The sequence below is a fragment of the Sulfurimonas sp. genome (genome assembly GCF_034005705.1).
GTDB lineage: Bacteria > Campylobacterota > Campylobacteria > Campylobacterales > Sulfurimonadaceae > Sulfurimonas.
Map to the genome: position 1 here is coordinate 1 of NZ_JAVEUF010000005.1, position 57,460 is coordinate 57,460.

Genomic DNA, 57,460 nt, shown 5'->3' on the forward strand with positions numbered 1-57,460 from the left:
AGCCTCTCATCGCTGATAATACTGCACCTTTCAGGTGTGGAAACGTAGGTCGCTGCCTAGTTGGTCATTTCCTCTACAATATAAATAATCAAAACAAAATCATGAAAAAAATATTACAACTCTTGAAGCTTTAACAATTTATTATATGGTATTATTTTACATACTATTTAGGATGTTATATGAAAAACTATATAAAAGATCAGATAAAAAAATCATATGAAACAAAACAAGCTATTTATGATAATGAAGAGTTACTTAATAAGATCGCAGAGGTCTGCAGAGCGTGTGTAGAGCTTTATAAAGGTAAAAATAAAACTATACTGGCAGGAAACGGCGGAAGTGCAGCAGACGCTCAGCATATTGCAGCAGAGCTTGTCGGCAGATATGGATTTGACAGGCCTTCTATTCCATCTCTTGCACTTACAACAGATACATCAAATCTGACGGCTATCGGGAACGACTACGGCTATGACAAGGTCTTTTCACGTCAACTTGAAGGTATGGGGCAAGAGGGTGATATATTTTTCGGTATATCCACTTCAGGGAACTCTAAAAATATTATTAATGCATTTGAAGTTGCAAAGCAAAAAGGCATAAAAACCGTAGCTTTAGTCGGCAGAGACGGTGGGGAGATGGCAAAAATGGCTGATATAGCTTTAGTTGTGCCATCGGATTCCACACCTAGAATACAAGAGTCTCATATATTAATTGGGCATATTATTTGTGATATTATAGAAAAAGAGATTTTTGGTGATGGTGTCAACTGATATTTAATGAAAAAAGCACTTTTTTTAGATCGTGACGGTGTTATAAATATTGAGCTTAATTATCTTTACAAGATAGAAGATTTTAAGTTTATAGATGGAATATTTGAGCTTTGCAGACATTATCAGGATCTGGGATATCTAATTATCGTTGTAACTAATCAGTCAGGAATTGCAAGAAATTATTATGATGAATCAGATTTTGAGAAGTTGACCACTTGGATGATAGAAGAGTTTGCAAAAAATGGCATTAAAATCACGAAAGTTTATCACTGTCCACATCATCCTGAGATCTCTGGAAAGTGTAGTTGCAGAAAACCAGAGCCAGGCATGATTTTAGAAGCTCAAAAAGAGTTTGATATTGATCTGAAGAGTTCAATATTGGTGGGTGATAAAGAGAGAGACATTGAGGCGGCCATAGAGGCTGGGATTTGTGAAAATTATCTTTTTGATGAGATGAGAGTGCATAAAAAATCAAAAGCCATAAAGATAGTTTCAAAATTAGAGGATATTTATAATGCTGATATTAAATAGCGGTGGAACATTTAACAAAAAATATAATCCGTTAAACGGAGAATTAGAGATCCCATACAGTAATGAAGCGATAGAGACGATCTTAAAAAGCATGGACGCCAAGTATGATCTGGCAGGTGTTATCTATAAAGATAGTCTGGATATGACAATGGATGACAGAAAAGTTCTTGCCAATGTCATCATGGAGTCAAGTGATGATACTTTTGTAATAGTGCACGGAACAGACACTATGCACCTAAGTGCCGAGTTTTTAGCTGAGATCTTTGATGATAGAAAAATTATTTTTGTCGGAGCGATGAAACCTTTTGAGATAGACAACATAGAAGCTAGTTTAAATCTGGGAATTGCAATAGGTTTTGCCAAAGCTCTTGTACAAAACGGTGTATATATCTGTATGAGCGGGTATGTAGAACAATGGGATAAGATCCATAAAAACAAAAAATTCGGGAAGTTTGAAGTTGTCATCTAAGATTCCATGCTCTCACTGCCATATAGAGTTTGATCCATCTGTTATGATAAAAGAGGGAGACCTGAACTTTTGCTGCAACGGATGTCAAGGTGTTTATCATCTTTTACAAGATAAAGGGCTTGAGAGCTTTTATGAAAAGAGCAAAAACAGCCTTTTGGCTCCACCGCTTCAGAATTATGCAGACTCTTCAACTTTTGATTCGCCTTCGTTTTACGACAAGTTTGTAAAAGTAAACAGTGACGGATTTAGCGAAGTCTCTTTAATAATAAAAGGGATTCACTGTTCAGCTTGTGTCTGGCTCAATGAAAAAGCTCTTAGCAAGATGGATGGAGTCATAGAAGCTAATATAAATTTTACAAACAACAAAGCAACGATTGTATGGGCTGATGATGTTGTTAAACTCTCCAAGATTATAGATATGATAAGAGCGATAGGTTATGACGCTTTTGCCTACGATGCTATGACGCAAGAGGAGTATGTAAACAAAGAGCGAAAAGCCTACTATTTGAAGATGGCAGTTGCTATTTTTGCATCTATGAATATTATGTGGATCGCAGTTGCACAGTACGCAGGATATTTCAGCGGAATAACGCAGGATGTCAAGACTATGCTAAATATTGCAGAGTGGATACTCTCCACTCCTGTGCTTTTTTACAGCGGATGGGTCTTTTTTAGGGGTGCGTACTATGGTCTGAAGGCAAAAACTGTAAATATGGACCTTTTGGTGGCAACGGGAGCGCTGCTTACTTACATCTACTCTATCTATATAACAATTATGCAGCATGGCGAGGCCTATTTTGACTCGGTAAGTATGATAATCACTTTTGTCTTGATAGGAAAATTTTTAGAGGTACTGAGCAAGAAAAACGCAGCTGACACTCTTGATATGATCACAAAAAATATCCCATCAGAAGTAAGGGTTGTAAGAGACGGCTTGATAACGGAGTGTAAGCTTGATGATGTTCAAGCGGGTGATATTGTTGTAGTCTCTTCCGGAGAGAAGGTTTTGCTTGACGGTGAAATAGTAAAAGGGAGCGGCTCTTTTGACGAGTCCAGTTTGACTGGAGAGAGCAATCCTGTTTACAAAGAGATTGGGATGAGTGTCATCAGCGGTACGACGAGCATTGATGCCGATGTTCATTTTAGAGCTACTAAGGACTTTAAACATTCCACGCTCTCAAATATAGTCTCACTTTTAGAATCCGCTATAAATAAAAAACCAAAGATTCAGCAGATGGCTAACAGACTCTCTGAATACTTCTCATCGGTTATATTGTTTTTGGCACTGGTGACATTTTTAGGATGGTGGTTATGGCCGAATAGTTTTGAGACCTCTTTTATGGTGGCGGTTTCCGTTATTATCATAGCGTGTCCGTGTGCACTGGCTTTAGCCACCCCTGTTGCGACCTTAGTTGGACTCAGTATAAGCGCTTCAAGAGGAATACTGTTTAAAGAAGCAGCAGGGCTTGAGACCATGGCAACCGTAGATACTCTTGTTTTGGATAAAACGGGGACTATAACTATAGGAAAGCCGGAGGTTATTAAGGAGCATATATACGGGGAATTTGATAAAAATTTACTCTACTCAATGGTTAGATCCTCTAAACATCCTATATCAAAAGGTGTTGCAGAATACATCAAAGAGCAAAACAGAAATATCGGAGAGATTGTTTTTGATGAATATACTCAGATCCCTGCAAAAGGTATAGAGGCAAAATATAACAATATGACCATCCTCGGCGGAAATCTGAAATTTATAAATGAGCATGGAGTAGATGTTGATCTTGCGGTAGATGAGACGGCTTTTTACTTTGTTATAGATAGCAAGCTTGCAGCGGTATATGAGCTGAAAGATAAAATTAAAGATGGAATAGAAGAGCTTATTTCAAATATGCATAAAAAAGGAATTGAGGTCGTTCTTTTAAGCGGAGACCACGGCAATATAACAAAAAGCATAGCAAGTGAGGTTGGCATAAAGAATTTTCTTTACGAGCAGACTCCTCAAGATAAAGCAGAGTATATTAAGACCATTCATAAAAATGGCAAAAAGGTGGTGATGGTCGGGGACGGTGTTAATGATATATTGGCACTTGCATCTGCAGATATTGCAATTGCCATGGGAAGCGGAAGCGATATAGCGGTAGAAGTAGGTGATGTAGTGCTTTTAGATGATTCGCTAAGATCATTGAATGATGCTTTTAAGATAAGTCAGACAACATTTAGCCTGATAAAACAGAACCTTCTTATATCCCTGGTCTATAATGCAGTAACGATTCCATTAGCAATGGCCGGGTATATCATACCGCTCTTTGCTGCGATCTCTATGTCTCTTAGTTCGCTTTTGGTTGTCGGAAACTCGCTGAGAATACGTTATAAATGGAGAAATAGATAAGATGAATAATTGGGTAATTGCTATGATGTTGGGAGTCTCTATTTTTTTGGGAGCGCTTGCACTATTTGCATTTTTGTGGGCTATCAAAAACGGACAGTTCGATGATGAAGAGAAGTTTTTAAACGCTGCAAAATTTGACGGCGAAGATGAATTAAACGATGCTTTAAAACAGGAACAAAAGAGAGAAGCTTTAAAGAAAAACTATAAACCAGAGTAAAAGACGGATTTGAATGAAAGAGAGTAGGTCACCCCTTTAGGGTGACTTGAGGTAAATTACTTACCTATTGTTTGTGAAAACGCGTCTAACTCTTCGTCAGAGTATTTAGAAACTTGACCTACCATAAGACCTTTTTTTGCCGCGCCGTAAGTACCTGCTTTGTAACCTTTAAGAGCAGCAGCGATATCAGCTTTGCTCATCTCAGCAACATTTTTATTCCCCATAGCAGTTTTTGACCAGTCAGCACCGTGACAACCAACACAAGCTTGACCGTTTACTGCAGCCATTAAAGCAGTAGTTGCACCTAAAGCAACTATTGACATTACTATTTTTTTCATTTTTTTACACCCTTTTTTTAAATTCAGACAAATTGTAATGGTTTTATTCTTAAATGTATATTAATGTAGTATTAGAATTTTTTATATTTAGATAATAATGGGAAGTTATGTGGAGAATTGCCACAATGGGCAATTCAGGTAAAATTATTTACCGATAGTTTGTGCGAAAGCTTCTAGCTCTTCTTTTGAATATTTGTCAACTTGACCTTTCATAAGACCTTTCATTGGTCCGCCGTAACTACCGTCTTTGTAACCTACTAGTGCAGCAGCGATATCCGCTTTGCTCATCTCAGCAACATTCTTAGATTTACCTAGAGCAGCCTTGCTCCAGTCAGCACCGTGACAACCAGTACAAGCACCTGCATTTACAGCTGCCATTAAAGCAGTAGTTGCACCTAGAGCAACAATTGATAAAACGATTTTTTTCATTTTTTACACCCTTTTCTTAATTTCATGCAAATTATAATGAGATTAATCTTAAATGCTTGTTAATGATTTATCTGTTATTATTTTGTTAAATTTACGAGGTCTTGGTGCATAGATGAGATATATAGATGAAGATTTAAACAATAAAACAATTTTGATAACAGGCGGGGCAGGTTTTATAGGTTCGAATCTGGCGTTTTATTTTCAGAACAATCATCCTGATGCAAAAGTCGTTATAGTTGACAGCTTTAGAAGCGGCGAAAAGCTCTCAAACGGAAATCTAAAGAGCTTTGGTCATTTTAAAAACCTTATCGGTTTTGGCGGCGAGATAATTAGCGGTGATATTAACGACAAAGATCTCTTGCTTAACCTTGAATTAAACTATAAATTTGATTATATCTTTCATGAAGCGGCTATATCTGACACCACTGCACTTGAACAGGACCTTATGGTAAAAACAAATGTAAATGCTTATAAAGACCTGTTGGAACTTGCGATAAAACATAGTGCGAATATGATCTATGCCTCCTCGGCAGCGACATATGGAAATGCAGCTTCACCGCAAAGAGTAGGGCGTGAAACACCGCAGAATGTTTACGGGTTTTCAAAGCTATGCATGGATAATTTAAGCAGAGAGTACATGCAGAATTGTGACATCTCTATAGTCGGGCTTAGATATTTCAATGTTTACGGCCCTAGAGAGTATTTTAAAAACACGACAGCATCTATGGTCTTACAGTTTGGACATCAGATACTCTCAGGCAAAAATCCGCGTCTTTTTGAAGATAGTGATAAGATACTAAGAGATTTCATATATATAGAAGATATCATACAAGCAAATATAAAAGCTATGAACCCAAAGAAGAGCGGAATATACAATGTCGGAACGGGTAGGGCAAGAAGCTTTCAAGATATAGTAGATATTTTACAGAGCGAACTAGGCACAACGCTCTCGTGCGATTATATTCCAAATCCGTTTATAGGGAGTTATCAGTTTCACACGGAGGCTGATATAGCTTCAACCAAAGAGGCTTTAGATTATGAGCCGAAATTTGAGATGGAAGATGGGATCAAGGCCTATATAAGTGAAATAAAAAGAGTTTACGAAGAAGAAGTCAAATAATGAAAAATATGAAAGATTTCACTCCTAAAATATTGGTCATCGGCGATCTGATGATAGATCACTATCTTTGGGGAAGCTGTGAGAGAATCTCTCCCGAAGCTCCGGTACAGGTAGTGGATATTGCAAAAGAGACGACGGTTCTCGGCGGCGGCGGAAATGTTATAAATAACCTTGTAGCCCTAGGTGCAAATGTAAGTGTCAGCGGAGTTATAGGAAGCGATGAGAATGGAGTTGAGCTTATAGATATGCTAAAAAGCATAGGGGTGGATATAGGCGGGATAATTGTCCAAAACGGAAGAAAAACATCTAAAAAAAGCCGTGTGATAGCAGCTTCACAGCAGATACTCAGATATGACAAAGAGAGCAAAGAAGAGATAGAAAAATCTTCGGTTGAGAAGATTTTAAATTCGCTTAGAGATACTGTTTCTGAGTATGATACCGTCATTTTATCAGACTACGGAAAAGGTGTTTTAACCGATGAACTGTGCCAAGGAGTCATAAAGCTATGCAACAAAGCAGGCGTTAAAGTCTTGGTCGATCCAAAGGGGAGTGACTACAGTAAATATAGCGGCGCATACCTTTTGACTCCAAATAAAAAAGAGGCGATGCTTGCTACAAAAATTGATATAAAAGATAAGCCAAGCCTAAAAGAAGCACTTTTAAAGATGAAGGAAGAGGCTGATCTGACAATCTCTTTGATTACTCTTTCAGAAGACGGGATTGCCGTATATGACGATGAGATGAAGATATTTCCAACCGTTGCAAAAGAGGTTTTCGATGTAACAGGTGCGGGAGATACGGTCATTGCTTCTATAGCCTTTGCTCTTAGTGCAAAACAAAGCATAGAGGATTCTGCCAAATTTGCAAACCTTGCAGCGGGTGTGGTTGTCGGAAAGATAGGCTCTGCAACGGTCACGCTTGATGAGATAGAGGAGTATGAAGCCTCACTGCATAAAAGCACCTCCGAAGCGCATATAAAAAGCTTTGAAGAGATAAAAGCGGTTGTAGAGCGTTACCGTACAAACGGCAAAAAAGTCGTCTTTACAAACGGCTGTTTTGATATTCTACATGTAGGACATGTGAAGTATCTCCAGATTGCAAAGAGTTTTGGAGATGTTTTGATCGTAGGACTGAACTCAGACGCATCCGTTTCCCGTCTAAAAGGACCATCGCGCCCCGTAAATATCGCAGAGGACAGAGCTTATCTCTTGGCGGCTCTTGAAGCGGTAGATTTTGTAGTGCCGTTTGAGGATGACACCCCTTATGAGCTTATAAAAATGATAAAGCCCGACACACTTGTAAAGGGTGGCGACTACGAGGGTAAAAGCGTTGTAGGAACAGAGTTTGCAGGAGAGTTGAAACTGGTTGACTTTGTGGATGGAAAGAGCACAACAAAGACGATCCAAAAAATAAAAGGAGATTTAGATGTTTAAGAAGATATGTTTAACGGCACTGAGTGCGGTGTCTGTTTTTGCAATGCACAGCGCTGAGGTAAATATAAACAACTCGGATCTGGAGCTCTCTGCAAGGCTTGATATGGGACAGTTTAACGAAAACGTGGAGCCTGAGACTATTTTTCTGGGTGCGAAGTATTTAAATGCAGATGAGAGACACAGCGATGTGCGCTCTATCGATAATTATCAAGAGCTGAATTTTTTGATGCAAAGGGAAGTTAGTCCGGATTTTAGGCTTGGTTTTGGGGCTAAATTAAATCATACTGAGGATTTTGTATCAATTCCGTTGGGAGTTGAGGTTGTATATAAACTTCCTGTGACTTCAAGCGTTCCGTTTTATATAGGAGCATCTCTGTACGCTGCTCCAGAGGTTCTATCTTTGGATAAAGCTGACAGCTTTTTGGAGTATCGCGTTACATTAGAAGCAGAGGCGATACAAAACGTTTTCATAACGGCTGGATATAGACATATGGATACGAACTATGAAAGAAGGGACGTAGAGTACAATGAATCATTGTACTTTGGACTAAAGTTTCTTTTTTAGACTAAACTTCCAGCTCTTTTACGGCTGTGATTACTTCATCGGCCGTAATACTCTTCATACACTCGTGATGTCCAAGCGGGCACTCTCTTCTCATGCATGGGGCACACTCCATCTCATGCCTTACGATCTTGCTTTTTTCATTCATCCACTGTGAAGTTTCGGTGTGTTTTGTAGGACCGAATATTGATACGGTTGGGACTTGGTATGCAGCGGCCACATGCATCGGTCCGCTGTCGTTTGTGACAAATAGCGAGCATCCTCCGATAAGTGAGCAGAGCTCTTTTATGTTTGTCTTTCCTGCCAAGTTTGTGTAGTTTGTCACACCTGATGATGCAAGGTAGGACTCTATTTCGTTTGCCATCTCCGCTTCGTTTGGACCGCCAAAGATTATAATGTCGTATTTATTACTGAACTCACGCGCAACCTCGGCAAATCTCTCAGGATACCATCTTTTTGCACTGCCGTATGTAGCTCCCGCATTTATACCCATTGTCGGTCTGTCAAATTTTTTTGGCTCGATGTAGAGCTTAAGATGAGGTGTATTTTTATCCCATGAGTCTGTGTTTATCATCGCAAGCTGGGCGTACTGTTGGCTTAGGTGTTTGTCTGCTTTAATGGTCGGAGTATGAGATAGCAGAAACATTGAGTGCCATGACTTTTTGGCAATACATAGAACAGTTCCTGTAAGTTTTAGAAGTAAAGAGGAGTGGATCTGATTTCTAAATGAGATCGCCATGTCAAAACTGCCTAGTTCTTTAGCAAGCGAGTATGTCGCTTTTATCCTGTTTGATGATCTTTTTGTCTCATCCACTATAGCAAGTTCACATCTTGGATGATATTTGAGCGCTTCTATGGAGACAAAGCTTCCGACAAAAGTAAATCTTGCACTTGGGTAGTAGTTACTCAGAAGTTCAATGGCAGGAGTTGCCATAACAGCGTCACCAAGCCAGTTCGGTAAAATTATAAGTATTTTCATTTTGCCCACCTGTTTGTCTCCAGCAGATTGGCTTCTGCCGTGTCTACTGCAAAAAGGAGTTCTTTGCTCTCTTCTAAATTTTCTCCATTTTGTTCAACAACATTTTTAAAGTTATGCATAACATACCCGTTTTCGTTTATCAGACCGATCATATTTCCTCCGAAGAGATATACAAATCTGTTTTTTACTTCATTGTCAAACAGCGAGTTGCCTAGTGTCGTTATATTTGCATCAAAACCAAGCATATCCACTATTGTCGGGAAAATATCATTTTGAGATCCAAGAGTAGCTACCTCTTGGGGTTTGAAAATCTTTGGCGCATAGATAATAAGCGGAATCCTATAGTGTTCAATTGTGGCTAAGTGCTCAGGATTTCCTCTTAACTCTTTTCCGATCTTGTTTAGCGCGTCCCCGTTGCCGTGGTCGGCGGTGAATATGAATATAGTTCTATCAAACCAGGGCTCTTTTTTAGCACTGTCGATAAATTTTTCAATAGCATTATCTACATATAGATATGCATTTAGCTCACCGTAATAGTTGTTGAGATTGTGTGGGTATCTTTCAAATTCTGCTCTTGGAAGATGTAGGTCCGGATGATTTGTAGATGTAAATGCAAAGGAGAGAAAAGGTTCTTTTAATTCCGAGATCTTTTTGTTGTAAAAGTTTAAAAGATTATGATCGTAAGTACCTGTTCTAGCCTCTCTTCCTTCTTCAATAACTTCTACGTTTGGTATGTCCTCTGCACCGTAATAATCATCAAATCCTGAAATATGAGAGACAGCATCTACTCTGTATGAGCGACGGTTCCCGCCCTGCATTGCCATTGTCGAGTAGCCGTTTTGCTTGGCTACACGTCCAAGATAGCTGATGTTTGAGAGCTCCAAACCTCTTCCTAGATATTCAAATCCGGATGGAAGAGTTATCCCTGTAAACATAGATGTGATGCCAAAGATCGAACGCAAGCCATTTGCATAAAAATTTGTAAACTTCAAAGATTCACCGCTGAGCTTTTTGAAAAAAGGAGTTACATTAAGCTCTTTGTATCTTGTAAACCCGTCGATATGCTCGGCACCCCACGACTCAAGAAGGACTATTACGACATTGTATTTTTCATTCTCTTTTGCTTTATAACTTCTATAAAGAGGGTAGTCGTCGTCTATAAATTTTGCGTTTGGAGTCGACAGAGCCTTCTTTGTGATTCTTACTGCATCATCCACGTTCATTAGGTCATGTTTATCTTTGCCGTTAGTGGTCCTATAGAGTGTAAAAAAACCGTTTAGTGCCAAGTTCCCTGAGCTGATCTTGCTCACTGCAAAGGCATCGGCAGAGCCAAAAGATTTGCCCGCAACTGTGTTTCTGATGCCTAAAAAAAGTACTAAAACAGTGATAAGTGAATAAACTGCCAGCTTTTTTCCGCCAACAAATGCTGATGGAGCGGTTGAAAAAACAAGATAGCAAAAATAGAGAAAAATAAGCGAAAAAACAGACGCTCCAACCGTATAAGGCAGATAAGAGTTAAATGCAATATTTGTGATTATGTTAAAATCGTTTCCTAGATTGAATATCTCATTTGAGATATGTTTATGCGTAAAGTTGAAATATAAAACATCGCCAAAAGATATTGTAAAAATTACCAACAGGAGTGCTCCCCACGTAACTCCTATTATCTTTCGTGGCAGAACTTTTTTTATAAAAATTAACGGTAAAATAAATGCAAATGAGAAAGTGAATATTGTTATCATATCAACTCTAAATCCCATCAGTAAAGAGCGTATAAGTTCAGATTTTGTCAAATCATCAAAGTCAGACGGATACATAAAAAGAAGAGTTGATCTGATTGCCATCATGACAAAAAATACAAAAAATAGTATGAAAATTATTTGTGTAAACTGGTTTTTAAACTTCATTAGATTCCTTTTTTATTTCATCTTTGATAAATATGTAGGTTGGCGATGAACCTATGTTTAGGATTTCATTCTCTATTTTATCTCCTTCACGAGAGTAGGATGTAAAAAAATCTTCATTTTTCAGTGTTGTAGGTTTTAGTGACCAGTGAATCTGAAGAAGCTTGTTATCTACTAAACATTGAAGAATGTAATAACCACGCTTTATATCAAGTCTTAAGAACTGTGCATTTTTGAGATTGTGGACCATAAATTTATACGTCTCAAAGGCGGAGCGTTTTTTAATACCGTCCCTGTTGTCCACAAGCCCGTAACCGGGAGCTATCAGCTGGTGCCATGACACGGAATCGACCTGCTGTGAGGCAAAAGCAAGCAGATAGTATCTTAACATATAGTCGGCGTATAGCTCTTCACTCACACACTCATATTCGCTTGTCGGAGCGTATGGAGCAGTGCCGCTGATCGGCCAGTTTGTCTCCGTGATGTGAAGTTCATGCACACTTTTTGGGCTTAGCCAGACCATTGTGCTAAGAAGCGAGATTTTGTCCTGTAAAGTAAACCCTATCTGCATGTTTTCAGGTGCGCCTCGTCTATCTACATATAGAAGAGATGAGACTCCATCATAACGGTACTTTTTGGTATTGAAGAGCGTGTGCGCAGTAAAATGGTACTCAAAGTCTATGACGCCGCTTCCTATAAGTTTTACATGTTGAAACTTTTCAAGCTTGAGATCATAAGCGACTTGATAGAAGCGGCTATACTCATCAACGCTGAAAAATCCCCATTTTGCTCTGTTGATTGTCGAGCCAATTTCAAAAATATCTACATGTTGATTTAAAGCGGTAAAAATTGTCTCTAAATCTTTTTTTAGAAGCTCTAAATCTTCTACATGTTCTCTGTCTTGAAGAATTTTTAGCGTTACTTTTTTATCTTTACATAAAAGTATAAAATCTTTTAAAAGAGGAAGTTTTTGCATCTCCCAAAGTTTTATGCGCAGCAGAATTCTCTCTACACCGAGCTCTTCAATCATCTCAAGTGTGGCTTTTGGATCTCTTTGAAAATCGACACCAAGGCAGAAAAATTCGCTGGAGATTATCTTTTTTCTCTTCACGAACGGAGTCATTATCAGTGAAAACGGGATTACTGCAATAGAGATCAAAAAAGTTTTAAGCAGCGAGCCTATCTGGCTTTTTCGCATCTGCTTTTTGTAGTTTTTGTCTTGTAGCGGATATGGCTGATCGGAATAGTTATCCCACTTGTACGGTTCTTTCATAAGGCGAATTATAGCCTTTTTAAGATAAAATCAGCCACTTGCTTCTAAAAATTTTATTAAGTAACATAAATTGAGAAAGAGGGATAATTGTTGAGAAATCAGCCGAAATATAATTTTTTTAAAAACACCAATTATGCTCTTAAAGGGCTTTTGGATCTAATAAAGACAGAATCATCGTTTAGGATAGAGCTTGTAGTTTTTATAGTTTTAATTCCTGTAGTGATATTTGTTGAGACCACACTTTCAAATAAGTTGTTAATGTTTGTCTCTTTGATGTTTATGCTAATAGCAGAGGCGGTAAACAGTGCGATAGAGAGAGTTGTGGATCTGGTGACACTTGAACATCATGAGATGGCTGGCAGGGCAAAAGATGTGGGAAGCTCTATAGTTTTTTTGAGCATTTTTTTATTTGTCATTGTCTGGGCAAGTGTTTTTCTTGATCTACTGTTTTAAATTTTAATTTAGGAATTCTTTTGAATATTCTCGTAGTCCGTACAGATAAACTAGGTGATTTTATAACTGCTCTTCCTGCTATGTATGTGTTAAAACAGCATGATCCAAAAAACAGGATTATTGCATGTGTTGCCCCGCTTAACAAAACCCTTGCCCAGTCTTGCAACTTTATAGATGAGGTGATAGTAGATGATAGCGGAAGTCTCTTTGAGCTGGTTTCAAAACTAAAAAAGGCAAAAATAGACGCTTCAATAACTCTCTTTTCAAATACGCGCGTAGCAATTGCTCAGTTTTTGGCAAGAATAACACATAGAATAGCACCTGCGACTAAAATCGCTCAGATCTTTTATACAAAAAGAGTAGTTCAGAGACGAAGCGAAGTGAAGATGGCGGAGTTTGAGTACAACTTAGAGCTCACAAAAGCCCTTTTTAGCGATATAAACCTAGAGTATAAAAAACCTCTTTTAGAGTTTGAGGATGCTAAGAAAATTTATGATGTTTTTTGCATAAATAACGACATAGACAGAGAGGTAGTTGCTTTTCATGTAGGTTTTGGCGGTTCAAGCGATGCAAACTTCACTCTTGATGAGTATGAAATTTTGATCCGTGAGGTTGTGAAAGAGGGCAAATATCAAGTCGTTCTTACGTTTGGACCGGATGAGAAAGAGCTATACGAGGAGATGCAAAACAGACTTTATGATGTAAACGCAGTTTTTTATCTCTCACTTGAAGGGCTTGTCTATTTTGCAAAACTTGTAAGTAGTTTCAAGCTTTTTGTCTCCACTTCTACAGGAACGTATCATGTCGCTTCACTGGTAGGAACGCCGACAATGACCTTTTTCGCCGATAACCTCTTTGCAAGTTCTAAAAGATGGAAGAGTGTTGGGGAAGAAGGGTTGCAAAAGCACTTTATGATACCGAGTGACAAAGAGAAGAGAGAAGAGCTTTTTGCTAAAGTAAAAGCAGAGCTGTCTGAAATCTGATAAGCTATTTTTTCTCTTGGTTTAGCTCATAAAGTTTTATATATTTGTAGAAATTCGTAGCCATATGGGAAAATGCTATCACCAATCCGGCATAGCCGTCCAAAAGCCCTCTTTTTAGGATATAGGTCTTAAAAAATGAGAAAAGTCCGTTAAAAAAGGCTTTGGTTGGCGATGAGCTTTTCTTACCCACGTTATCTATGGCAAATGCGCTTGAGTAACGGTCAAGTTTGATTATAAAGTCGGTAATAGTTGCGTATGGATAGTGTTTTATGCTTCCTTCTATCGGTACTGTATTAAAACCTTTTTCAATCACTTTTTCATGCACTTTTTCATCTGTAAAAGCTGTTTTGGTTCTGTTAAAGAGCCTCACTATTACGTCATCTCCCCAGCAGTGCTTTATTTGAGTGTTTTTATAGTAGTTTTCTCTTAAAATAGTGTATATATTTTTATCGTTTAACTCTATGAGGGTTAGATTGTTTACAAATTCATCCGATAAGACTTCATCCCCGTCCAGTGAGAGCACCCACTCATTTTTCGCGAAAGTGCAAGCAAGATTTTTTGTCGGACCAAATCCCAAAAACTCGCCTTGAAAAAGAGTGACATTCGGGTATTTTTTTGCAATTTCCAGAGTTGCATCTGTTGAGCCGTTGTCGTACAAAACAACATCTTCAAAAGATATAAGAGAAGCGAGAGTGGCATCTATGGTAGAAGCGGCGTTTTTGACGATAATGACACATGATATATTCTTGATTAATTTACTCATCTGTTATACGCTTTTTTGTTTTTAAAATGATAACAGAATTATCTTTTGAAGCAGCTATTGAGATAAAGGCTATAAAAAGAAAGAGAGTGTTTGGAAATTGAAGCATCCATAGAGGTTCCGCAACAAATCCTACAAGAATTACTACAAATCCAAGAATACTTATCTCTTTAAACTCTCTATTTTTGATATTTAGCTTAAAAAAATGCAAAAACATTAAAAACATTAAAGACAATCCAGTAAGCCCTCCTTGAACAGCTACCATAAGGTACTGATTGTGATAGTGCTGTGTTTTGTAAAATTCTATTCCATTTTTGTCCAATCCAAACTCTTTTTTTTTTACAATTTTTGTTGCCGCGTCTATAAAATCACCTATGCCATCTCCAAAGAGTGGTTTTTCTTTCAAAACTTCATAGGTAATAATCCAGTAAACAACTCTTAACCCAAATGAATTTTGATAGTTTTGATTCGTAATATTCTTAATGTCACTTACTGCAGCATCTGCTCTTTGTTTAAAAAGGTCTAAACTATTATATGCCATTGAAAATATTAATATAACTGACACTAAGCCAAGCGTTATAGATTTTAGAGAAATTTTATATTTTAAAAATATTAAAATTATCAAAGAACAGAAAAATGCAAGTTGTCCTGCTCTTCCTGTTGAGAACATAAGGTTTGTCGTGCTTATTAAAAAGAAAATAAGATAGGGGAGTTTCGCATAGAGTGTAAAGTTTTTATTTATAACTTTATGAAGTAAGATAATAGAAGTAAATGCCAAAAAAATGCTGTAGTGAATATGTGTCATAAAGGGAGTTGGATAGTTTGGTGTTCTTCCGTTGAAGCTCCATAAATCAAAAAATATGCCATATGCCAATATTTCGCTGACAAACATGCCAAGCAAAAAGCTATTTAAGATAGATTTTAGCCACTCTTTTTTTATCAAAACTGCTGCTGATGGAAGAACAAGTATCCAGTAGGCATATAATCTTGCTTGATTTAATCCTTCTTTTATGTCTTCACTCCAAAGCAAGGAAAGGTACATGTAAGATAAAAAAAGTGCCATGGTTAGAAATATGGGCTTACTTTTTAAAATTTTAAAAGACCCTTTATAGTCTCGTTTATATAAAAACAGAAAAAAAAACCAAAAAAGAAAAAAGCTAATAGCAGCTTTTGAGAGGGGTATTATAAATGCAAAGAGTAAAAAAGAACTATAAACGACTTTATCAAATGTGTTAATGAGTAAAAAATTTTGAGGTGAAACCAGTTTTTTTTGTCTTTTGAGCTTAGTCAACAACTTTTTCTCCTCTTAGTTTTTTTTTCATATTTTTCTTATCTTTATGAGCCTGAGAATATTTAAGTGAAGTTTCTATACAGCTTTGTTCGTCTTTGCCTATAAGTTTGGCGTACTCTTTTATGATTGTTCTCAGGTCATCATCTTTTGCCCACAGTTTAGAGAAGTTTTTAACTCTTTCATCAATGCTTAAAGTCTTAAACTCCATTCTGTTTATATCTACAATTTTAAAAATATAGTTTTTGTCTTCTTTTTTTATCAGGATGTTTCCAGGTGAGTAGTCGAGATGGAGGATCTCATTTTCGTGAAGGTCGTATGTAAACTTTGCAAAAGCTTCAAAAATTTCTTTTTTGTTTTCAAAATTATCGTCTCTTAATGGCTCTCTAATTGTAAAATCATAATCAAATTTTTCACTTACAAAGTAGCTATCATCGATTAGTCCAAATTTATGAAACTCTATATAACCTATCGGTTTTGGTACAAAATCAAAAATTTTCATACTGTTTTCATAGGATTTTTTTGCTTTAGAGTCTCTAAAAAAAGTGTAGATTATTTTGTTTATAATATTTGGAGTCTTAAAAGATTTTACTACAAGACTCTCACCGTTAAAATCGATGATTTTTATCTCGTTTCTTGCTTTATGAATTGAGTTTTGTGAAGCATAAAAATAATTTTGTATATTTTTTAAAAATGGAAAATATTTTTCGTTTATTGCCTTATAGTTCATTTTGTCAATAACCTCTTAAAGAACTCTATATATTTTTGGGCAGTGGTCTCATGCGACATCTTGCCTTTTATGACATCTTTTGCATGTTCTTTTAATTTTTTTAGAGTCTGTGGAGAGTCGTGCAGCTCTCTTATTTTTTGTGCTATCGCTTTTGCATCCTTGATGGGAACTATAAAGCCGTTTACGCCATCTTCTATTATCTCCAAAGAGCTCTCATTTGCCGATGCTATAACAGGAGTTCCGCTTGCCAAAGACTCCAAAATAACCCTTGGCAGCCCCTCTTTTCTTGTAGAAGCGTGAACCAGTACGTCGCATGAAGAGATAATACTAGGAACATCGCTTCTAAAACCGGTTATATGTATGCGTTCCTCCATCCCGCTACTCTTAATCTCTGAGATATAGGGCTCCTGTGATATCTTCTCACCTATAAGAAGAATATGCATATCTTTTAAGTCTGCCACATCTCTCATCGCCTGCAGCACGTAGATAAGCCCTTTATGAGGTCTTACGTTGGCAATAAAAGCGATATTGAAGTTCTCTTTTTTTGTTCCAAACTGCTCTATATCCGCAGTGGATTGGCTATACCAACTTATGTCGTGTCCTTTGTAGATAGTTACAGCTTTTGTCTTTTTGCTGATCAGCTGTTTTTTAACATGTCTCTCTACTGATTCTGAGACGCATACAACTCCGTCTACTCTTGGGTTTAGAGCGTTTAGATATGCGCTAGGGTCATATTTGTAAAGGCCACCGGTAGTTCCTCTGTATGTCACGAGCTTAACGTTTGTCCCCATACATGCGAAGATAGCGTTTGATATGCTTCTAGAAGCTGTTGCGTAGACTATATCTATATTTTTTTCTTTGATGATTTTTTTTGCAAGGAGTATATTTTTAAAGTCTATCTTTTTGTCATGTCTTGCATCTATAACATCTATGCCGTGTTCTTTAAATATTTTGGCATAGGCATTCTCTTTTTGCGTCATTATTGTTATTGTGTGTCCGCTTTTTGCAAGTGATACGAATATCTCTAGTTCTGGGCGTACACTATTATAAGACCCACCTACCGATGTCAGTATTAGTATGTTCATTTTTTTAACTCTCTTGCTAAATTTATAATTTCTTCCGAATTAATCTCTCGTATAGAGAAATCGTTTTTATCAAGCTTATAGTGGTTAACTTCACTTTTTGATTTTACAACCTTGTTTATCGGTGTTATATAGACGCGGTTTGTCGGCGTCGGTCCGAAAATGGTAATTGATGGTACATTTAGTCCCCAAGCCATATGAGTCGGTCCCGTATCGTTTCCTATAAGAAGCGAGCATTTTGAGATGACAAATTTTAGCTCATCAAGCGAGCCTTTTGGAAGAATATGCAGGAATTCAGAATGATCCTGCATCCAAAGCGCCTTTTGGTGCTCCTCTTCGCTGCCCCAGACTATATAGGTTGGAGTTTTTAAAGTCTTTGCGATCTCTACGAACTTCTCTTTTGGATAGTTCCTGCTCTCCCATGTCGAGCCGATAACAAAAATGTTAAAAATCTCAGGCAGATTTTCTTCATACGAGGCCGAGAAAAGAAACTTCTCTTTATTTATGATCTTTTCACTTGTAACTTTAACACCTAGCGGCTCACAGATGACGGTCGCATTTCTGTCTATTGTGTTTGCATCATAAGCAATACTTACTTTTTTGTTGTAAAAAAAAGATGCGATGCCCTCTCGGATCGATATTTTGTCAAAACCTGCTATGACATTTGCCCCTATGATTCTGGATACTATCGCAGATTTCAGAAGCCCTTGTGCATCTATAACGATGTCGTAGTTGTTTTTTGAGTATTTTTTTAATATTTTGTATTGATTGAAAATTTCGCTTTTTTTCTTTTTGATTGATTTTAGATTTACCTCTAAAATGTTGTCTATATGCGGATTGTTTTCAAGAACGCCTTTAAATGTGCTCTCGACCACCCAGTCCACCTGAGAAGATGGAAGTTCTTCTTTTATAAACTGGAGTGCCACCATCGCGTGTATTATGTCACCCATTGCCGAGAGTTTTACTATGCATATTTTCATCTATATACTTTGTATCGCATCGTAAAGTTTTTGCATTTGAGTTTCATAGTCAAACTCTCTTTTTGCTTTTTCATACCCAGAACTGGCAAGAGAATTTTTTATATAAGGATTGTTGTAAAGATACTCTATTTTAGAAGCCAAATCTTGTGGAGTTCTATCAAATAGAAGCCCGTTTATATTGTCATCTATTATCTCTAATGGACCACCGTTATTTGTAGCAATAGTACAGACTTTGTTTCTCATAGACTCTATTACAACAAGACCGAATGTCTCTTTCTTTGTAGCTAAAACAGACGCATCACAAAGTCTCATATGCTCATTTACCTCTTTTGTAAATCCAGTAAATATTACCTTGTCTTCAATATTTAAAGATTTAACCATCTCTTTGAGTTTTTTCATATACTCCTCACGAGGAGCACTCCCTATGATTAGAGCTTTAACATTTGGATTGTTTAACTTCGAGATGGCTTCTATGAGGATGTGCTGTCCCTTTTCATCTTCAATTCTTCCAATCATGCCGACAACAAATGTGTTCTCAAGATTGTATTTTGATTTTAGAGTTTCAATTTTGTTCTCATCGATACTGCTCTCTTTTGTACCAAGATAAACAAGTTCGATCGGTGGCCTTGCACTGCTAGGAATATATTTTTCAAGTTGCTCTTTTACCTGTTTTGAGACTGCATGGAGTATGTTTACATTTTTATAGAGCCATCTGTGATATATGTCATTTTTAAATCTTGTTATGTTCATATGCCTTGAGTAGATGATTTTAGGCTTTTTTTTACTAAATAACTTTGCTAAAACAACCGTCAATATATCTTTGATCCAATGAAAATGTAATATGTCTATATTTTCTTTATCAATATATTGTGCAACTTTAATTGCTGTAATAAAAGGGAAGAATTTATTTTTTTTAACTGTGAACCTGTTTTCTTCCACTATATTTTGGTCAAGTTTCGAATTTGGTTCAACTATAATTTTACATTCTGTTTTATTTTTAAAATAGTTATAACAATTTAGAGCTGAGAGTTCCAGCCCTCCTAAAGAACGACTAAGACAAAATTCAAGAATTTTTTTATTTTTCATAAAAGCCTAACATTTATTATAAGAAAGGATTTTACATAAAGTATAATGAAATTTAGATTATTCAGTGCTTGTTTTTGTTTTTTGGATAAAATTTCTCCGAAAAATAGTAGTTTAGAGTTTAAAGAAGAGTTATTGAAAAAAATTTTAAAACGTTATTGGCCTTATATAAAAGAGTACAAATTTGAGTATTTTCTGGTACTCGTAGGTATAATTTTTACGGTCAGTGCAACAACCGCAACGGCACATATTATGAAGCCTTTGATGGATGAGATGTTCATAGAGAAAAAAGAGGAGATGCTCTACTACATCCCTCTTGGGCTTGTGGTCATATACTTTTTCAAATCGGCCGGAAGATACATACAGTCGGTCTTTATGAACTACATCGGTCAGCATATTGTCACTAGGTTTAGAGAGATACTTTTAGAGAAAATCATAAATCTTGACATGACGTTTTTGTATATTAACCGAAGTGGCGAGCTCATCTCAAGGGTCACGAACGATATAGAGCGCATAAGGTATTTCGTATCAAATATGCTGCCTGAGCTTTTCAGGGAGTCTCTGACAGTTATAGCTCTTATAGGCTACGTGATATATCTAAACCCGCTTTTGGCATTCTACTCTCTAGTAGTGCTTCCTGTCGTGGTCTATCCGATTATTTTAATAGGAAAAAAACTTAAAAAGTACTCTCTGCGCTCTCAGGAGAAAAATGCCGATGTCGTAAGCCGTCTTACTGAAGTTTTTAACAACAGCGAGATCATAAAAGCAAATGCCACACAAAGGTTTGAACTGGGTAGGTTCAGTGTTCAGAACTGGCAGTTCTTTAAGATAAATATGAAGTCGGTTTATGTCGGAGATATAGTCTCACCGATGATGGAGATAGTCGGAGCACTTGGGCTTGCAGCGGTTATCTTTGTCGGAGGACGAGAGGTTTATGAGGGCAGGATGAGCGTGGGTGAGTTTACCGCATTCATTACTGCCGTGGGACTCGTCTTTCAGCCCATCCGCCGTATAAGCTCAATATATTCGAAAATTCAAGACGCGCTTGCTGCAAGCGAGAGGGTTTTTGAACTGCTTGATCGAGAGAACAAAATAATTGACGGCACAAAGGTTTTAGAAGAGGACATCAGGCATATAGAGTTCAGGCATGTAAAACTAAAATATGACGACTCCTATGCGCTTGATGATGTTAGTGTGGATATAAAACAGGGTCAAAACATAGCGCTTGTCGGAGACAGCGGAGGCGGTAAGAGTACATTTATAAATATGCTTCTTCGTTTTTATGACCCTGATAGCGGCGAAGTTTTGGTAAACGGCACTAATATAAAAGAGTTCACGCAGGATTCTCTCAAACATCACATCTCGTTGGTAACACAGAGAATCTACATCTTCCAAGACACTCTTGCGGCGAATGTGGCTTACGGGCAGGATGTTGACGAAGCAAGAGTCGTAGAAGCCTTAAAACTTGCGGATGCATATGAGTTTGCAGCTTCTTTGGAGAGTGGAATATATACAAAAATGGAAGAGTACGGCTCAAACCTCTCAGGCGGTCAAAGACAGCGCGTAGCGATTGCCAGAGCTATCTATAAACATGCCTCGCTTCTGCTTTTTGACGAAGCTACTTCGGCTTTGGACAATGAGAGCGAAAAGAGGATCCAAAACGCCCTGCACGAGTATACAAAAGATAAGATCACTATAACTATTGCACACAGACTCAGCACGATCGAGAGTGCGGACAAGATCTTGGTAATGCAAAAAGGCAGGATAATCGCAAGCGGAAAACACAGTGAACTTTTGGAGAGCTGTGATGTTTATCAGAGATTGGCAGGAAAGTTAAAAAAGTAAAGATGGATGAATTATGAATAAAATATTAAAACTAATAGGCAGAGAAAAAGAGCTTTTCATTGATGATATAAATAAGCACGATGCCGAACTGAAGAAGATAGTCTCATCATCATCTTTTTTAGTTATCGGTGGAGCAGGTTCTATCGGTCAGGCAGTCACAAAAGAGATATTTAAGCGCAATCCTAAAAAATTGCACGTTGTAGATATTTCCGAGAACAATATGGTCGAGCTAGTACGTGATATAAGAAGCTCTTTTGGGTATATAGATGGCGATTTTTCCACATTTGCACTTGATATTGGTTCAGTAGAGTATGACGCATTTATAAAAGCTGACGGAAAATATGACTATGTTCTGAATCTGTCTGCTCTAAAGCATGTGAGAAGCGAAAAAGACCCCTTTACGCTTATGCGCATGATTGAAACAAATGTTTTTAATACTGATAAAACACTGCAGCACTCTATTGAAAACGGAGTAAAAAAATACTTTTGTGTTTCAACCGATAAGGCCGCAAATCCGGTAAATATGATGGGGGCAAGCAAGAGAATTATGGAGATGTTCGTTATGCGCAAGTCAAAACAGATAGATGTCTCTATGGCTAGATTTGCAAATGTTGCTTTTAGTGACGGGAGCCTGCTTCACGGCTTTAACCAACGCATAGAAAAAAACCAGCCTATAGTCGCGCCAAATGATATAAAAAGGTATTTTGTAACGCCTCAGGAGTCAGGTGAACTTTGTTTGATGAGTTGCATATTCGGCGAGAATAGAGATATCTTTTTTCCAAAACTAAGCGAAGATCTGCATCTGATAACTTTTGCGGACATAGCAGTCAAGTATCTTAAAGAAAAGGGGTACGAGCCCTATCTGTGCAAGGATGAAGATGAAGCGAGAGAGTTGGCAAAAACTTTGCCTGTAGAGGGTAAGTGGCCTTGCCTTTTTACTCCAAGCGATACAACCGGTGAAAAAGACTTCGAGGAATTTTTTACAGATGCAGAAACTCTTGATATGGACAGCTTTGATAACCTAGGAGTTATAAAAAACGAAGCTATATATGAAGAAAAACTTTTAAATGATTTTGAAAGAACAATCAAAACTTATAAAGAAAACCTTTCATGGACAAAAGAAGATATTGTCAAAGAATTTCATATAATGATACCTGATTTCGGTCATAAAGAGACCGGTAAATATCTTGATGGGAAGATGTAATGCAAAACATAGTTGATTTCATCAAAAAAACTTTTAATACTACGGAGTTTATATCGCTTCATGAGCCGCGATTTATAGGAAATGAAAAAAAATACCTAAATGAGTCCATTGACAGCACTTTTGTCTCTTCTGTCGGCAAGTTTGTAGATGAATTTGAGAAAAAAATCGCAGAGTTCACAGGTGCTAAGTATGCAGTTGCTACCACGAACGGAACATCTGCCCTTCATATATCGCTTCTTTTGGCAGGTGTAGAGAGAGATGATGAAGTTATAACACAGCCGCTGACGTTTATAGCAACTTGCAATGCCATAAGCTACACGGGAGCAACTTCGGTTTTTGTGGATGTAGATTTGGACACTATGGGTTTAAGCCCAAAATCGCTCAAAGAGTTTTTAAGTGAAAATTGTGAGATAGTAGATGAGAGATGCAAAAATAAAATAAGCGGTAAGACCATAAAAGCTTGTGTTCCTATGCACACTTTTGGTCATCCTTGCAGGATCGATGAGATAAAAGAGATCTGTGACGCTTGGCATATAGCACTGGTTGAAGATGCAGCCGAAAGTTTAGGAAGCTACTATAAAGAGAGACACACCGGAACTTTCGGGCTTCTTGGAGCGATCAGCTTTAACGGAAATAAGATCATAACTTCGGGAGGCGGCGGATGCATAATCACGAACGATGAGACTTTGGCAAAAAAAGCAAAACACATCACAACAACCGCCAAGATTCCTCATAGATGGGAATACTCACACGATATGATAGGCTACAACTACAGGCTCCCAAATATAAATGCCGCACTCTTGGTTGCACAACTCGAACAGCTTGAGGTTTTTTTGCAAAACAAAAGAGTTTTAGCGGATGAGTATAGAGAATTTTTCAAAAATCAACATGTAGAATTTGCAACAGAACCTGATGACAGCAGATCAAATTATTGGCTAAATGCGATCATCTTAAAAGATAGAGGGCAAAGAGATGAGTTTTTGGAGATTTCAAACAACAACGGCGTTATGACAAGACCTATCTGGACACTGATGAACAGGCTTGAGATGTTTAAAGAGTCTCTGTGCGGTGATTTGACAAATGCAACTTATCTTGAAGATAGAGTCGTAAATATCCCAAGCAGTGTGAGAGTATGATGGAGAACATTATCCTGACCGGCGGCGGCGGACACTGCAGAGCGGTTATAGATGTTATAGAGATGCAAAACAGATATGAGATAGTTGGCATAATTGATAAAAAAGAGTTGATAGGGCAAGATGTTTTAGGGTATAAAATAATAGGCTGTGATGATGATTTAGAGACTATATTTCAAACTTGTAAAAACGCGGCAATAACTGTTGGACAGATAAAATCAAATGAGATTAGAGTTAAGCTGTTTGATAAACTGAAAAAAATAGGTTTTAATCTGCCGGTAATTGCCTCTCCGCTTGCCTATGTTTCAAAACACTCATCTATAGATGAAGGAACTGTTATAATGCATCATGCAGTTATAAATGCAAGTGCAAAAGTGGGTGAAAACTGTATTGTTAACACAAAAGCTCTCATTGAGCATGATGCCGTAGTAGAGAAGAACTGCCACATAAGTACCGGAGCAATTGTAAACGGCGGCGCAGTTGTCAAAAAAAATACTTTTTACGGAAGCAACGCGACTTCAAAAGAGTATGTTGAAGTAAGCGGATTTATAAAAGCAGGAAGTGTGGTAAAATGAAAAAAGTATTTATAATTGCAGAAGCTGGTGTTAACCATAACGGAAGCATAGAGCTGGCTAAAAAGCTCATAGATGCTGCAGTTGAAGCCGGAGCTGATGCTGTTAAATTTCAAACATTCAAAGCTGAAAAATTAGTAAGCAAAAATGCTCAGAAGGCAGAGTACCAAAAGCAGACGACAGACAAAGCCGAGTCGCAGTTTGATATGATAAAAAAGCTTGAGCTTGATGAGGCAACCCATCATGAGCTGATGAGCTATTGCAAGAGTAAAAATATAATATTTCTCTCCACACCGTTTGACCACGACAGCATAGAACTTTTAAACGCTTTGGGGCTTGAGATATTTAAAGTCCCAAGCGGAGAGATAACAAACCTGCCGTATCTCAGACACATCGGAAAGCTAAATAAAAAAGTGATTCTCTCAACAGGTATGGCAGACATAGGCGAGATAGAAGATGCTTTGGATGTACTTGAGGAAGCTGGGACAAAAAAAGAGAATGTCACAGTTTTACATGCAAACACCATGTACCCGACACCGATGAAGGATGTAAACCTTAATGCCATGGTTACTATAGGCAATACTTTTGATGTGTCTTACGGCTACAGCGATCATACTTTGGGCATAGAGGTTGATATTGCCGCAGTTGCGCTTGGAGCTAGTTGCATAGAAAAGCACTTTACGCTTGATAAGACTATGGAAGGACCAGACCACAAAGCCTCTCTTGAACCAAAGGAGTTAAAAGAGATGGTAAAAGCTATAAGAAATATTGAACTTGCACTTGGAAGCACTGTTAAAAAACCAAGCAAGAGTGAGATGCCAAATATGCAGGTCGCCAGAAAGTCAATTGTCGCAGCTTGTGGGATCAAAAAAGGCGAAGAGCTTAGCGAAGATAAACTAGCCGTTAAAAGGCCAGGAAATGGGATAAGTCCTATGAGATGGGATGAGATCATCGGAACTGTTGCACAAAAAGATTATCAAGAAGATGAGATGATATGAAGAGAAAAATTTGTGTAGTAACAGGGACTCGTGCTGAATATGGCTTGCTTTACTGGTTAATGAAAGAGATAGAAGCTGATAAAGATTTAGAACTTCAAGTTGTAGTTACCGGAATGCATTTAAGTCCTGAGTTTGGACTGACATACAAAGAGATAGATAAAGAGTTTAAGATTGATAAAAAAATAGAGATGCTTCTATCTTCTGATACCTCAGTAGGAATCTCAAAATCTATGGGGCTGGCGCAAATAGGTTTCGCAGAGGCTTATGAAGAGTTAAAACCAGACATTGTGGTAGTTTTGGGTGATAGATACGAGGTATTTAGTGCCGCTAGTGCCGCTATGATAGCACGCATTCCCATAGCACATCTACATGGCGGAGAGACGACGGAGGGTGCTTTTGATGAGCCAATACGCCATAGTATCACAAAGATGAGTCATTTACATTTTACGGCTACAGAGGAATATAAAAATAGAGTCATACAACTGGGGGAGCATCCAAATAGAGTTTTTAATGTCGGCGGAATGGGAATAGAAAATATAAAAAGATTTAAACTATTAAGTAAAGAAGAGTTTGAGAAATCAATTGATTTTAAATTAAATAAAAAAAATCTCTTAGTGACTTTTCATCCAGTAACATTAGAAAACTCTACAGCTAAAAATCAGTTTCAAGAACTTTTAGAAGCTGTAGATGAACTAAAAGATACACATATTATTTTTACAAAAGCAAATAGCGATACTGATGGAAGAGTTATAAATACTATGATTGACGAATATATATCCAAAAACTCTCATAAATCTATTGGTTTTGCCTCATTGGGACAATTACGATACTTAAGCGCTTTACAATTTGTTGATGCAATGGTGGGGAATAGCTCTAGCGGACTTGCTGAGGCTCCTAGCTTTCAAATAGGAACCATAAATATAGGCGATAGACAAAAAGGGCGCATTAAAGCTAATAGCGTCATAGATTGCGAGCCGAATAAAGAAGCAATAAAAAAAGCATTTGAAAAACTTTACTCAAAAGATTTTCAAAAATCACTAAAAACGCTAGAAAATCCATACGGTGAAGGATGCGCAAGTGAAAAAATCGTTAAAGAGATAAAAAAAGTAGATTTAAAAGATATTTTAAAAAAGAGATTTTATGATTTAGAAGGTATAAAATGAAAAATATCCAAAACATAAAATTAAATAAAAACTCAACTATAAAAGAAGCATTGAAAATAATAGACAGCGGCGCTATGCAGATAGCTTTGGTTGTAGATGAAGATAATAAATTGATAGGCACTTTAACTGATGGTGATATAAGAAGAGGTCTGCTAAAAGGGCTTGATTTAAATAGTTCTATAGAAACTATTATTTTTAGAACTCCTACGATCGCAAAAGTTAGTGATACAAAAGAAGAGATTTTAAAAATTGCATTAGCCAAGAAACTGCACCAGATTCCAATAGTAGATGATAGTGGAAAAATAGTCGGTATTCAAGAGATAGAAGAGCTTATAAAACCAAAAGAAAAAGCGAATAAAGTGGTTCTTATGGTAGGCGGACTTGGCACAAGGCTTAGACCCCTTACAGAAAACACTCCAAAGCCGATGCTTAAGGTTGGGAACAAGCCAATACTACAAACAATCGTGGAAAAGTTCGCAGAGTATGGATACACAAATATTGTGATGTGCGTAAATTACAAATCTCACGTAATCCAAGACTATTTTGGCAACGGAAGTGCGTTTGGCGTGAACATTGAGTATGTATTAGAAGAACAACGGATGGGGACTGCCGGGGCTCTGGGTCTTTTAAAAAAGAAGCCAACTGAGCCGTTTTTTGTTATGAACGGCGATTTGCTTACCAATGTAAATTTTGAACATCTGCACAATTATCATATTGTTAATAATTCAGTTGGAACAATGTGCGTTAGAGAGTATGATTTTCAGGTCCCTTATGGGGTGGTTAATATTGAAAACAGTAGAATTCTCTCCATCGAAGAGAAGCCGGTTCATAAATTTTTTGTAAGTGCCGGAATATATATGCTTTCGCCTGATATTTTAGAGCATATACCGCAAAATGAGTTTTACGATATGCCTACACTATTTGAGAAACTTATATGTGAAAAGAAAAATATAATATCATTCCCGCTTAGAGAGTATTGGCTTGATATAGGGCGAATAGAAGAGTACGAGAAAGCTAATGAAGAATATGATGGAGTGTTTTAGTGTATAAAGGTAAAACATTTTTAGCGATTATTCCGGCACGTGGCGGGAGCAAAAGAGTACCTAGAAAAAATGTTCTCGATTTATGCGGAAAACCTCTTATAGCTTGGAGCATAGAGGCTGGACTTAAAAGTAAATATATAGATAAAGTAGTTGTTACAAGTGACGATGAAGAGATATTAGATATATCAAAATTATATGGAGCTAAAAGTATCAAAAGACCAGGTGAATTGGCAAGTGATACGGCTACAACATTCGATGCCATAAAGCATGCTATAGATAATGTTGAAAAATATGATTATATTATTCTTTTGCAGCCAACAAGTCCATTGAGAAATGAAAAGCATATTGATGAGGCGATAGAGCTGCTAGAGTCAAAAAAAGCTGATGCAGTTATAGGTGTGTGTGAAATGGATCATAGTCCGCTTTGGAGTAACGTTCTACCAGAAGATGGAAGTATGAGTGATTTTTTAAGAGATGAAATAAAAAACAAAAGAAGCCAAGATCTAGATAAATATTATAGGTTAAATGGGGCCATTTATATTTGCAAAACAGAAAAATTTTTAGAGAATAAAGGATTTTTTCTTAAAAAAAACATATTTGCTTATGTAATGGACAGAAAAAGCTCTGTGGACATTGATGAAGAGATTGATTTTGATATAGCAATGGCTATAATTGGAAAAAGTAAAATAAACAACAAGTCAATAAATTATAACATGAGAGATGTTTGAAAAATTTATTCATTGTTAGCTCTCCTTTTCAGTGTATAAGCGCATTAGAGGCAAAAACACAGTTGGCACTAGAGAACAATATAATAGTAGCTGTCTATTACTCTAATGATGGAAGTAATACTCATAAGCAAATGAGAGAAATTTTTAAACTTTCTGAATGGAATGAGATAGTTGAGATAGGTTTAGAAAGAAAAAAATCAAAATACTTTGAGTATATTTCAATAATTAATAAATTGAAACAATATGAATACAAAAATGTTTTTACTGGTCATTTTGGTCAGTTTCAAAATATTTTATTGTCAAATTTAATAACAAGTAAAATTTACGCGTTAGATGATGGGTCGGCAACATTAAGATGGCATAAAAGTGAATTGAACCCAAATATTAAAAGTGAAGTGAAATTTTCGAAAAAAATGAAGATACTGAGGTACTCTTTGATCGGATTGAAAACATATTTTGACAGAAAAAGAGTAAATTATTTTACAATGTTTGATTTGAAACCATATTATGGTGAGACTATTGTTCAAAATAAATTTATTTTTATGAGAAGATATACAGCAAATAAAACAGTAGATAATAGTACGGTTTATTTTATTGGTCAACCATTATATGGTGAGAAACTTGTTGAAAAAAATGTTTATTTTGAATTTTTAGAAAATATAAAAAGATATTTTGTAAAACAAAACAAAAAAATTATTTATATTCCACATCGCAGGGAAGAAAATTTAGAAGAATTTGGCAACATTATTGATGACAATTTTAAAATTCAAAGACTACCTACCTCTGTTGAGATACATCTACTTAGTTTAGATATTTTGCCGGCAGGTATCTGTTCTTTCTATTCAACGGCTCTTTTTTCAATTAATAAAATTTTCAATATAGACACGATAGCTGTTTATTTAAACAGTGAATTTTTAAATTATAATCAAGATGGAATAGAAAATACATACGATGAGTTTAAAAAGAATAATATTAAAATTTTAAAGCGAGAAGATATATAGGTTTTGTTTTAAATAACAATGCTAATAAATGACTTAACCATATTTTCAACACTTTTTAGAGATAATCGCTCTATTTTTAAATATAAACAATAGTAATAAGGACGCATATGCTAGATTTTGCAAAATTCACAAAGTACTCAAAGCCTGGGCCTCGCTATACGAGCTATCCGACGGCGTTGGAGTTTAGCGACTCTTTTGGTTATGATGAGTATATACAAAAGCTTGAGCAGCAAGATTCTTCTCGTCCTTTGAGTTTATATTTCCACCTCCCTTTTTGTAAAAATGCTTGTTACTTTTGCGGATGTAACGTTGTCTTTACTTCCAAAGAGGACAAGATGCTGCGCTACATAGACTACCTCAAAAGAGAGCTTAAGATACTATCCTCACATGTAAACTGCAATAGAGAAGTGATCCAGATGCACTTTGGCGGGGGAACACCGACATTTTTCAGCGCAGCGCAGCTAGAAGAGGTCATCAAAGAGATAAAATCTTTTTTTCCGAATTTTGTAAAAGATGCTGAGGTCAGCTGTGAGATAGATCCGCGCCATATTGACGAAGACCAGATGAGAGTTCTTGCCGAGAACGGATTTAACCGTGTAAGTTTCGGTATTCAGGATTTTAACGAAAAGGTTCAACACGCCATCCACAGGATCCAGCCTTACGAGATCACAAAAAATGCTATGGATCTGGCTAGAAAATACAATATGGTCTCGGTAAACGTTGACCTTATCTACGGACTGCCGTATCAATCACTGGAGACTTTTAAAGAGACGCTCGCTCTTGCCATTACTCTGGATCCCGATAGATTTGCGGTCTTTAACTATGCTCACGTTCCTTGGATGAAGAAGACTATGCGTAAGATCGATGAGACAACGCTTCCTCTTCCTGATGAAAAACTGCGCATTATGCAAGAGACCATCAATTTTCTTACCTCGAATGGTTATAAGATGATAGGAATGGACCACTTTGCCAAGCCTGAGGATGAGCTTTTCAAGGCGATAAAAAAGGGTGAACTTCACAGAAACTTCCAGGGTTACACTACAAAAGGCGGCGCTGATCTTATAGGAGTCGGTCTTACTTCCATCGGCGAGGGAGTTGCACACTATGCCCAAAATTTCAAAGAGATGAGAGATTATGAAGAAGCTATAGATGCAGGAAGGCTTCCGTTTGAGAGAGGTATTGTCCTAAACGATGATGACCAGATCAGACAGTATGTGATCATGGAGCTTATGAGCAACTTTAAACTTGATATCAAGAGATTTGAGAAGCTTTTTAACACTAGCTTTAAAGAGTATTTTGCAGATGCGATTGAAGCGCTAAAACCTTTTGAAGAAGATGGGTTATTGACCATAAACGATGATTTTATAGAGTGCTCAGAGACGGGAACTCTACTGATTAGAAATATAGCAATGCCGTTTGACGCTTATATGAAAAAACATGCGGCAAGCTCTAAAACATTCTCTAAAACGGTATAGCAATGAGCAAAACTGCGCAAGAAATCTTTAACTTTGGCGCTACGACCGATGAGTGTATAAAGTGCGGAAAATGTATTCCGGTCTGTACAATTCACAACGTAAATGCTGATGAAGTAACATCTCCAAGGGGCTTTTTAGACCTTTTGGGAGCTTATCAGCGCGGCAATTTAGAGCTGGACAAAAATGCAAAAGACATCTTTGAGAGCTGTTTTTTATGTACGGCCTGTGTCGAGGTGTGTCCAAAATCGCTTCCTACAGATATGGTCATAGAGCAGGTGCGTTCAGACATAGGCGAGAAGTTCGGTATCGCATGGTATAAGAGAGCCTTCTTTTTACTTCTTCGCCACCGCTGGCTTAACGACCTGGCATTTAAGCTCGGCTGGGTATTTCAGACATGTTCGTTTAAGATTCAGGCAAACAAGGACTCTATGACCTCACGTTTCAATCTGCCTATGTTAAAGGCTGACAGGATTCTTCCGAGCCTTAAAAAAGTGTCGTTTTTAAACTCGCACGAAGAGAACATAGACAACGGCGGCAAAAGAAAAGTGGCCGTTTTCATAGGGTGTCTTGGTAACTACAACTACGTAAACGTCGGAAATTCGCTTTTGGAGATATTGGAGCATTTAGAAATTGATGCATTTTTGGCAAAAGATCAGAAGTGCTGCGGAGCGCCTGCTTATTTTACGGGTGACTTCTATACGGTCGATCACAATGCAAAATTCAATATAGAGTATTTTGAGAGTTTTAGCAAAGATGTCGAAGCTATTATTATTCCAGAGGCAACATGTTCGGCGATGATAAAGATCGACTATGAGCACTTCTTTCACGACCAGCCTGAGTGGAAAGCAAGAGCTGTTGCACTTAGAGAGAAGATATTTATGGCGACTGAGTGGCTAGATAAACATACCGAGCTTAGCAAGATACTAGCATCGAAGAAAAAAGATCCAAAAATAGTAACCTACCATGACCCTTGCCATGCAAGAAAGATGCAGGGCATTTATGAAGAGCCTAGAAAACTCATAGGTAAGAACTACGACATAGTTGAGATGAGTGATCCCAACAGCTGCTGCGGTTTTGGCGGTGTGACGATGCAGAGCGAGAAGTACCACTTTGCAAAAGCTGCCGGTGCGCCTAAGGCTGCCATGATAAATGAGACCAAGGCTGATGTGGTGAGCTCGGAGTGCAGCGCGTGCAGAATGCAGATAAACGCCTCACTCGGCTATACCGATACTAAAACAGTATTTAAGAACCCTATAGAGCTGATAGCCGAGGCATTAAAAGAGTAATGTCGGCATGGAATAACATATACGAGACATTCGATCCCGTAGCGTTTCATCTCTTTTCTATCCCTGTGCACTGGTATGGGATCATGTATGTTTTGGCACTCCTCAGTGCCCTTTACATAGGAAAATATTTTATAAAAAAAGATGCTCTTGATTTTGGCAAACAGGGTATAGACATCTATTTTATCTATGTGGAGATAGGTGTAATACTGGGTGCGAGACTAGGCTATATACTCTTTTACGATCCAAATACTCTCTACTATCTCTCTCATCCATGGCAGATATTCAACCCCTTTGTCGATGGCGAATTTGTAGGCATAAGAGGTATGAGCTATCACGGAGCGGTGCTAGGCTTTTTAATTGCGACATATCTCTACTCCAAAAAGCACAAAATAAAGATCGGCAAGATAATGGACTTGGTGGCTATCAGCGTACCTCTTGCATTTGTCTTCGGACGTATAGGAAACTTTTTAAACAAAGAGCTTATAGGCCGTGAGACGGACGTGCCTTGGGGCATATTGGTAGATGGTGTCCTTCGCCATCCGTCACAGCTCTATGAGGCGATATTAGAGGGTTTTGGTGTTTTTGTGGTGGTATATCTCTTTAGAAGACTCCAGAGCTACAGCGGAGAGCTTATCTTGGTCTACGGCATAAGCTACGGAACATTCAGAGCGATCGCGGAGATCTGGCGCGCACCGGATGTTCAGATAGGTTACGTCTGTTGCGACTTTATAACGCAAGGGCAGGTTATGAGTCTGGCTATGAGTCTGCTGGGTATTATTGCCTGGGTCTATTTTAAAAAAAGAAGCGTTAAGGCTTAGGCTCTTCCTGCTCGGATGAGTTCGTCTCTTTATGTCTGTTTCTTTTAAAAAAACCGTTTTTTCTAAGATCCTGGTCTTTTTTAACCGAGCTTCTCCAGAGATGGTTTACAAGATAGTATGCCAAAGATGAGAACGTGACAGAGTAAAAAGCAGTTCCTACATATAGCGGAATAAATATATTGCCCAGATTGTCACTGAACCACTCCAGAGTCATCTCGACAGGCGTGGTCTCCATCCCAAGCAGAAAACTTCCCGTTAGATACTCTATATAGTACATAGCAGGCATTGTAAAAGGGTTGCTAAGCCAGCACATAGCCAGAGCGATAGGTACGTTGAACCTTACAAACGGTATGACGGCGACGACTGCTAGCATCTGCATGGGCATAGGGATGAAAGCAATAAAAAGCCCTATGAAAACTGCACGCGAGACCATCTTCCTGTTTGCAGAGAGATACTCTATAGGTATTTTGTATTTATCGGTAAATGCTTTTAGTTTTTCATGCGCACTTAAGTTTTTGAACGTCTTTCTTATCATTGGTTACGCCGTTTTGAAATCTGTGGTGATTATAGCCACAAAAAACTTATTTTTTTAATAATGTGCTAAAATTGCGCTATTAATTGAAAGTAGGTAGATAATGTCATTCGAAAAACTCGGAGTAATCAAACAACTTCTTAGCGCCGTAGAAGACCTGGGCTACAAACAACCTACAAATATCCAAACAAGAGCCATTCCGCTGGTTTTGGCAAAAAGCGATGTTTTTGCAACCGCTCAGACCGGAACTGGAAAGACAGCGGCTTTTGGGCTTCCTATGATCCAAAGACTAAGAAAAACATCGGCTGATGAGAACAGAGTGCTCAGAGGTATCATCCTCTCTCCAACAAGAGAACTATCTTTACAGATTTACGATGATCTGCAGGGCTTTGCAAAAAATATGCCTCTAAATATTGCCGTATTGGTTGGCGGAAAAGATCTGGACTATCAAAAGAGAGTCCTAAAAGAGGGTGTCGATATAATTATTGCTACACCGGGAAGAGTGCTGGAGCATATAGAGAAGGGGCTGGACGTCTCAAATGTAGAGATATTTGTGCTTGATGAAGCGGACAGAATGTTGGATATGGGGTTTGTAAAAGAGATAAAAAAGATACATCCTCTTTTGCCAAAAAGACATCAGACGCTTCTTTTTTCTGCTACTTACAGCGAGAAGGTGAGAAAGCTCTCAAAACTTATACTCACAAAACCTGCTTTTATAGAGGCTTCAAAGAAGAACTCGACCGTTGACACCATAAATCAGGTGGCTTATCTGGTAGATACAGACAAAAAAGCCCAGCTTTTGGCTTATGTGATAGGCTCTAGAAACTTTCGACAGGTGCTTGTCTTTACAAGAACAAAAGCGAGTGCAGACGAACTTGTGGTAGAACTCAAAAAAGACGGACTTAAATGCGGGGTCATTCACGGAGATAAAACTCAGGCGAACCGCCTAAAGACCCTAAACGATTTCAAAGAAGGAAAAACAAAAGTTCTGGTCGCAACCGACATCGCTTCAAGAGGACTTGACATAGAGGAGCTCCCTTTTGTTATAAACTATGAACTCCCCTCAATTCCTGAAGATTATGTCCACAGAGTCGGACGAACAGGCCGTGCAGGACGGGACGGAGTGGCAATAAGCCTTATAGACATCTATGAGAAGTATGATATAAAAGCCATAGAGAAGCTAATCGGGATGAAGATACCGCAAGAGACGGTAGAGGGTTTTGAGCCTGATCCTACCATTCGAAGAAAAGATCAGGATGAGATAACACTAAAGAGCGAACACAAAAAAGCAGAGACAAAAAGAGCTAAAAAACCCTACAAAAAACCTCAAAAAGTCCAAAAGAGCGAAAAAGGCGAGAGCTATAAAAAGCCGGTAACTACAAAAAAAAGAAAAACGACAAAGCGCGGTTAATCCATATTGCTTGAGATCCTATACAGAGATGAGTATCTGGTGGCTATAAATAAGCCATCGGGCCTTTTAGTTCATCGCTCCCCCATTGACAGACACGAGACAGAGTTTGCAGTGCAGATACTTCGAGATCAGATAGGGCAGTTCGTCTACCCTGTTCACCGCTTGGATAAGCCGACATCAGGAGTTTTGCTTTTTGCGCTTGATAAAGAGAGCGCAAAGTTAATGGGCGAGCAGTTTATGTCAAGAGAGACAAAAAAGAGCTATCTTGCAGTTGTGCGCGGTTATGTAGATGAGAGCGGAGTTATAGAGCACGCTCTTAGCGTAAAGCTTGATAAGATCGCAGACAAAGAGAGCTCTGAGGATAAAGAGGCTCAAGATGCGACAACCTACTATAAGAGGCTTGCAATGGTTGAGGTTCCTTACAGTGTCGGAAAGTATGACAAGAGCAGATATTCCCTTGTGCAACTAGAGCCGCAAACAGGGCGAAAACATCAGCTTCGCCGTCATATGAAGCATATCTCTCACCATATCTTGGGCGATACAAAGTACGGAAGAGGGGAGCATAACAAGCTGATGCGCAGTGAGTTTAACTGCCACAGAATGCTTCTTCACGCAATAACACTACAAATAAAACATCCACACACCGGTGAGATGCTTATTATTAAAGCGCCTTTAGATGAGAGCTTTAACTCAATATGCAAGTTTTTCAATTGGCATCTTTGATATAATTGCAATTAATTTTAAATAGGAGCAACAATGGAAGCAGTCTATCCATATGCACATATAATCCACTTAGTTTTGGCGATCATATTTTTAGGCTATGTCTTTACCGACGTATTTATGATCTCTGCACTCAAAAACAAGTTCGGCAAAGAGACGGATGAGAAGATCAACCAGACTCTAGGCGCTAAAAGCTTCAAGATTTTCCCCATATCACTGCTTATTATAGTTTTGACGGGCGGCATGATGATGTCAAGATACATCAACTCAAATGCAGGCTTTTTTGAGACTGATCTGCAAAAACTGCTAGTTATTAAAATTGTTCTGGCACTTATCATCGCAAGCGGCGTGCTGTTTAATCTTTTTACAAAATTTACCGGTCGCAAAAAACCTCACTTTATGCAGGAACATTTTCACAAAGTTGTTCTTGTCTTAGGCTTTTTCATAGTAGTTTTGGCAAAGATGATGTTTAGCGCATAACTATTTTACGGACAGTTAAATGAATAAGATAAAAGTTATAACTGTTCTCCTTGGCGCAATTATGCTATTTACAATAATTACAAAAGAGAGAGACTCAGGCTCCTCACAAATCGAGCTACAGAGTGATGCGACGATACTTGCCTTTGGTGACAGTATCACTTACGGCTTCGGTGTTGCAGAGGAAGAGAGTTACCCCGCACAGCTTCAAAAAAGAGTAGGCGTTCGTGTCATAAACGGCGGCGTCTCAGGTGAAGAGTCATCTGAGGGGTTAGAGCGCCTTCCCAAACTTTTGGAACAGAAACCGGACTTGGTAATACTCTGCCACGGCGGAAATGATATTATCCGCAAGCGTTCAGATGAGAAGTTAAAAGCAAACCTCACCCAGATGATAGATACCATAAAGGCAAGCGGAGCAAAGGTTCTGCTTGTCGGAGTTCCAAACTTCGGTATTTTGGGATTTAATACACACTCCATATACGCTGAGGTCGCTAAAGAGACAGGGGTCTTTTTTGAAGAGGATGTCCTATCAAAAGTATTATCGAAAAATGAGCTTAAGATCGACTATATTCACCCTAATGCAAAAGGGTACAAGATCATTGTAGATGCAGTTGTGAAATATTTGAAAATTATTTAAGAACTTATTTTATTCTATATAGACATCGTCTGTTTGATTGTATAACCGAAAATCAGGGCTGCTCGTTTTATTGCCGTCTCTGCAGTGAACTTCGTAATTTTTCCCAAATGTATAACTGACAAAAATACCGTTACCCATAGTATTGCAGTTAATAAGCGTCGGCGTTAAAGTATAGTTTGGAATAAAATCAATATATTTATCTAAGTCAGCATTATAATCTGCAAAAGTGATGCTTCCGCCGCGGCCGTTTTCTATTGATTTAAACCAAATAGCAGGACCTACTGACCTATTAAGTGTTCCGACAAAAGATGTTAACTGAGCCTCTTTTGCAAGTTTTGCCATATCGCCCATTTTTACTATTACAACACTAGACAAGATGCCTAAAATTATGATGACAAATATTAACTCAATTAGGTTAAAAGCGGCTCTTTTCATGAGATGTATCCCAGTTTGATGGCAGAAAAGTTTTCCATATTCTCTTTAGCTTCTTCCAGAATCAAACAAGGGCCGTCATCATCGCATGAAGCAATGCCTATGGAGAGTTGAAGTTCGATACTACTTTTAGAGAGTTTTTCTTGCAGCTCTTTTTGCAATCTGAGTGAAATTTTTTGTATGTTTACCAATGACGCATCAGGTGCGATTGAGGCAAAACAACTACCATCAATTCTACATACGGTGTCGCTGTGTCTGAATATGTGGCTAAAAAGAGTGCTGAGTTCCTTTAGAGACTTTTCAAAATCTGCTCTATTCAATGACTTTTTTAATTCGTCATAGTTCTCTATAGAGAGCAGAAGAAGCGAGAGCGGCTTGTTGTGGCGTATTGCCAGTTCTTTGGAGTTTTGAAGGACGCTGTCAAAATATTTTTTGTTGTATAGTCCAGTTACATGGTCATATATAGTATGTTTGAAAAATTGCAATCTAATATATGTTCGCACAAAAAATATGAGGATAATAACCAAAAGCATGGTAAGAACAAGAGAGATATAGAGCTTGTTTAAAGCCGTATCAGCTTTATAGGATGCCATCTCTTCGAGGAGCTTGGAAAATGCGGTGATTTCCATAGAAACCATATATACAGCAGCTCCTGTTTCAGTACCATTTTGGATAGTTGCTTCTAATTTTTCATGAGCATTTTTTAGCAAAGAAAATGCTTTTTCGGCACCAAACAACTCTACATACTCTTTATTGGGCAGAAATTCTATAAACTTTTGTTCAATCAAACCAAGTGATAACGCTATGCTGTTTGCAAGGATCTCTTTTTTATGCGGGTCATTTTCAGTTGAGAGAGTGTGAAGAGCACTACTTAGCAAAACAAGATTGTTCATTGTTGATGCATCGTTTTTCATGCTATCAAACGACTCTTTTGCAAAATAGTAATTAAACGGAATAAGAACTACGATGAGATACAGCAAGAGCGTTATTCTAATAACAGACCAATCTCTCTTCATTGAAAGCCTTTATGCAACATATTACTAATCGTACAGCTATAAAGATTAAAAACTATTTAATGGATGAATTAGGGGGGGGATTTATTAAAGAAGTGGCTCCGGATACTGGATTCGAACCAGTGACCAAGTGATTAACAGTCACCTACTCTACCGCTGAGCTAATCCGGAATCTTAAAAATGGTGTCAAAGGCGAGACTTGAACTCGCGACCCCCGGCTTATGAGACCAGTGCTCTAACCAGCTGAGCTACCCTGACATCTTTTAAGAGGCAGAATTATACTTCTTTAAAACTTTAAATAAGCTAAGAAGAGAAAAATTCAAGAATATTAATAATTTATATAATTAAATATAAAACTAATAGTTTGTATCAAGATGTCTGCCCACTAGGTATAAAGATAGTTTAGTCTTATAGACTAAGAGTCTTGACTTTGTTACAATTTTGGGGTACTATTTCGCTCGTAAAACATATTATTTAAGGAGTTTAAATGAATTTTCAACCATTAGGCAAAAGAGTCCTAGTAAAAAGAGTAGAAGAGGCAAATACTACGAGCAGTGGTATTATTATTCCTGATAATGCACAAGAGAAGCCTTCAAAAGGTGAAGTGGTCGCTGTTAGCTCCGAAGTAAGCGAAGTTAAGTGTGGGGACTTGGTCGTTTTTGGAAAGTTTTCCGGTAGTGAGATTTCGCTTGATGGCGAGAAGTTTCTGGTAATGGAAACTGAAGATATTTTTGGAATCATAAAAAAATAAACTAAGATAAGGAATACAAAATGGCAAAAGAGATAATTTTTTCAGACAATGCAAGAAATGCGCTGGCACGCGGTGTTGCGAAACTAACAGATGCGGTAAAGGTTACAATGGGCCCTCGCGGACGTAACGTACTTATCCAAAAGAGTTACGGCAATCCTGTGATCACAAAAGACGGTGTTTCTGTTGCAAGAGAGATAGAGCTAAAAGATAAACTAGAAAATATGGGTGCTACGCTTGTAAAAGATGTTGCTTCAAAAACTGCCGATGAGGCGGGAGACGGAACAACGACTGCGACCGTTTTGGCAAATGCTATCTTCTCTGAGGGTCTTAGAAATATCACGGCGGGTGCGAATCCTATCGAAGTAAAACGCGGTATGGACAAGGCTTGCGAAGCTATTTTGGCAAACCTGAAAGCATCTAGCAAAGTTGTAAACGGTAAAAAAGATATTGCTCAGGTTGCTACCATCTCTGCAAACTCTGATGAGCAGATCGGAAATATGATCGCTGAAGCTATGGAAAAAGTAGGTCAAGACGGTGTTATTACAGTTGAAGAGGCTAAAGGTATCGTCGATGAGCTTGATGTTGTCGAGGGTATGCAGTTTGACCGCGGATTCTTGAGCCCTTACTTCATCACAAATACCGAAAAGATGACGGCTGAGATCGAAAATCCTTGGATTTTACTGGCTGACAGCAAGATTACTTCACTAAAAGATCTTCTGCCTGTTTTAGAGCAGGTTCAAAAGACTTCACGCCCACTTCTTATAATCGCAGAAGATGTAGAGGGTGAAGCACTCTCAACACTGGTCGTAAATAAACTTCGCGGTGTTTTAAATATCTCTGCTGTTAAAGCTCCGGGCTTTGGCGACAGAAGAAAAGCGATGCTTCAAGATATAGCGGTACTTACTGCAGGAACAGTTATCTCAGAAGAGACGGGTCACACTCTTAGCGGGGCTACTTTAGAGCACCTAGGACAAGCTTCCCGTGTCGTGATCGACAAAGACAACACTGTTATAGTAAACGGTGCCGGAAAAGCTGAGAACGTACAAAAAAGAATCGCTGAGATCAAAGTTCAGATAGATGCGACTTCAAGCGAGTACGACAAAGAGAAGCTTCAAGAGCGTTTGGCAAAACTAAGCGGCGGTGTTGCGGTCATTAAGGTCGGAGCGGCAAGCGAGACTGAGATGAAAGAGAAGAAAGATCGTGTTGACGATGCGCTTTCAGCTACCAAAGCGGCTGTTGAAGAGGGTATAGTCATCGGCGGCGGAGCTGCCCTTGTACGCGCTGCTTCAAAAGTAAAACTTGACCTTGAGGGTGATCAGAAGATCGGCTGCGAGATAATACTTCGCGCTATCAAAGCTCCTCTAAAGCAGATCGCAACAAATGCAGGTTATGATGCAGGCGTTGTGGTAAATGCCGTTGAGAGCGCTACAAGCGAAAATATAGGATTTAACGCTGCAACAGGCGAGTATGTGGATATGTTTGAAGCGGGTATCATCGACCCTCTAAAAGTAGGGCGTGTAGCACTGACAAACGCTACATCAATTTCAAGCCTTCTTTTAACAACAGAAGCGGCAATCTATGAACTGCCTGAAGAAAAACCTGAAATGCCTGATATGGGCGGCATGGGCGGTATGCCAGGTATGATGTAACGCATCATACGAAGTAACAACTACTTCTTTCTCCTTCTATTCTCCTCCATTCTCGGAGGAGAAGAAGCCTCATTTTTTATTATGCTCTGAGTCCTGATTTTTCAAGCAAGAAAATAACGCTATAGTAAGCAAATATTGTCAAAATTATCGATATGAACATGCTTATGTAAAAGCCCATCCCTTTTTCTATTAATATAGGAAAGGCTATGAACAGTGTCATTGAAGGTGCTATGAGCCAGACGATGTTTTTTGAGAACTCCACTGCTTTTAGGCTGTTATTCGTGTCTATGTACATCCATGTCATGGCAAGTATGGAGACAAGAGGAATGGCCGCAAGTATTGCTCCTGCTAGAGAGCTTCTTTTTCCTATCTCGGATATCAAGACTATCAGAAGCGTAGTGATAATGAGTTTTGTAATATAGTAGACCAAGCAGGGCTCCTTGTGGAATTTGTAAATAAAAGCTGAAGTCTAGCATTGAGCTGCTTTAAGAGATTTTATTTTTATTATATGATTTTTTATTTGAGAAATAATTTGTGAAATGGTGGAGCTGTGGAGGATCGAACTCCAGTCCGAAACCACGCTACTCCTAACGTCTACATGTTTAGTAAAGTCGTTTAAGTTTAATCTTGCTTCACACAACTTGCAAAGCTACGCAAGACGAGCCTCTAGGGTTCATTTTACGTTCGAGGCGTACATAAAATATATCTACATAAAGGTGATACTTCGAACCCTGTCTATCTAGAGTCAACAGGTGAAGCAGCCCGACCTCTTAAAGAGGGGGTAAAACTTATGCTACTGCGTAAGCTGGGCGATAATTTGTGTTGTTTGCGTTTAAGCAAGTTGAGCCGCGTAACGGAAGTGCTCAGTCCGACATGCAATTAGAAGCTACTTGATCCCGTCGAAACCAGGTCAGCCCCATGAGTAGAATTGTAACATAAATATTGTAAATAAAAAGTAAAAGAATTTCAAAAAACAGTTCAATCTCTACACGATCACTACACGTTAAAAACTATATACTCTAAAATAAAAACAGGAGTATTAAAATGAAAAAGATTTTTTCATCAATGGCGGTTTTAGCGACCCTCTCTTTTGCAGGCGGATTTATGTATATGGGCATGAGCGGTGATCTTCACGTGATGCTATCAAGCGATAGAGTCCTAAGCGAAGGGCACAACAGAATTAAAGTTGAACTAAACAGAGGCATGCACGGCGGCAAAGTTGTCGATGCAAAGGATGTGAGAGTAAAGTTTTTTATGCCCGAGATGCCCGGAATGCCTTATATGGAGTCAAAAGATATCTGCAAAAAAACAGAGAACTATTTTGAGTGTAACGTCAATTTCGGCATGGGCGGAACATGGCAGTATCAGGTTTTTATAAAAGATGAGAAAGGCAAGGATTATAAACACAAAGGGAGTGTAAATCTGGGTCAAGCTTCATCAATGCACGGTCACTAGGAGTTTGTCATGAAGATGCTAGCTATTTTTGTGATCCCTTTTGTATGCTTTGGTGCTGAGTTTGGAGAAGTATTTGAAAAAGCTGCTCTAAATTCGCCTATTTTGCGTGCAAAACATGAGAAGATTTTAGCATCGCATGAGGCCATAAATGGCGAAGCGGTATATAAAAATCCGGTCCTCTCCATAGGTGTAAATGATCTGCTTTTAAACGAGAACTTTTTAAAAAGAGACATTGAGCCTATGCAGACGAATTTTATAGGGATCACCCAAGAGTTTGAAACATTCGGCAAACTTGATCTCAAAGAGGCAATACTTCGAGTTGACACCCTTATACTAGAGTATGAACTGGAAGATTTGAAGCTTGAGCTATACAAAAAAACTGCACTCATTGTTGAGAAGATAACAACTTTTTCAAATCTTTTAGAGCTTTTAGAGAGAAAAAAAGCAAACTTGGAGATACTCTTAGAGTATTATGAAAAGAGCATAAGCGTTGAGAGCGGCTTTAGAAAAAACGTCGAAATTCAAAAAAAGATATTTGCCGTTGAGGATAAAACTCTGGAACTTCAAGAGAGTCTCCAAAGAGCAAAAAATGAGTTTAAATATCTTACAAACCAAGAGTTTATCCCGATGTCAGCAGCTCGCATCGGCGAAGAGTTTATGGAAGAAGATATAAAAAAAGCACCGAAATATAAAATTTTTGAGCTGCGAAGCAGAGAGTTGGAGATCGCCGCAAAGCTTGAAGAGAGAAAAAAATACTCGAACATAAGCCTATCTCTAAGCTACAACCACCGCCAAAATTTTGAAGACTATCTATCTGTAGCTACATCCTTTGCTCTGCCGATCTACGGCAGTGAAGATGCAAAAGCAAAAAAAACGCGCTACTTAAAACAAGAGAGCATCCAAAACGCACAAAACTATCTGCAAAATGCAACTATGATCTTTCAAAATAACTATAAAAAAGCAGACTATTTCACTAAAAGAGTTGAGAATCTTGATGCTATTTTAGAGAAATACAGAGCGCTCGGCAGTTATGAGAAATCCAACATAAGAAATAGCGTCACACTTGAGAGAAGCATAGATGATGAGAATCTGCTTTTTGATCTGGAGATAGAGAGATTAAAATACAAACTAGAGATAAAAGCGGCTCAGTTAGAGCTTTTTTATATCACGAAAGAGAGTATATGATGAAAACGCTACTTTTAGTTCTTTTGAGTTTTGCCTTTGTGGAGGCAAAAACGTTTGAACAAGCCTTTAATATCCAGAGTGTTAAACCAAAGATGCAGATACAAAAAATTACCAAAAGCTACTATGCAACAACCTCTTATGATGAAAAAAAGATATATGAGGTTGTGTTGCGCTTTGACGGCAATGTCGAAAACTTGGAAGCAAACGAGCTTTATAAGAGCGTTAAAAAGGGAGAGAGACTTTTTGACATCTACTCCAAAGAGATATATACCCTCAAAAAAGAGCTTGAGTCTACAAAGAATCTTATGCCTCTTAATGCAACAATACTGGAGAAGCTGAGTCTCTACGAACTGGACAAAAGAGCGATCGACTCTAAAGCCGCGGCAGTTCCCTACTACAGCAAATACAGCGGTAAGATCATTCAAAAAAATATTTATGAAGGCTCTTATGCCAAAGCTGGTTCCTCTCTTTTAAAGATAGTCGACGACTCTTCCATGTGGGTAATCGCTAAAGTGTATCAAAAAGATATAGAGTTTATAAGCGAGGGGATGCGCGCGGTTGTGGACGTAGAAGGCTTAAGTGAGCCGATAGTCGCAAAGGTGGGCAAGATCTATCCGAAAATAAACAAAGAGGATCTGACTTTTGATGTTAGGATAGATGTTAAAAATCCCAACTCTAAAATATTTCCCGATATGTTTGCAAAGGTGAGTTTTAGTAAAAATCTCAGCGCAGCACTCACACTTCCAAAAGATGCGGTAATAAGAAGAGGAGATAAGTTCTATGTCTTTACTAAAATTTCACAGAGCGAATATGAACCCAAAGAGATAGATGTGGAGTATATCGGCGGATACTATCGCATACTTTCAGGCATTAATGAGAGCAGCGAAGTGGCACAAAACGCACTATTTTTACTTGATAGCGATGCGGTGACAAACGGCTCATACATGAGCGAAGAGTGGTAGTGAGATGATTGAGAGAATCATAAGCTTTAGCGCAAAAAACATATTTTTAACTCTTATCGCCTCCGTAATCTTGACGGCTCTGAGTCTTTTTAGTCTTAAAAATATCTCGCTTGACGCGCTGCCTGATCTCTCGCCGCCTCAGGTTATCCTGCAGATCTCATACCCTGGGCAGTCTCCAAAGATCATAGAGGAGCAGGTCTCATACCCGCTTATAAGCTCTTTGATGTCGCTGCCGGGCATAGATACCGTAAGAGCCATGAGCAGTTTTCAAAACGGACTTGTCTACATAATTTTTAAAGATGATACGGATATATACGATGCCAGAAGCAGGATCTTAGAGCAGCTCTCCTCCATCTTGCCGACTCTGCCCTCAAATGCAAAAGTTAGCATGGGACCGGACGCTACCGGTGTGGGCTGGGCGTATCAATATATTTTAAAATCAGACAAACTAAATCTTGCCGAGCTGAGAGATTATCAGGATTACTACCTGAAATACGGACTTTTGGGTGTTGACGGCGTGAGCGAAGTAGCGGCTGTAGGCGGATTTGTAAAGAGCTATCAACTCCTTATCGATCAGGATAAGATGGTCAAATACAATGTCGGTATCGGCGAAATAACAGCTGCTCTTAAGAAGAACAATCAAGACAGGGGCGGCGGCGTGCTTTTGCAAAACGGATATGAAAATATCATTCAAGCCCGCGGATATGCCACAAGCGTAGAAGATATAGAAAATATAACCATCAAGGTAAACGGAGTAGTTCCTCTTAAACTCAGCGATATAGGCACTCTCTCTTTGTCTCCCACGCCAAGACGCGGAGTCGCGGAGTTTAACGGAGAGGGGGAGGTTGTCGGCGGTGTTGTTTTGGTACGCTACAAAGAGAACACCTACGAGGTGATTCAAAAAATAAAAGCCAAAATCGACTCCCTAAAGAGCGAAGATGTAGAGATAGTTACGGCGTATGACAGAACAAAACTTATAGACAGAGCTATAGATACTCTAAAAAGTACGCTGATCGAGGAGTCCATTATTGTTATCATCATCACGGCTCTGTTTCTTTTTCATTTTAGAAGCGCACTTGTCGTCGTGATAGTGCTCCCTTTGACGGTGCTGCTTAGTTTTTGGCTGATGACGCTCTTTGACATAGGCTCAAATATTATGAGTTTGGGAGGCATTGCCATTGCGATAGGCGCTATGGTGGACGCCTCCATCGTCATGATAGAGAACGCTCATAAGCATCTAAGTAAAAGTGAGGGTTCAAAAAGCAGAGTGGAGATCATTATCGACTCTTCAAAGCAGGTTGGGCGTCCTATCTTCTTTGCTCTTATGCTTATAGTCGTCTCCTTTTTGCCTATTTTCGCGCTGGAGGGGCAGGAAGCCAGACTCTTTTCGCCGCTTGCTTATACAAAAACGTTTGCTATGCTTATTGGTGCAATTCTCTCTATCACATTGGTACCTGTTTTGATGATACTTTTTATAAAAGGGGAGATTAAAAAAGAGGAGAGCAACCCCATAAACCGCTTTTTTACATTTTTATACACTCCCGTGCTGAAACTGTTTTTAAAACTGAAATATCTCATTATCATTTTCTCTTTGGCTGCGATGGCATATATCTACCCTCTTTACAACTCTCAAAAATGGGAGTTTATGCCGCAGCTTAACGAGCAGGACTTTATGTATATGCCCGTTACGCCATACGGTATCAGCATTGAGCTCGCATATGAGCTCTCTCATGAGACAAACAAGATCATAAAAAGCTTTCCAGAAGTAGATACCGTTTTTGCAAAAGCAGGGCGCGCAAACACGGCGACAGACCCGGCACCTCTTGCCATGATAGAGACCATCATCACATTTAAGGACGAATCTCTTTGGAGAGAGGGCATGACGTATGAGAGGCTTATGGCAGAGATGGAGCAAGCTCTTAAAGTTAAAGGGCTTATAAACTCATGGACATATCCGATACGAGGCAGGATTGATATGCTTTTGACGGGTATCCGCACGCCTTTGGGGATTAAACTTTACGGTGACGACAACAAGGTTTTGGAAGATGTTGCATCAAAGATAGAGCAGAGGCTAAAAACCACATCTCTCACGCTTAGCGTATCTGCCGACAAATCAAACAGCGGCTACTATCTCGATATAGAGATAAAACAAGATGCTCTCTCAAGATACTCTGTCTCAAAACAGGAGATACTCGACACCGTCTCGTTCGGTGTAGGTGGACTGGGTGTGAGCACCTTTATAGAGGGACTTAAGCGTCACCCGATCTCTGTGAGAGTGGATGCTGACCAAAGAGACGATATAGATAAGATCAAAGAGTTAAAGGTCAAAACAAAATCCGGTTTTTTGCCGCTTAGTATGTTTGCGGATATAAAATATACGGAGGGTGCAAGTGTTATAAAGAGCGAAAAGGGGATGAAGGTCTCTTTTGTCTACATCACGCCAAAGAGCGGTGTGAGCGTGGATGAGTATAAAAAAGAGGCGGCTGCTCTTCTTGAGGGTATAGAACTTCCTAATGGTTACTACTACGAGTTTGCGGGGCAGAGCGAGTATCTGGAATCTGCGAAAAAGAGACTCGGCTTTATCGTTCCCATAGTAATAATAAGCATCTTCGTACTTATCTATTTCGCACTTAGAGATGTTACAAATTCGCTTATCGTATTTTTGACTCTCCCTTTTGCTATCTTGGGAGGATTACTCTATATTGATTTTCTGGGGTTCAATCTCTCCGTCGCCGTGATCGTCGGCTTTTTGGCACTGCTGGGCATTGCGGCTGAGACGGCCATAGTCATGGTCATCTATCTTGATGAAGCTTTGCAGGAGAAGGGCATAGCACATGAAGAGGCTATCATCAGAGGCTCGGCAGGACGCCTAAGACCGAAGCTTATGACCGTTTTTGCCATTCTCGGCGGACTTGTGCCGATCATGTATATAGACGGAGTGGGAAGCGAAGTGATGCAACGCATCGCTGCACCGATGATAGGCGGCATAGTGACCTCGGCTATCCTGACGCTGCTTCTTATCCCTGTTTTATACTCTCTAAGGAAAAAAGTGTAAAATAAGCAGATGAATATTTTACTACTTGAAGATGATGTCATCCTATCGGAGATACTTTGTGAGCATTTGAGAGAAAAAGGGTACTCTGTGTCGTCTGTTTATGACGGTGAAGAGGCTTACGAGATGATGCTCAAACAACGCTATGACCTGATGCTTCTTGATGTAAATGTACCGTTTTTGAGCGGCTTTGAGCTCTTAAAACTCCTAAGAGAGCAGCATGTAAATATCCCTACTATCTTTATCACTTCGCTTGATTCTGCACATGACTTAAAAAAAGGTTTCGATCTTGGGTGCGACGACTATCTCAAAAAACCTTTTGAACTTTTAGAGCTTGACGCGAGAATAGAGCATCTTGCAAAGGTGCATAAATTAGAGAGCTCACAGATAAAAATCGACGAACAAAACTATCTTGACAAGGCGACTTACGAGCTTGTCAAAAGCGGTAACAGAGTAAAACTCTCTAAAAAAGATTTTGAGATAATAGAGTATTTTTTATCGCAAAAGGGGAGTGTCGTATCACATGCACAGCTTATCGCAAATATCTGGTTTGAGAGCGAAGTGCCGAGTGATGCGACGCTTAGAACATATATAAAAAATATCAGAGCACACCTTGGCAAGGATTTTATAACTACCATAAAAGGAGTCGGCTATCGAGTTAACATCCAGTGAAAAAAAGTCTTTTTGGGGCTTTTTAGGACTTTATCTTAGTTCATCGATCTTTCTTATTTTTTTTATAGCCGTCAGTTTTTACCGCTATGAGTCCTCTAACATTATCTCCATGAAAAAAGAGAAGATGCAAAATATAGCACTTAGCCTCTCTTCTGAGATCATCTCATCTTACATGCGCTCAGAGCCTCTGTATGTAAAAAACGTAGATGGGTATGAAGTAGCGCTTTACGATGAGCATCAGATGCCTATCTATGGTGAAGAGGCGGAAGATATTCTCTTTGAACAGGGCTTTTATAAAGACAAAAGATTTGATTATTTCGTAGACTTGAGTCCGCAGATGCACCACGGCGTTAAATATCTGGTACTTAAGAGCAAAAAAGAGGATCAAGAGACGCAAAAGCTGTTGCAAAGCATACTCTTTACGGCTATGTTTGCGGTTCTGCTCGTTGCTGTTGTAGGCTATTTTCTCTCAAAGATGTTTTTAAAGCCCATTCAAAATGAGAGAGTAAAGCTCGACAAGTTTATCAAAGACTCAACACATGAACTAAACACTCCGATAACGGCGATACTTATGAGTATTGAGCGGCTCAAAAAAGAGAAAATCGATGAGAAGATTTTAAAAAGAGTTGATATCAGTGCAAAAAGAGTCCAAAAGATCTACTCCGATTTGACATATCTGCTGCTAGAGAGTGAAAATCAGAATGTAAAGCAGATCAATCTAAGAGAGATCGTAGAGAACGAACTAACTCTATATGAAGACTTGGCGCTTAAAAAATCAATCTCTATCCATAAAGAGCTGAAGGATGCATTTTTTAGTATGGATGAGGTAAGTGCCCAGAGACTCTTTGGCAATCTGATCTCCAATGCCATCAAGTACAACAAGCACGGCGGCAAGATGGAGCTAAAGCTCACGGCAGAGGAGTTTAGCATCTCCAACAGCGGCACGGGCATAAAAAAAGAGCAGCAGAGCAGGATCTTTGAGAGGTTTTACAGAGCAAACGAGTACGAGGGCGGATTTGGCATAGGCTTAGACATCGTAAAGAGAGTTTGCAAAAGGTACAAGATAGAGATAGAAATAAATTCTACACAAAACGGTTTAACAAGAGTTATATTGAGGTTTTAAAAACAGAGGTGGTGGCCAATCTCGGAATCGAACCAAGGACACAGTGATTTTCAGTCACTTGCTCTACCGACTGAGCTAATTGGCCGTGAAGTTGTTTAAAAGAGGTGGTGGCCAATCTCGGAATCGAACCAAGGACACAGTGATTTTCAGTCACTTGCTCTACCGACTGAGCTAATTGGCCATCTTTTAAAGAGCGCAATTATATCTTTTAGGGACTGAAAGTAAACTTACAGAGTGCTTTCTTGAATGTTTTTGAAGAGTTCGACGATTGCTGTTTGTTCGAGTTTTTTTATCTTTGTCTCTAGCGAATCTACACTCTCATCTTCACTCAAAGCCACTCTTTTTTGTAAAAGTATCTCGCCCTCGTCATAGTTCTCGTTGACCATGTGAATAGTAACACCGCTCTCTTTTTCGCGGTTATTTATAACAGCTTCATGCACGTAGCGGCCGTACATCCCCTCTCCTCCATAATTTGGAAGAAGTGCGGGGTGGGAGTTTATTATTTTGAACTCTCTTGTCAGGTTGGCGGAGAGCTTTTTCATATAGCCTGAGAGGAAGACATATTCGCAGCCGTACTCTTTTAAAAGAAGCGCTATTTTTTCATCTGGGTCTGCATCTGTTTTTGAGTTTACGACAAAGTTGTCGATGGCAAAATCTGCGGCATTTTGTAAAACCAAAGCGTTTTGGTTGTTTGATATGACCAAGACTAGCTCAATGCCCAGCTCTTTTTTTATCACCGCTTCATAGAGTGCGTTAAAACCGCTTCCGTTGTGTGATGCAAGTACCGCCACTCTTATCATTAGAGCTCTTTTACTGCATTTTTAAAGACGTCGCCTCTATGCGCGTAGGAGGTAAATTCATCGAGACTTGCCGCAGCAGGAGAGAGCAGGGCTACTTCATCTTTTTTTAGATTTTTGTCTATCTTTTTTACGGCATCTGTTAAGTTTTCACAAAGAGTATAAGCAACGCTATATTTGCGTGCCAGATCTGAGAGCTTCTCTTTGTTTGAGCCTATATTGTAGATCTCAACATCACAGTTTTGAAGAAACTCAAAGAGTTCGCTAAGGTCAACTCCCTTGTCATCACCGCCTAAAATAAGGTGAATATGCTGATCCCTGTAGCGCTTAAGTGCGACTATGGCAGCATCAAGGTTTGTCGCCTTTGTATCGTTTACCCATAGACGGCCTCTGGAGTCTCTTAGCTCCTCTTGTCTGTGCGGATCGATGACAAAGGAGTTGATCTTTTCATAATCGATTTTGTCAAATAGTATCTTCTCTACCGCCATCGCCAAAAGCGCGTCCATCAAAAATGCACCTTTGAAATTGACTCTGTTTGCATCTATCTCAAAGCGTGATGCGAGATCGCTCTCATCTTTGTAGCTTATGATATGAGCCGCTGTTTTTACATCTTTATATACTTCGGGGATTATTGCGACCTCTCCCTCTTTCATCATTGTAACGGGCTTTAGCTTTGCCTGTATGTACTCATCTATGTTGCCGTGCCAGCTTAGATGGTCCGGTGTTATCGGAAGCAGGACGTAGATGTTCGGTACGGCTTGGTTCGTGTAGTGTGTGGTAAAGGAGCTGGTCTCAAGTATCCACAAACTCGCTTCAGAATCAAGTTCGCCAAGCGGGGTTCCGATATTGCCGCCCGCTACGGATCCTCTTTCCTGAAGCAGATGCTGCATCATCTGAGTCGTGGTGGTCTTGCCGTTTGTTCCGCTTATCCATACAGACAGAGGTGCGCTCTGGGCAAAAACATCATACTCGCTTATGAGGTTTTTTGCTCTTTGTATAAGCGGGTTTGACGGAGGGATTCCAGGGGATGTGATCTCCAAGTCGGAGTATTTTGGGTCGAACTCCGATGAGGGTTTTACTTTAAAACCGTTCTCGTCCGTAAATGGTTTTGTGCATTTGTCATCATAAAAGATCGCGTTAGGATATATCTTTGCCAGCGCTTTTGTGGTTTTGCCGTAACCAAAGAGAGATACTCGCAACATCAGCGGATCTTTAGCGAGATAAGGGCAATGATGTTTGAGAGGATAGCGATGATCCAAAACCTCACTATTATCTTATTCTCCGCCCACTGTTTCATCTCAAAATGGTGGTGGATCGGCGCCATCAAAAAGACTCTCTTTTTTCTGAGCTTGTAGCTTCCGACTTGTAAAATTACCGATAGTGTCTCAATAACAAATATCGAACCGATCAGAAGAAGTAAGATCTCGCTTTTTGAGATGATGGCAAGGTAGCCCAGAAATGCACCGATAGTTAGTGAGCCGCTGTCTCCCATAAAGACCTCTGCAGGGTGACAGTTATACCACAAGAAGCCGGTAAGCGCTCCGATCAGCGCACTTGAGACTATCGCGACTTCCCCGATATTTATGTTTGGCATAAGAAGGTATGAGCTGATGACCGCATTTCCCGTTATGTAGATGATTATACTAAAAGAGGTAAGAGCTACGATGGAAGGAACGGTGGCAAGTCCGTCAAGACCGTCCGTGAGGTTTACCGCGTTTGAAGTTGCTATCATGACTATAACCCAGAAGATAAGCGCAAATCCGCCCATGTCACATACAGGGTTTTTAATGAACGGCAGATAAAGATCGGTGTTGAAATCTGAAAAAAGATATAAAAATCCCGCTATAAAAAGAGCGGAGATTATCTGCAGAAGCAGTTTTGTTCTAGCTTTTAGACCCGCAAGGTTCTCACTTTTTTTGATCTTTGCATAGTCGTCTTTAAAGCCGATAAGAACGAATAAAAATAGAGTCGCAACAGCTCCTATGGCATAGGGATTGGAAAATTTTATGGTGATCAAAGATGCAACAATCGTTGAAAATATAAAGACGATCCCGCCCATGGTAGGTGTTTTTGCTTTGCCCTGATGACGCTCGGGTGCCCAGTTGTTAATAGGCTGAACGCTCGATGTTCTCTGTGCCCATCTTATAAAACGCGGAAGCAGAAAAAGCGTGAAAAAGAGAGCCAAAAAGAAAGATATTCCGGCACGAATTGTGATATATCCAAGCAGATTGATTTGAAAAATTTCTGAAAGCCAGTAAAGCAAAGTAAGTAGTCCTTATAAATAAAAAATGACATTATAGTATAATTGCATAAATTTTTTGTTAGAAGAAGAATTAGCACAAGGAGTCAGAATTGACAAAAAAAGCTGTTTTAGTCATCACGGACGGTATCGGTTATTGCTCAAAAACTGAGTATAACGCGTTTTACAACGCAACGAAACCTACGTATGACAAACTCTTTGAGAGCACTCCTCACTCGCTCATTGACACTTACGGATTAAGTGTCGGGCTTCCTGAAGGACAGATGGGAAACTCTGAAGTAGGGCATATGAGTATCGGGAGCGGAAGAGTTTTGTACCAAGACTTGGTAAAGATATCATTGGCATTAAGCGAGAACAGATTCAAAGAGAATAGTGAATTTAAAGATCTTTTAGAAAAATCAGACAGACTTCATCTTGTCGGACTTATGAGTGACGGGGGCGTTCACTCGCACATCGACCACTTTATGGGCATTGCCGATTTGGCGGCACGCGAGGGCAGAGAGGTCTTTTTGCACCTTATAACTGATGGCAGGGATGTCTCGCCTACATCTGCTAAAAAGTACCTACAGCAGGTGAGCAAGCATGTTAGTCAAAACATAAAAATAGCTACGATCTCGGGACGTTTTTACTCAATGGACAGGGATAACCGTTGGGATAGAGTCCAAAAAGGTTACGAAGCGATCGTAAATGCGACTCCAAAAAGCGGTATAAGCCCTGCAGAGTATATCGATGCCTCTTATGCAAAAGATGAGACCGATGAGTTTGTAGAGCCTGTAGCATTTAGCGGTTATGACGGTATGAGAGAGGGCGATGCAGTTTTAACTATAAACTTTAGAAGCGACCGTATGAGAGAGCTTGTAACTGCACTGGGAGATAAAACGTTTAACGGATTTGAGCGTGATTTTAAAAAGCTTCATATAGCGACCATTACGGAGTATGACAAGAGCTTTTCATACCCTGTGCTTTTTAGAAAAGAAGTTCCGAAAAACACTCTCTCAGAGGTTATTTCAAAAGCGGGTCTTAGACAGCTTCACACTGCAGAGACCGAAAAATATGCGCACGTGACATTCTTTTTTAACGGCGGGATTGATGAGCCGTATGAGAATGAGACAAGAATCTTGATACCCTCTCCAAACGTAAAGACTTACGATGAAAAGCCGCAGATGAGCGCACCTGAGGTCGGAGAAGTAGTACTAAAAGCTATGGATGATGAGTATGATTTTGTGGTCGTGAACTTTGCTAACGGCGACATGGTAGGACATACCGGAGATTTCGAAGCGGCAAAGATCGCGGTAAACGCCGTTGACACCGAGCTTGGAAAGATTTTGCAAAAAGCAAAAGAGAAAGATTACGCCGTTGTCATCACCTCAGATCATGGAAACTGTGAAGAGATGAGAGATAATGAGGGGCATATACTGACAAACCATACGGTCGGAAAAGTGTGGTGTTTTGTAGAAGCCGAGGGTGTAGCAAAAGTACAAAGCGGAGCCTTAAACAACATTGCGCCTACCGTTTTAAAGCTTATGGGTTTAGAGATCCCGTCCGAGATGGATCATAGTTTAGTATAAAAACTTAGGTCATGTGCTTCTAAAATAAAGCTGTTTTTTGCTCATTCTCGTAATTTCGTCCTTGAAATTACTTCCGAGGACGAGTGCTTAATTTTACCTCCTGTAAAATTTTAAGCCCTCGAACCGCTCAAAACAACTTTTTAAGAAGCTATCAAAAAAATAAAATTAATAAAAAAGGAAAAATAGATGAAATTTAGCGGAAAAAATGTTTTAGTAACTGGTTCAAGCAGAGGTATAGGCGCAGAGATAGCAAAAGTGTTGGCAACATACGGACTAAAGGTGTGGATAAACTACAGAAGCGGTGCGGCAGAGGCTGACGCTATAAAAGATGCTATCGAAGCGGCTGGCGGAAGTGCTGCAGTAATCGGCTTTGATGTAAGCGATGAGGATGCCTTCGTGGATGCGATAAAGACTATCGTTGATTGCGACGGCGAACTTAGTTATCTTGTAAACAATGCTGGAATCACAAACGACAAGCTTGCACTTAGAATGAAGAGCGAAGATTTTATGTCTGTAATCAACGCGAATCTTCTCTCATGTTTTGTCGGATGCCGCGAAGCTATGAAAGTTATGAGAAAGAAGAAGTTCGGCTCAGTCGTAAATATCGCTTCAATAGTTGGCGAGACAGGAAACGCGGGTCAGACAAACTACTCTGCAAGCAAGGGCGGCGTTATTGCCATGACAAAGAGTTTCGCACTTGAAGCGGCATCTAGCGGCATCCGTTACAACACTATAACTCCTGGCTTTATTGCAACCGAGATGACGGATGTTTTAAGTGATGAGATAAAAGATAGTTTTACGTCTAAGATACCGATGGGGCGTTTTGGAAATCCTGCCGAAGTTGCAGAAGCAACGGCATTTTTACTATCAGACCACTCAAGCTATATTACGGGCGAGACGCTGAAAGTTAACGGCGGAATGAACATGGCGTAAGCCAAAACAGCAACAGGAACAGATTATGAAAATAGCGGTCTCGGCGTGTTTACTTGGTGAAAAGGTTAGATTTGACGGCGGGCATAAACATGACAGGTTTGTTACCGATGAGCTTGGACGCTATGCCTCTTTTGTTCCATTTTGTCCTGAAGCTATAGCTTTTGGCACTCCAAGACCATCAGTAAAACTCGTAAGCAGAGACGACAATATCGCCGTTATCTCAAACAAAGACGGCAGCGATTTGACCCAAGTGCTTCTTGATAAATCTTACGAAGAAGTTCATAGAATCACGAACGAGAATCTAGGCGGCATCATATTTAAATCCCGCTCTCCAAGCTGCGGTCTTGGAAGCACTGTGGCTTACTTTGAGAACGGTTTTTCAGGCCCTAAAACCGACGGAATTTTTGCGAGTGTCTGCAGAGAGAAGTTTCCTCTTTTGCCTATGGAAGAGGAGGGCAGGCTTCAGGATGCGTGGCTGAGGGAAAACTTTATCATGCAGCTATTTGCCTATGACTCCATAGAGAAGCTAAAAGAGAGCAGGCCGAGCATGAAATCGCTTGTAGATTTTCACACAAGAAACAAGTTTTTGCTTCAGGCAAAAGATGAGAAGCTCTACAGAGTGCTTGGAAATATTGTAGGCAATCATGAAAACCTCTCTTTTGATGAGCTCTTTGCAAACTATGAGCACAATTTTAAAGTTGGCATCTCGCAAAAAAGCTCGATAAAAAGAAACAGAAATGTACTGGAGCATATGGCGGGTTTTTTCAAAAATGAGCTAAGTTCAGTTGAGAAAGAGGCTCTTCATGAGCAGATAGATGATTATGCAAAAAAGATAGTCCCGATCATCACTCCTCTCTCAACCATCAAGCTATACGCTAAAAAGCACAATACAACTTATCTTTTGGCTCAGACTTTTTTAGAGCCCTACCCAAAAGAGCTCGCTCTTCGCTCAAGCCTGCTTAGTTCAAAATGAAGCGCATTCTCTGGTTTAGAAGAGATTTAAGGGTTGAGGACAATCCGCTTCTCTCTTTTGGCGGGGAAGTCCTTCCGATCTTTATATTTGATGAAAATATCCTAAAAGAGCTGCCGCAGAATGATAAAAGAGTCACTTTTGTCTTTCATCATGTAATAAGACTAAAATCCAATTTGCAAAAGATAGGGCTTGATCTGAAGATCTTTTACGGCAAACCAGAAGAGATTTTTAAAGAGCTTAAAGGTTTTGATGAGGTCGTAGCATCTGGAGATTATGACTCTTATGCAAAAGAGCGCGACATAAAGATCTCTCATATGCTGCATTTTCGTTACATAAACGACACCTATATCTTCAAGCCAAGAGAGGTGCTAAAAGAGAACGGCGAACCCTACTTTGTTTTTACCCCTTTTTATAAAAAAGCAAGAGCAATTCTTGAGCATAAAAACATAGATACGGCAAAAACCGCAGAGCATACTTTGGCACAAGAGGATTATTGGGGCATCCAAAAAAATGGCAAAAAACTCCTGCTTGAGCTTGAAAGTATAGGATTTATAAAACAAGAGATCGAGATAGTAGATCCGCATGTAAAGCTGGAGAATTTTTTAAAAAAGATAGACAACTATCAAGAGATGCGGGACTATTTGTCCTCGGATGCGACTTCGGGCTTAAGCGTTGATCTGCGTTTTGGAACTATCTCCATCAGAGCGGTTTTTAGAGCTCTTTTCTCTTTAAAAAACTCAGATACGGAGCCGTTTGTAAGGCAGCTTATCTTTAGAGATTTTTACGCCTATCTTCTTTTTCATATTCCGACTCTAGAGAGACAAAACTACAAATACAGCTTTAACGGCATAGAGGATGATGAGAAATATAGAGCTTTTTGCGAGGCAAGAACGGGCGTGCCTATCGTTGATGCAGGGGTGCGTGAACTGCTTGAAACAGGGCAGATGCACAACCGCGTGCGCATGGTCGTCGCCTCTTTTTTTACAAAAGACCTGCTTCTGCCGTGGCAGTGGGGAGAGAGGTTTTTTGCATCATATCTGCTTGACTACGACTCGGTAAGTAATGCGCTCTCATGGCAGTGGAGTGCCGGAACAGGAGTCGATCCGCAGCCGTATTTCAGAGTCTTTAATCCATATCTGCAGTCAAAAAAATTTGACAAAGATGCATACTACATCAAAAAATGGCTTCCTGAGCTAAGAGATATAGAGCCAAAATATATACACAATGAGGCATTTTTGTTAAGTGCTTATATAAAGGATTATCCAAAGCCGAATATTGTCCATAAAGAGGCAAAAGCAAGAGCCATTAGTTGTTATAAAAAAAGCCTGCACTAAAAAACAGGGCTTTGCAAAGCCCTGTTTTTTATCTCCGGATAGCTACTTAATTTAAGATAAATATGATACAATTACGAAATTTTATACACAAACATAGGAGCTAGAATGGCACTTTTAGATGATATTAGAGAAGTAGTAGTTGAACAATTAGGCGTTAATGCTGATGAAGTAAAAGAAGACGCGAAGTTTGTTGAAGATTTAGGTGCTGATAGCCTTGATGTTGTTGAACTTGTAATGGCACTTGAAGAGAAATTCGATATCGAAATCCCTGATGACGAAGCAGAAAAGATTCAAACTGTTAAAGACGTTGTTAACTATATAGAAAACAAATAATCGTCTAAAGACCTACTGAGGGGCTCCTCGGTAGCAAATGTTTTTTAGTGGTCAGCAATGGTCTGGCTCCTAAAAAGTATTTTATATTTTTTACGGAGATTTTAATGAGAAGAGTTGTAGTTACTGGTTTAGGCATGATAAATGCAGTTGGA

58 protein-coding genes, 4 tRNA genes and 1 other RNA gene (1 of these 63 cut by a window edge) are annotated in these 57,460 nt (G+C 39.1%); 40 read left to right on the forward strand and 23 right to left on the reverse strand.

Annotated features, from left to right (window positions below):
* The first annotated feature begins 179 nt into the window (after positions 1–179).
* The 5 genes from gmhA to ccoS are packed head-to-tail and all read left to right on the forward strand — an operon-like array spanning position 180 to position 4,376.
* Complete coding sequence (gmhA, locus tag RBR61_RS03690) at positions 180–767, forward strand: D-sedoheptulose 7-phosphate isomerase (RefSeq protein WP_320342171.1); 588 nt, start codon at positions 180–182, stop codon at positions 765–767.
* Positions 768–773: 6 nt separating this feature from the next.
* On the forward strand, positions 774–1,298 hold the full coding sequence (gene gmhB / locus RBR61_RS03695; protein ID WP_320342174.1) for a D-glycero-beta-D-manno-heptose 1,7-bisphosphate 7-phosphatase: 525 nt from the start codon (positions 774–776) through the stop codon (positions 1,296–1,298).
* A complete protein-coding gene (locus tag RBR61_RS03700) occupies positions 1,282–1,767 on the forward strand; it encodes an asparaginase domain-containing protein (RefSeq protein ID WP_320342175.1) in 486 nt (161 codons plus the stop codon). Before gmhB ends, RBR61_RS03700 begins: the two co-directional genes overlap by 17 nt.
* Positions 1,757–4,159 (forward strand): heavy metal translocating P-type ATPase, encoded by a 2,403-nt coding sequence (locus tag RBR61_RS03705; RefSeq protein ID WP_320342176.1) that lies wholly within the window; start codon positions 1,757–1,759, stop codon positions 4,157–4,159. Before RBR61_RS03700 ends, RBR61_RS03705 begins: the two co-directional genes overlap by 11 nt.
* 1 nt (position 4,160) lies before the next feature.
* A complete protein-coding gene (ccoS, locus tag RBR61_RS03710) occupies positions 4,161–4,376 on the forward strand; it encodes a cbb3-type cytochrome oxidase assembly protein CcoS (protein ID WP_320342177.1) in 216 nt (71 codons plus the stop codon).
* A gap of 56 nt (positions 4,377–4,432) precedes the next feature.
* Here the strand turns inward: ccoS and RBR61_RS03715 are convergent, their stop codons facing one another.
* Together RBR61_RS03715 and RBR61_RS03720 are read right to left on the reverse strand one after the other, a co-directional pair.
* Entirely contained in the window at positions 4,433–4,714 is a 282-nt protein-coding gene (locus tag RBR61_RS03715) for a cytochrome C (protein WP_320342178.1), read from the reverse strand.
* A gap of 144 nt (positions 4,715–4,858) precedes the next feature.
* The gene (locus RBR61_RS03720; RefSeq protein ID WP_320342179.1) at positions 4,859–5,143 is read right to left on the reverse strand and encodes a cytochrome C; all 285 of its coding nucleotides are present in this window, start codon (positions 5,141–5,143) and stop codon (positions 4,859–4,861) included.
* 112 nt (positions 5,144–5,255) lie between these two features.
* Between RBR61_RS03720 and rfaD the strand changes: the two genes are divergently transcribed.
* From rfaD to RBR61_RS03735, 3 genes are read left to right on the forward strand one after another with little or no spacing between them, the layout of a single operon-like run.
* Entirely contained in the window at positions 5,256–6,263 is a 1,008-nt protein-coding gene (gene rfaD / locus RBR61_RS03725; RefSeq protein WP_320342181.1) for an ADP-glyceromanno-heptose 6-epimerase, read from the forward strand.
* A complete protein-coding gene (rfaE1, locus tag RBR61_RS03730) occupies positions 6,263–7,696 on the forward strand; it encodes a D-glycero-beta-D-manno-heptose-7-phosphate kinase (RefSeq protein WP_320342183.1) in 1,434 nt (477 codons plus the stop codon). Before rfaD ends, rfaE1 begins: the two co-directional genes overlap by 1 nt.
* Positions 7,689–8,261 carry a YfaZ family outer membrane protein gene (locus RBR61_RS03735; RefSeq protein WP_320342185.1) on the forward strand — a complete coding sequence of 191 codons (573 nt, stop codon included), beginning with the start codon at positions 7,689–7,691 and terminating at the stop codon, positions 8,259–8,261. Before rfaE1 ends, RBR61_RS03735 begins: the two co-directional genes overlap by 8 nt.
* A 1-nt stretch (position 8,262) precedes the next feature.
* On the opposite strand, the gene waaF is transcribed toward RBR61_RS03735, so the two are convergent.
* From waaF to RBR61_RS03750, 3 genes are read right to left on the reverse strand one after another with little or no spacing between them, the layout of a single operon-like run.
* Entirely contained in the window at positions 8,263–9,237 is a 975-nt protein-coding gene (gene waaF / locus RBR61_RS03740; protein ID WP_320342186.1) for a lipopolysaccharide heptosyltransferase II, read from the reverse strand.
* Positions 9,234–11,144 (reverse strand): LTA synthase family protein, encoded by a 1,911-nt coding sequence (locus tag RBR61_RS03745; protein ID WP_320342188.1) that lies wholly within the window; start codon positions 11,142–11,144, stop codon positions 9,234–9,236. Before RBR61_RS03745 ends, waaF begins: the two co-directional genes overlap by 4 nt.
* Complete coding sequence (locus RBR61_RS03750; protein WP_320342189.1) at positions 11,134–12,414, reverse strand: glycosyl hydrolase; 1,281 nt, start codon at positions 12,412–12,414, stop codon at positions 11,134–11,136. The genes RBR61_RS03745 and RBR61_RS03750 overlap by 11 nt, the downstream gene beginning before the upstream one ends.
* Before the next feature lie 90 nt (positions 12,415–12,504).
* Here RBR61_RS03750 and RBR61_RS03755 point away from each other — a divergent pair, with 90 nt between their 5' ends.
* Together RBR61_RS03755 and RBR61_RS03760 are read left to right on the forward strand one after the other, a co-directional pair.
* A complete protein-coding gene (locus tag RBR61_RS03755; RefSeq protein ID WP_137014027.1) occupies positions 12,505–12,867 on the forward strand; it encodes a diacylglycerol kinase in 363 nt (120 codons plus the stop codon).
* Between the two features lie 20 nt (positions 12,868–12,887).
* Positions 12,888–13,850: a glycosyltransferase family 9 protein gene (locus tag RBR61_RS03760; protein ID WP_320342193.1), complete on the forward strand. Its 963-nt coding sequence runs from the start codon at positions 12,888–12,890 to the stop codon at positions 13,848–13,850.
* 4 nt (positions 13,851–13,854) lie between these two features.
* On the opposite strand, the gene RBR61_RS03765 is transcribed toward RBR61_RS03760, so the two are convergent.
* The 6 genes from RBR61_RS03765 to RBR61_RS03790 are packed head-to-tail and all read right to left on the reverse strand — an operon-like array spanning position 13,855 to position 19,776.
* Entirely contained in the window at positions 13,855–14,613 is a 759-nt protein-coding gene (locus RBR61_RS03765; RefSeq protein ID WP_320342194.1) for a glycosyltransferase family 2 protein, read from the reverse strand.
* Positions 14,606–15,904 (reverse strand): O-antigen ligase family protein, encoded by a 1,299-nt coding sequence (locus tag RBR61_RS03770; RefSeq protein WP_320342195.1) that lies wholly within the window; start codon positions 15,902–15,904, stop codon positions 14,606–14,608. Before RBR61_RS03770 ends, RBR61_RS03765 begins: the two co-directional genes overlap by 8 nt.
* Positions 15,894–16,628, reverse strand: a complete 735-nt coding sequence (locus RBR61_RS03775) for a lipopolysaccharide kinase InaA family protein (RefSeq protein ID WP_320342196.1) — start codon at positions 16,626–16,628, stop codon at positions 15,894–15,896. Before RBR61_RS03775 ends, RBR61_RS03770 begins: the two co-directional genes overlap by 11 nt.
* Entirely contained in the window at positions 16,625–17,713 is a 1,089-nt protein-coding gene (locus tag RBR61_RS03780; RefSeq protein ID WP_320342197.1) for a glycosyltransferase family 4 protein, read from the reverse strand. Before RBR61_RS03780 ends, RBR61_RS03775 begins: the two co-directional genes overlap by 4 nt.
* Positions 17,710–18,690, reverse strand: a complete 981-nt coding sequence (gene waaC, locus RBR61_RS03785) for a lipopolysaccharide heptosyltransferase I (RefSeq protein ID WP_320342198.1) — start codon at positions 18,688–18,690, stop codon at positions 17,710–17,712. The genes RBR61_RS03780 and waaC overlap by 4 nt, the downstream gene beginning before the upstream one ends.
* Positions 18,691–19,776, reverse strand: coding sequence for a glycosyltransferase family 4 protein (locus tag RBR61_RS03790; RefSeq protein ID WP_320342199.1), 1,086 nt, complete (start codon positions 19,774–19,776; stop codon positions 18,691–18,693).
* 132 nt (positions 19,777–19,908) lie between these two features.
* Between RBR61_RS03790 and RBR61_RS03795 the strand changes: the two genes are divergently transcribed.
* The 12 genes from RBR61_RS03795 to lgt all read left to right on the forward strand — a co-directional run bounded on the left by RBR61_RS03795 (position 19,909) and on the right by lgt (position 33,039).
* Positions 19,909–21,618 carry an ABC transporter transmembrane domain-containing protein gene (locus RBR61_RS03795; protein WP_320342200.1) on the forward strand — a complete coding sequence of 570 codons (1,710 nt, stop codon included), beginning with the start codon at positions 19,909–19,911 and terminating at the stop codon, positions 21,616–21,618.
* Between the two features lie 13 nt (positions 21,619–21,631).
* Entirely contained in the window at positions 21,632–22,822 is a 1,191-nt protein-coding gene (locus RBR61_RS03800) for a UDP-N-acetylglucosamine 4,6-dehydratase (RefSeq protein WP_320342202.1), read from the forward strand.
* Entirely contained in the window at positions 22,822–23,958 is a 1,137-nt protein-coding gene (locus RBR61_RS03805) for a LegC family aminotransferase (RefSeq protein WP_320342203.1), read from the forward strand. Before RBR61_RS03800 ends, RBR61_RS03805 begins: the two co-directional genes overlap by 1 nt.
* Complete coding sequence (locus tag RBR61_RS03810) at positions 23,955–24,530, forward strand: acetyltransferase (RefSeq protein ID WP_320342205.1); 576 nt, start codon at positions 23,955–23,957, stop codon at positions 24,528–24,530. The genes RBR61_RS03805 and RBR61_RS03810 overlap by 4 nt, the downstream gene beginning before the upstream one ends.
* Positions 24,527–25,525 (forward strand): N-acetylneuraminate synthase, encoded by a 999-nt coding sequence (gene neuB, locus RBR61_RS03815; RefSeq protein ID WP_320342206.1) that lies wholly within the window; start codon positions 24,527–24,529, stop codon positions 25,523–25,525. Before RBR61_RS03810 ends, neuB begins: the two co-directional genes overlap by 4 nt.
* Positions 25,522–26,688 carry a UDP-N-acetylglucosamine 2-epimerase gene (gene neuC, locus RBR61_RS03820; protein ID WP_320342207.1) on the forward strand — a complete coding sequence of 389 codons (1,167 nt, stop codon included), beginning with the start codon at positions 25,522–25,524 and terminating at the stop codon, positions 26,686–26,688. Before neuB ends, neuC begins: the two co-directional genes overlap by 4 nt.
* Complete coding sequence (locus RBR61_RS03825; RefSeq protein WP_320342208.1) at positions 26,685–27,731, forward strand: nucleotidyltransferase family protein; 1,047 nt, start codon at positions 26,685–26,687, stop codon at positions 27,729–27,731. The genes neuC and RBR61_RS03825 overlap by 4 nt, the downstream gene beginning before the upstream one ends.
* On the forward strand, positions 27,731–28,459 hold the full coding sequence (locus RBR61_RS03830; RefSeq protein WP_320342210.1) for an acylneuraminate cytidylyltransferase family protein: 729 nt from the start codon (positions 27,731–27,733) through the stop codon (positions 28,457–28,459). The genes RBR61_RS03825 and RBR61_RS03830 overlap by 1 nt, the downstream gene beginning before the upstream one ends.
* Positions 28,456–29,460 (forward strand): polysialyltransferase family glycosyltransferase, encoded by a 1,005-nt coding sequence (locus RBR61_RS03835; RefSeq protein ID WP_320342212.1) that lies wholly within the window; start codon positions 28,456–28,458, stop codon positions 29,458–29,460. The genes RBR61_RS03830 and RBR61_RS03835 overlap by 4 nt, the downstream gene beginning before the upstream one ends.
* 107 nt (positions 29,461–29,567) lie before the next feature.
* A complete protein-coding gene (gene hemN, locus RBR61_RS03840; protein ID WP_320342214.1) occupies positions 29,568–30,935 on the forward strand; it encodes an oxygen-independent coproporphyrinogen III oxidase in 1,368 nt (455 codons plus the stop codon).
* 2 nt (positions 30,936–30,937) lie between these two features.
* Entirely contained in the window at positions 30,938–32,221 is a 1,284-nt protein-coding gene (locus RBR61_RS03845; RefSeq protein WP_320342215.1) for a (Fe-S)-binding protein, read from the forward strand.
* A complete protein-coding gene (gene lgt, locus RBR61_RS03850; RefSeq protein WP_320342216.1) occupies positions 32,221–33,039 on the forward strand; it encodes a prolipoprotein diacylglyceryl transferase in 819 nt (272 codons plus the stop codon). The genes RBR61_RS03845 and lgt overlap by 1 nt, the downstream gene beginning before the upstream one ends.
* Here lgt and RBR61_RS03855 read toward each other — a convergent pair.
* Entirely contained in the window at positions 33,029–33,574 is a 546-nt protein-coding gene (locus RBR61_RS03855; protein WP_320342217.1) for a DUF2062 domain-containing protein, read from the reverse strand. The two genes, lgt and RBR61_RS03855, sit on opposite strands and share 11 nt — an antisense overlap.
* 100 nt (positions 33,575–33,674) lie before the next feature.
* Here RBR61_RS03855 and RBR61_RS03860 point away from each other — a divergent pair, with 100 nt between their 5' ends.
* From RBR61_RS03860 to RBR61_RS03875, 4 genes are read left to right on the forward strand one after another with little or no spacing between them, the layout of a single operon-like run.
* The gene (locus RBR61_RS03860; protein ID WP_320342218.1) at positions 33,675–34,982 is read left to right on the forward strand and encodes a DEAD/DEAH box helicase; all 1,308 of its coding nucleotides are present in this window, start codon (positions 33,675–33,677) and stop codon (positions 34,980–34,982) included.
* Between the two features lie 6 nt (positions 34,983–34,988).
* A complete protein-coding gene (gene truC, locus RBR61_RS03865; protein ID WP_320342220.1) occupies positions 34,989–35,705 on the forward strand; it encodes a tRNA pseudouridine(65) synthase TruC in 717 nt (238 codons plus the stop codon).
* Positions 35,706–35,738: 33 nt separating this feature from the next.
* Entirely contained in the window at positions 35,739–36,182 is a 444-nt protein-coding gene (locus RBR61_RS03870; RefSeq protein ID WP_320342221.1) for a hypothetical protein, read from the forward strand.
* A gap of 19 nt (positions 36,183–36,201) precedes the next feature.
* Entirely contained in the window at positions 36,202–36,816 is a 615-nt protein-coding gene (locus tag RBR61_RS03875) for an arylesterase (RefSeq protein ID WP_320342223.1), read from the forward strand.
* A 9-nt stretch (positions 36,817–36,825) separates the two neighbouring features.
* Here the strand turns inward: RBR61_RS03875 and RBR61_RS03880 are convergent, their stop codons facing one another.
* The 4 genes from RBR61_RS03880 to RBR61_RS03895 form a co-directional block, all read right to left on the reverse strand.
* Positions 36,826–37,251, reverse strand: coding sequence for a type II secretion system protein (locus RBR61_RS03880; protein ID WP_320342224.1), 426 nt, complete (start codon positions 37,249–37,251; stop codon positions 36,826–36,828).
* On the reverse strand, positions 37,248–38,264 hold the full coding sequence (locus tag RBR61_RS03885) for a GGDEF domain-containing protein (RefSeq protein WP_320342226.1): 1,017 nt from the start codon (positions 38,262–38,264) through the stop codon (positions 37,248–37,250). The genes RBR61_RS03880 and RBR61_RS03885 overlap by 4 nt, the downstream gene beginning before the upstream one ends.
* A gap of 93 nt (positions 38,265–38,357) precedes the next feature.
* Positions 38,358–38,432: transfer RNA gene (locus RBR61_RS03890), tRNA-Asn, on the reverse strand.
* Between the two features lie 10 nt (positions 38,433–38,442).
* A tRNA-Met gene (locus tag RBR61_RS03895) sits at positions 38,443–38,519 on the reverse strand.
* 229 nt (positions 38,520–38,748) lie between these two features.
* Here RBR61_RS03895 and groES point away from each other — a divergent pair.
* Both groES and groL read left to right on the forward strand, forming a co-directional pair.
* Positions 38,749–39,012, forward strand: coding sequence for a co-chaperone GroES (gene groES / locus RBR61_RS03900; protein ID WP_320342227.1), 264 nt, complete (start codon positions 38,749–38,751; stop codon positions 39,010–39,012).
* Between the two features lie 20 nt (positions 39,013–39,032).
* On the forward strand, positions 39,033–40,661 hold the full coding sequence (gene groL / locus RBR61_RS03905; RefSeq protein ID WP_320342228.1) for a chaperonin GroEL: 1,629 nt from the start codon (positions 39,033–39,035) through the stop codon (positions 40,659–40,661).
* 79 nt (positions 40,662–40,740) lie between these two features.
* On the opposite strand, the gene RBR61_RS03910 is transcribed toward groL, so the two are convergent.
* On the reverse strand, positions 40,741–41,091 hold the full coding sequence (locus RBR61_RS03910) for a DUF3147 family protein (RefSeq protein WP_320342229.1): 351 nt from the start codon (positions 41,089–41,091) through the stop codon (positions 40,741–40,743).
* A gap of 110 nt (positions 41,092–41,201) precedes the next feature.
* Positions 41,202–41,579, reverse strand: a transfer-messenger RNA (tmRNA) gene (gene ssrA, locus RBR61_RS03915).
* Positions 41,580–41,705: 126 nt separating this feature from the next.
* Here ssrA and RBR61_RS03920 point away from each other — a divergent pair.
* The 6 genes from RBR61_RS03920 to RBR61_RS03945 all read left to right on the forward strand — a co-directional run bounded on the left by RBR61_RS03920 (position 41,706) and on the right by RBR61_RS03945 (position 49,110).
* Complete coding sequence (locus tag RBR61_RS03920; protein WP_320342230.1) at positions 41,706–42,116, forward strand: FixH family protein; 411 nt, start codon at positions 41,706–41,708, stop codon at positions 42,114–42,116.
* Between the two features lie 9 nt (positions 42,117–42,125).
* Positions 42,126–43,301, forward strand: a complete 1,176-nt coding sequence (locus tag RBR61_RS03925) for a TolC family protein (RefSeq protein WP_320342231.1) — start codon at positions 42,126–42,128, stop codon at positions 43,299–43,301.
* Positions 43,298–44,263, forward strand: coding sequence for an efflux RND transporter periplasmic adaptor subunit (locus tag RBR61_RS03930; protein WP_320342232.1), 966 nt, complete (start codon positions 43,298–43,300; stop codon positions 44,261–44,263). Before RBR61_RS03925 ends, RBR61_RS03930 begins: the two co-directional genes overlap by 4 nt.
* 4 nt (positions 44,264–44,267) lie before the next feature.
* Positions 44,268–47,318, forward strand: a complete 3,051-nt coding sequence (locus tag RBR61_RS03935; protein WP_320342233.1) for a CusA/CzcA family heavy metal efflux RND transporter — start codon at positions 44,268–44,270, stop codon at positions 47,316–47,318.
* Between the two features lie 9 nt (positions 47,319–47,327).
* Positions 47,328–47,987, forward strand: coding sequence for a response regulator transcription factor (locus RBR61_RS03940; protein WP_320342234.1), 660 nt, complete (start codon positions 47,328–47,330; stop codon positions 47,985–47,987).
* Between the two features lie 109 nt (positions 47,988–48,096).
* On the forward strand, positions 48,097–49,110 hold the full coding sequence (locus RBR61_RS03945; RefSeq protein WP_320342235.1) for a HAMP domain-containing sensor histidine kinase: 1,014 nt from the start codon (positions 48,097–48,099) through the stop codon (positions 49,108–49,110).
* Positions 49,111–49,119: 9 nt separating this feature from the next.
* On the opposite strand, the gene RBR61_RS03950 is transcribed toward RBR61_RS03945, so the two are convergent.
* The 5 genes from RBR61_RS03950 to mraY all read right to left on the reverse strand — a co-directional run bounded on the left by RBR61_RS03950 (position 49,120) and on the right by mraY (position 52,170).
* Positions 49,120–49,195 (reverse strand) — tRNA-Phe (locus RBR61_RS03950).
* A gap of 20 nt (positions 49,196–49,215) precedes the next feature.
* Positions 49,216–49,291, reverse strand: a tRNA-Phe gene (locus tag RBR61_RS03955).
* A 46-nt stretch (positions 49,292–49,337) separates the two neighbouring features.
* The gene (locus RBR61_RS03960; RefSeq protein ID WP_320342236.1) at positions 49,338–49,910 is read right to left on the reverse strand and encodes a phosphoribosylglycinamide formyltransferase; all 573 of its coding nucleotides are present in this window, start codon (positions 49,908–49,910) and stop codon (positions 49,338–49,340) included.
* Positions 49,910–51,109 (reverse strand): UDP-N-acetylmuramoyl-L-alanine--D-glutamate ligase, encoded by a 1,200-nt coding sequence (murD, locus tag RBR61_RS03965; protein ID WP_320342237.1) that lies wholly within the window; start codon positions 51,107–51,109, stop codon positions 49,910–49,912. The genes RBR61_RS03960 and murD overlap by 1 nt, the downstream gene beginning before the upstream one ends.
* On the reverse strand, positions 51,109–52,170 hold the full coding sequence (mraY, locus tag RBR61_RS03970) for a phospho-N-acetylmuramoyl-pentapeptide-transferase (RefSeq protein ID WP_320342239.1): 1,062 nt from the start codon (positions 52,168–52,170) through the stop codon (positions 51,109–51,111). Before mraY ends, murD begins: the two co-directional genes overlap by 1 nt.
* An 89-nt stretch (positions 52,171–52,259) precedes the next feature.
* On the opposite strand from mraY, the gene gpmI reads away from it, so the two are divergent.
* The 6 genes from gpmI to RBR61_RS04000 form a co-directional block, all read left to right on the forward strand.
* Positions 52,260–53,735, forward strand: a complete 1,476-nt coding sequence (gpmI, locus tag RBR61_RS03975) for a 2,3-bisphosphoglycerate-independent phosphoglycerate mutase (RefSeq protein WP_320342240.1) — start codon at positions 52,260–52,262, stop codon at positions 53,733–53,735.
* Positions 53,736–53,921: 186 nt separating this feature from the next.
* Positions 53,922–54,668, forward strand: a complete 747-nt coding sequence (gene fabG, locus RBR61_RS03980; RefSeq protein ID WP_320342241.1) for a 3-oxoacyl-ACP reductase FabG — start codon at positions 53,922–53,924, stop codon at positions 54,666–54,668.
* 25 nt (positions 54,669–54,693) lie between these two features.
* On the forward strand, positions 54,694–55,641 hold the full coding sequence (locus RBR61_RS03985) for a DUF523 and DUF1722 domain-containing protein (protein ID WP_320342243.1): 948 nt from the start codon (positions 54,694–54,696) through the stop codon (positions 55,639–55,641).
* On the forward strand, positions 55,638–56,975 hold the full coding sequence (locus tag RBR61_RS03990; protein ID WP_320342245.1) for a deoxyribodipyrimidine photo-lyase: 1,338 nt from the start codon (positions 55,638–55,640) through the stop codon (positions 56,973–56,975). Before RBR61_RS03985 ends, RBR61_RS03990 begins: the two co-directional genes overlap by 4 nt.
* A gap of 105 nt (positions 56,976–57,080) precedes the next feature.
* Positions 57,081–57,308, forward strand: coding sequence for an acyl carrier protein (acpP, locus tag RBR61_RS03995; protein WP_137013889.1), 228 nt, complete (start codon positions 57,081–57,083; stop codon positions 57,306–57,308).
* 104 nt (positions 57,309–57,412) lie between these two features.
* Positions 57,413–57,460, forward strand: the beginning of a protein-coding gene (locus tag RBR61_RS04000) for a beta-ketoacyl-ACP synthase II (protein ID WP_320342249.1). 1,170 nt of this gene lie beyond the right edge of the window; the window shows 48 of its 1,218 coding nt (coding positions 1–48); its start codon is at positions 57,413–57,415; its stop codon lies off the right edge, out of view.

Excerpts from the sequence above, each read along its gene's own strand:
- gmhA (WP_320342171.1), top strand. The coding sequence starts at position 180 with ATGAAAAACTATATAAAAGATCAGATAAAAAAATCATATGAAACAAAA.
- gmhB (WP_320342174.1), top strand. The coding sequence starts at position 774 with ATGAAAAAAGCACTTTTTTTAGATCGTGACGGTGTTATAAATATTGAG.
- RBR61_RS03700 (WP_320342175.1), top strand. The coding sequence starts at position 1,282 with ATGCTGATATTAAATAGCGGTGGAACATTTAACAAAAAATATAATCCG.
- ccoS (WP_320342177.1), top strand. The coding sequence starts at position 4,161 with ATGAATAATTGGGTAATTGCTATGATGTTGGGAGTCTCTATTTTTTTG.
- RBR61_RS03715 (WP_320342178.1), bottom strand. The coding sequence starts at position 4,714 with ATGAAAAAAATAGTAATGTCAATAGTTGCTTTAGGTGCAACTACTGCT.
- RBR61_RS03720 (WP_320342179.1), bottom strand. The coding sequence starts at position 5,143 with ATGAAAAAAATCGTTTTATCAATTGTTGCTCTAGGTGCAACTACTGCT.
- rfaD (WP_320342181.1), top strand. The coding sequence starts at position 5,256 with ATGAGATATATAGATGAAGATTTAAACAATAAAACAATTTTGATAACA.
- rfaE1 (WP_320342183.1), top strand. The coding sequence starts at position 6,263 with ATGAAAAATATGAAAGATTTCACTCCTAAAATATTGGTCATCGGCGAT.
- RBR61_RS03735 (WP_320342185.1), top strand. The coding sequence starts at position 7,689 with ATGTTTAAGAAGATATGTTTAACGGCACTGAGTGCGGTGTCTGTTTTT.
- waaF (WP_320342186.1), bottom strand. The coding sequence starts at position 9,237 with ATGAAAATACTTATAATTTTACCGAACTGGCTTGGTGACGCTGTTATG.
- RBR61_RS03745 (WP_320342188.1), bottom strand. The coding sequence starts at position 11,144 with ATGAAGTTTAAAAACCAGTTTACACAAATAATTTTCATACTATTTTTT.
- RBR61_RS03750 (WP_320342189.1), bottom strand. The coding sequence starts at position 12,414 with ATGAAAGAACCGTACAAGTGGGATAACTATTCCGATCAGCCATATCCG.
- RBR61_RS03765 (WP_320342194.1), bottom strand. The coding sequence starts at position 14,613 with ATGAGTAAATTAATCAAGAATATATCATGTGTCATTATCGTCAAAAAC.
- RBR61_RS03775 (WP_320342196.1), bottom strand. The coding sequence starts at position 16,628 with ATGAACTATAAGGCAATAAACGAAAAATATTTTCCATTTTTAAAAAAT.
- RBR61_RS03780 (WP_320342197.1), bottom strand. The coding sequence starts at position 17,713 with ATGAACATACTAATACTGACATCGGTAGGTGGGTCTTATAATAGTGTA.
- waaC (WP_320342198.1), bottom strand. The coding sequence starts at position 18,690 with ATGAAAATATGCATAGTAAAACTCTCGGCAATGGGTGACATAATACAC.
- RBR61_RS03790 (WP_320342199.1), bottom strand. The coding sequence starts at position 19,776 with ATGAAAAATAAAAAAATTCTTGAATTTTGTCTTAGTCGTTCTTTAGGA.
- RBR61_RS03800 (WP_320342202.1), top strand. The coding sequence starts at position 21,632 with ATGAATAAAATATTAAAACTAATAGGCAGAGAAAAAGAGCTTTTCATT.
- RBR61_RS03805 (WP_320342203.1), top strand. The coding sequence starts at position 22,822 with ATGCAAAACATAGTTGATTTCATCAAAAAAACTTTTAATACTACGGAG.
- RBR61_RS03810 (WP_320342205.1), top strand. The coding sequence starts at position 23,955 with ATGATGGAGAACATTATCCTGACCGGCGGCGGCGGACACTGCAGAGCG.
- neuB (WP_320342206.1), top strand. The coding sequence starts at position 24,527 with ATGAAAAAAGTATTTATAATTGCAGAAGCTGGTGTTAACCATAACGGA.
- neuC (WP_320342207.1), top strand. The coding sequence starts at position 25,522 with ATGAAGAGAAAAATTTGTGTAGTAACAGGGACTCGTGCTGAATATGGC.
- RBR61_RS03825 (WP_320342208.1), top strand. The coding sequence starts at position 26,685 with ATGAAAAATATCCAAAACATAAAATTAAATAAAAACTCAACTATAAAA.
- hemN (WP_320342214.1), top strand. The coding sequence starts at position 29,568 with ATGCTAGATTTTGCAAAATTCACAAAGTACTCAAAGCCTGGGCCTCGC.
- RBR61_RS03845 (WP_320342215.1), top strand. The coding sequence starts at position 30,938 with ATGAGCAAAACTGCGCAAGAAATCTTTAACTTTGGCGCTACGACCGAT.
- lgt (WP_320342216.1), top strand. The coding sequence starts at position 32,221 with ATGTCGGCATGGAATAACATATACGAGACATTCGATCCCGTAGCGTTT.
- RBR61_RS03855 (WP_320342217.1), bottom strand. The coding sequence starts at position 33,574 with ATGATAAGAAAGACGTTCAAAAACTTAAGTGCGCATGAAAAACTAAAA.
- RBR61_RS03860 (WP_320342218.1), top strand. The coding sequence starts at position 33,675 with ATGTCATTCGAAAAACTCGGAGTAATCAAACAACTTCTTAGCGCCGTA.
- RBR61_RS03870 (WP_320342221.1), top strand. The coding sequence starts at position 35,739 with ATGGAAGCAGTCTATCCATATGCACATATAATCCACTTAGTTTTGGCG.
- RBR61_RS03875 (WP_320342223.1), top strand. The coding sequence starts at position 36,202 with ATGAATAAGATAAAAGTTATAACTGTTCTCCTTGGCGCAATTATGCTA.
- RBR61_RS03880 (WP_320342224.1), bottom strand. The coding sequence starts at position 37,251 with ATGAAAAGAGCCGCTTTTAACCTAATTGAGTTAATATTTGTCATCATA.
- RBR61_RS03885 (WP_320342226.1), bottom strand. The coding sequence starts at position 38,264 with ATGAAGAGAGATTGGTCTGTTATTAGAATAACGCTCTTGCTGTATCTC.
- groES (WP_320342227.1), top strand. The coding sequence starts at position 38,749 with ATGAATTTTCAACCATTAGGCAAAAGAGTCCTAGTAAAAAGAGTAGAA.
- groL (WP_320342228.1), top strand. The coding sequence starts at position 39,033 with ATGGCAAAAGAGATAATTTTTTCAGACAATGCAAGAAATGCGCTGGCA.
- RBR61_RS03920 (WP_320342230.1), top strand. The coding sequence starts at position 41,706 with ATGAAAAAGATTTTTTCATCAATGGCGGTTTTAGCGACCCTCTCTTTT.
- RBR61_RS03925 (WP_320342231.1), top strand. The coding sequence starts at position 42,126 with ATGAAGATGCTAGCTATTTTTGTGATCCCTTTTGTATGCTTTGGTGCT.
- RBR61_RS03930 (WP_320342232.1), top strand. The coding sequence starts at position 43,298 with ATGATGAAAACGCTACTTTTAGTTCTTTTGAGTTTTGCCTTTGTGGAG.
- RBR61_RS03935 (WP_320342233.1), top strand. The coding sequence starts at position 44,268 with ATGATTGAGAGAATCATAAGCTTTAGCGCAAAAAACATATTTTTAACT.
- RBR61_RS03940 (WP_320342234.1), top strand. The coding sequence starts at position 47,328 with ATGAATATTTTACTACTTGAAGATGATGTCATCCTATCGGAGATACTT.
- RBR61_RS03945 (WP_320342235.1), top strand. The coding sequence starts at position 48,097 with ATGAAAAAAGAGAAGATGCAAAATATAGCACTTAGCCTCTCTTCTGAG.
- RBR61_RS03960 (WP_320342236.1), bottom strand. The coding sequence starts at position 49,910 with ATGATAAGAGTGGCGGTACTTGCATCACACAACGGAAGCGGTTTTAAC.
- murD (WP_320342237.1), bottom strand. The coding sequence starts at position 51,109 with ATGTTGCGAGTATCTCTCTTTGGTTACGGCAAAACCACAAAAGCGCTG.
- fabG (WP_320342241.1), top strand. The coding sequence starts at position 53,922 with ATGAAATTTAGCGGAAAAAATGTTTTAGTAACTGGTTCAAGCAGAGGT.
- RBR61_RS03985 (WP_320342243.1), top strand. The coding sequence starts at position 54,694 with ATGAAAATAGCGGTCTCGGCGTGTTTACTTGGTGAAAAGGTTAGATTT.
- RBR61_RS03990 (WP_320342245.1), top strand. The coding sequence starts at position 55,638 with ATGAAGCGCATTCTCTGGTTTAGAAGAGATTTAAGGGTTGAGGACAAT.
- acpP (WP_137013889.1), top strand. The coding sequence starts at position 57,081 with ATGGCACTTTTAGATGATATTAGAGAAGTAGTAGTTGAACAATTAGGC.